The organism is Paraburkholderia sp. JHI2823 (assembly GCF_038900695.1).
GTDB lineage: Bacteria > Pseudomonadota > Gammaproteobacteria > Burkholderiales > Burkholderiaceae > Paraburkholderia > Paraburkholderia mimosarum.
Genome location: NZ_JAYMRY010000037.1, coordinates 1 through 56623 on the forward strand (window position 1 = coordinate 1; position 56623 = coordinate 56623).

A 56623-nucleotide genomic window follows, 5' to 3' on the forward strand; every position below is an offset into this window, starting at 1 on the left:
TTACGGGCAGCCGCCGGAACTCGCGCGTCTCGATGGCAATGGCAATCTGCCAGTGGGTGTGGACTTCAGGCAGATCTATGCGACCGTACTCGGACCATGGTGGGGGCTCGACGCACAGGCCGTATTGCAGCAGCGCTTCGAGGCGCTGCCGTTGCTGCGGGCGTAGTGACGGTTCGTGCGTGCCTTGCCGGACACATCCAGCCCGGCGGGGCCAGGCTCACGACGTGCGTCAACTGCGGCGTGCGGCGCGCCATGAGATCCAGAGCTTGCGGACAGGCGTGAGCACGATCTGCTGATGCAGCACCTGGTACCCCTCGCGCTCGACTTCGTCCAGCAACGCGAGTTCGAGTGCCGCGAGCGCTCGCAACGTGCGCTGGTCGCGGCGCGCGGAAGCGGGAATCGCGTCGAGCGCGGCATGCACCGAGTCTCTCGCGCGCGCGGTCTGGAATTGCATCAGCTCCGTGAACTCCGCGCTATATCGCCGGTTGATCAGATCGGAGGCCGTCACGTTGTAGCGTTGCAGTTCGTCGATCGGCACGTAGATGCGCCCATGGCGCGCGTCGTTGCCGATTTCCGGCACGAACTGCGCGAGCGTGAGCGCGTTGCCGAGCGGTGCGGCCCAGCGTGCGGCGTCGCGCCGGTCCGCTTCGGTGCGCGCGCTCAGCTGCGCGACGAGCGAGGCGAATGTGCCGCCTACGCCGTCCATGTAGCGGCGCAGGTTGGGCAGGTCGAGATAGCGCGCCTGTTCCAGATCCATCTCGAAGCCGGCGAGCAGTGCCTGCAGGTCGGGGTAGATCGTGCTCGTGTCGTCGAGATGCGCGGCGAGTGCCTGGGTGACCGGATGCGCAGGCTTGCCCGCGGCGAGCGCGGCCAGTTCCTTTTGCCACCAGGCAAGCTTGGTGCGGCCCACCGTGGGGTCGCTCGTTTCCTTCGCGGTTTCCTCGAGCTCACGGCGCAGCGCGAAGAGCGCGGTGAGAAGCGGCTGACGCGCGGCATGGGCCTGACGCAGCGCATAGTAGGTGCTCGAACCAGGGGGAGCCGCCTTTTGCAGGCAGTAGTCGTCGAAGTTCACGGCGTTCGCAGATGTGGGGCGATGCGGCACGCGTGACGGTCACAGCGCGCGCGAGATAGAGCCGCGATTCTAGCATCGGGGTGTGCTGAGATCGGCTCCGCCGGCCCGCCACAGTGAACGGCGGCTTGCCCGGCGCATCGTCGCGCATTGTTTTGGGGATGCAGACAAGCGCCAGCCAATCGGTTAGAATCTCGCGCTTGCGCTTTTTGCCTGACGTCTCACGAGGACTCGATCAGTCGGCAAGTTGCGAAGGGTTGTACGCGCGGTTGTATCGCCGAACTGGCGCATGAATTCGCGTGAGTGGCGAAATTGGTAGACGCACCAGGTTTAGGTCCTGACGCCCGCAAGGGTGTGCCGGTTCGAGTCCGGCCTCACGCACCACAAATAGAAAGGCCATGTACCCATCGGTACATGGCCTTTTTTGTTTGCGCGCCGCAGATGACGATGGCGGCTTGGCGGCGACGACCTGTTGCGTGGGCCATCTATTTGATTTATCGCCTCTGCTTGAGCCTGCTGCGTTACAGCTCCGCCTGCATGGCCTCGATCACCTTGTTGAGTGCACGCGCAAGCGTGTCGCGCTCCTTGTCGTCAAGGCTCGCAAACAAGTCGATATTCCACTTGCGCGCAATGGGCATGACCTTGCGATACAGCGCGCGTCCATCGGGTGTGAGCGAAACGAGTACGAGGCGGCCGTCTTCCTCGCTTGTATCGCGCTGCATGAGGCCGCGGCGCATCAGCGCCTCGGCTGCGCGGCTCGCCTGGCTCTTGTCCAGATTGGCGTGGCGCGCAAGTTCCATCACGGAAAACGGGCCGAACGCACCCACAGCTGCAATGAGCCGAGCTTCCGGAAGTGTGATGCCGAGCTTCGCCTGGTAGCGTTCGCTGGCGCCCCGTTCGGAGAGCTTGTTCAGGACATGCAGCCGATAGGTGAGGAATTGTTCGAGTCCGGCTTTGCTTGCCTTCATGGGAGTCCTGGTCTGGTCGCTTGGGAAGGGCGCGATCGTGTCGCGATTCTGTGATTGTTGCCCCATCCGGCGCCCGGGTCAACGCATCCGAATCCCTTGTTAAGCACCCGGAATAGCGCACGAATCTATTAATCGCTTACTGCGGAATGCGCGGTGCGAGCAGGTTCGTGTATCGGGCCGCGAGGCTTGCGTCGGGAAAGCCGGGGCGGGTGGCCCCGGCAACGCCGTTCAGATGGATGTACGCGCAGCGTATTTGAGGCGCGCGAGCTGCTCCGCCTCGTTGGCAAGGAGGCGCGCCGCGTCGCGGATCGCGGTTTCCAGCGTCACGGGGCCGGGCGCGGGCGAGAAGCACCCGCTGAAGTGCTCGGCGAGGCGCGGCAGGGCAGCCGCGTCCACGGCGCCCGAGAGCAGCGTCGCCGGCACTCCGGCGGCCGCGGCGTGGCGGCAGGCGATGAACGGGGCCTTGCCATGCAGCGTCTGGACGTCCGAGCGTCCCTCGCCGGTGATGAGCCAGTCGGCGTTGTCGAGGGCCTCGTCCAAACCGATGGTGCGCGCAACGACCTCGGCGCCCGGCTCGAAGCTCGCGCCGAGGATGCGCAGCGCGAAACCCAGGCCGCCGGCGGCGCCGGAGCCCGCTTCGTCGCGCACACGGCGACCGAGCGCCGCTTCGACCAGATCGGCGAACCGGCCGAGCGCCGCGTCGATCGGCGCCACCTGCTCGGGCGTCACGCCTTTTTGCGGGCCGAACACGGCTGTCGCGCCGTGTTCTCCCGTGAGCGGGTTGTCGACGTCGGACATGCCGACGAACTCGGCTTCTCCAAGCCGCGCGTCGAGACCCGATGCGTCCACGCGTGCAACCCGGGCGAGCGCCTCCGGGGTCGGCTCGAGCGGCTTGCCGTCCGCGTCGAAGAGCTGCAGTCCGAGGCCCGCTAGCAGGCCCGCGCCGCCATCGTTTGTGCTGCTGCCGCCGAGCGCCACGTAAAAGCGCCGCACGCCTTCATCGAGCAGTGCGCGAATCGCTTCGCCCATGCCGCGCGTGCTGCGCGCGGCTACCGGCACGCCCATGCCCACCGCGTCCGTAATGCCGACGATCTCGGCCGTCTCGACGATCGCGCTGCCGTCGTGCAGCAACCCTACCGCAGCGTCGCGCTTCGGACCCGCGGCGCCTTCCACGTGGATCACGCGGCGCTCGCCGCCCATCGACAGCATCGCGTCGAGGGTGCCTTCGCCGCCGTCGGCCATCGGGCGGATGCGGATGTCTGCGTCGGCGCGCACGCGCCGGATGCCCTCGGCGATCGCGGCGGCGACCCCGTCCGCGCTGAGCGAGCCTTTGAAAGAATCAGGAGCAATGACGATAACGGGAACGTCAGTCGACGAATTCGGCATGGTGTCTCTGCTGGAAGAATGGTGTTGGGAGTGGCTGCGGCCGGCGGGGCGTCCGGCGCGAGCGTAAGCTTAGCAGCCCGCCGCGTGCACGGGATAACGGCGTTGCCATAGCGCGGATTGGGGCGCGGATTGGGGGCGCGGATCGGCGCGCACTTCAGCGCGGCGCGAAGCCAAAACGAGCACCAGGGCACGCCCGAACGGCAATTACACTGGGTGCGCGAAATAGTTTGCTAAAATACTTGGCTCTTTTGACGGAACCGCACCGCGAGCCGCCCGTTTCGGCGCTGTAGAGCGGCGCCTCGCGCGCCAGCATGCAGCTCCAAAGCGCGTTGCCGCCCGGGGAAACCCCATCGGACTGCGGCACGCAAAGATCACAGATTACTGATTCGCTCGAACAATTTTAGGACGATTGAAGCCATGGCTAACGTTGTTGAAAACCTCGGCAAGCTCGAACGCCGCGTGACGATTTCCCTGCCGAAGGACGCCGTGCAGAAAGAAGTCGACACGCGCATCCGCAAACTCGCCAAGAACGTGCGCATGCCGGGTTTCCGCCCGGGCAAGGTGCCGCTCAAGATGGTCACGCAGCAGTATTCGGGCCAGGTGGAAGCCGAAGTCCTGAGCGACAAGGTCGGCAAGGAATTCTTCGACATCAGCCGCGCCGAGAACCTGCGCGTGGCCGGCCAGCCGAACTTCGCGCCGAAGGCCGAAGCCGCCGAAGGCGACTACGCGTTCGACGCGACCTTCGAGGTCTATCCGGAAGTGAAGCTCGGCGACATCACGACGGCCGAAATCGAGCGCACGACGACCACCATCACCGAAGCCGAAATCGACCGCACGCTCGACATCCTGCGCAAGCAGCGCGTGCACTTCCACGCTCGCGGCGAAGCGGGCGAGCACGGTGACGGCGGTGCCGACACCGCGGCCAAGGAAGGCGATCGCGTGACGGTCGACTTCGTCGGCAAGATCGACGATGTCGCGTTCCAGGGCGGCACGGCCGAAGGTTTCGCGTTCGTGCTGGGCGAAGGCCGCATGCTGCCGGAATTCGAAAAGGCCGCCATTGGTCTGAAGAAGGGCGAGTCCCGCGAATTCGACCTCGCGTTCCCCGAGGACTATCACGGCAAGGACGTCGCCGGCAAAACCGCGAAGTTCACGATCACGATGCAGCAGATCGAGTGGCCGCACCTGCCGGAAATCGACGCGGAATTCGCGAAGTCGCTCGGCATCGCCGACGGCGACCTCGTGAAGATGCGCGCCGAAATCAAGGACAACCTCGAGCGTGAAGCGAAGCGCCGCACGCAGTCCATCGTCAAGAACCAGGTCATGGACGCGCTCCTGAAGATCGCCGAACTCGACGTGCCGAACGCGCTGGTCGAGCAGGACCAGCAGCGCCTCGTCGAGATGGCGCGTGCCGACCTCGCGCAGCGCGGCGTGCCGAACGCCAAGGACGCGCCGATCCCGGCCGAGATGTTCAAGGAGCAGGCCGAGCGCCGCGTGAAGCTGGGCCTCGTGCTCGCCGAACTCGTGAAGGCCAACGGCCTCGAAGCGAAGCCGGAGCAGATCCGTGCTGAAGTCGACGAATTCGCGAAAAGCTACGAAGACCCGAAGGAGGTCGTGCGCTGGTATTATTCCAACCAGCAGCGTCTGGCCGAAATGGAAGCTTACGTCGTCGAATCGAACGTCGTGGACTTCGTGCTCGGCAAGGCCAAGGTGACGGACAAGCAAGTTAGCTTCGAAGAACTGGCAAGCGCGACGGCGCAGGCTTAAATCTGCCCGCTACGGCGTGCCGGCTGTCGGAGCGACCGACGGCCAGCACGCCGTTTTTGCATCCGCAGGTTTTAGCCATGCTGCACGTGTGGTTGATTTGACCGGGGTCCGTCTCCATACGGGTTATCAGAAGAACTTTTCCAGACAAGGATGCACCGCATGACCATTCGCGCTCAATCGCTGGATACGTTGACTTCACATGCATCGCGGGACTTCGACCCGCAGGCGCTCGGCCTCGTGCCGATCGTTGTCGAAACGAGCGGCCGTGGCGAACGTTCGTACGACATCTATTCGCGGCTCCTGAAGGAGCGCGTGGTGTTCCTCGTGGGTGAAGTGAACGACCAGACGGCGAACCTCGTGGTCGCCCAGTTGCTGTTCCTCGAAAGCGAAAACCCGGACAAGGACATCAGCCTGTACATCAACAGCCCGGGCGGCTCGGTCTCGGCCGGCATGGCGATCTACGACACGATGCAATTCATCAAGCCCGATGTTTCGACCCTTTGCATGGGCCTTGCGGCCAGCATGGGCGCGTTCCTGCTGGCGTCGGGCGCAAAGGGCAAGCGTTTTGCGCTGCCTAACTCGCGCGTGATGATTCACCAGCCGCTCGGCGGCGCGCGCGGCCAGGCGTCGGACATCGAAATCCAGGCGCGCGAGATCCTGTACCTGAAGGAGCGCCTGAACCAGTTGCTGGCGCACCATACGGGTCAACCCGTCGAACGCATCGCGCGCGACACAGATCGCGACAATTTCATGTCGGGCGACGACGCCCAGGCATATGGTCTCGTCGACCAGGTTCTGCACAAGCGTCCGTGATCCGGCGCCCGGCGCATCCCGCGTCCGACCCCATCAGGCTGACGCGGGAAGATAAAGGGACTCAAGCGACTCAAGCAGCGTAGAGGACTAGTTCGGCCCCCGCACAAAAGGGGATAGCCGACGCCGCGCAGACCTTGTGGAATAATCGGCAAACGCGCTTCGCGGCCCGCGGCCCCCAACGCCGTCTCAGCAAGCGGTTCACGCGCCCCCCGGCCCCGCCGGGGGAAACGGCGTATCATGTAACAGAGTGTCCGGAGGCTCATCTATCCATGGCGGACAAGAAAGGTTCTAACAGCGAGAAGCTGTTGTATTGCTCGTTTTGCGGCAAGAGCCAGCATGAGGTGAAAAAGCTCATCGCTGGTCCGTCGGTATTCATCTGCGATGAATGCATCGACCTGTGCAACGAGATCATTCGCGACGAAGCTGCCGGTGCGGGCGTCGACGCGGCGCTGTCGCGCTCGGACCTGCCGAGCCCGCAGGAGATCCGCGACATCCTCGACCAGTACGTGATCGGGCAGGAGCGCGCGAAGAAGATCCTCGCAGTGGCGGTGTACAACCACTACAAGCGTCTGAAGCATCTCGACAAGAAGGACGAAGTCGAACTCTCGAAGAGCAACATCCTGCTGATCGGGCCCACGGGCTCGGGCAAGACGCTGCTCGCGCAGACGCTCGCGCGCCTTCTGAACGTGCCGTTCGTGATCGCCGACGCCACCACGCTGACCGAAGCCGGCTACGTGGGCGAAGATGTCGAGAACATCATCCAGAAGCTGCTGCAGAACTGCAATTACGAGGTCGACAAGGCCCAGCGCGGGATCGTCTATATCGACGAGATCGACAAGATCAGCCGCAAGTCGGATAACCCGTCGATCACGCGCGACGTCTCGGGCGAAGGCGTGCAGCAGGCGCTGCTCAAGCTGATCGAAGGCACGATGGCCTCGGTCCCGCCCCAGGGCGGCCGCAAGCATCCGAACCAGGATTTCATCCAGGTCGACACGACCAATATCCTGTTCATCTGCGGCGGCGCGTTCGACGGCCTCGAGAAGGTCATCACCGACCGCACCGAGAAGACCGGCATCGGCTTCGGCGCGAGCGTGAAGAGCAAGCAGGAGCGCGACGCGGGCGAGGTGCTGCGCGAGACGGAGCCCGAAGACCTCATCAAGTTCGGCCTGATTCCCGAACTGATCGGCCGTCTGCCGGTGGTCGCCACGCTCGGCAAGCTCGACGAAGCCGCGCTCATGAAGATTCTGGTCGAGCCGAAGAATGCGCTCGTCAAGCAGTACCACAAGCTCTTCAACATGGAACGCGTGGAGCTGGAGATCCGCCCGGGCGCGTTGCAGGCCGTCGCCCGCAAGGCGATCCGCCGCAAGACCGGTGCGCGGGGCCTGCGCTCGATCCTGGAGCAGGCGTTGCTCGACGTGATGTACGAGCTGCCGGCCATGAAAGGCGTGAGCAAGGTCATCATCGACGACAACGTGATCGACGGCGACGGCAAGCCACTGTTGATTTACGAAGACGCTCCGAAGGTTGCTGGGTCGAACTGATGGTGATGATCGGCTAAAGAGTTCCGGAAAAGGGCCGTTCATACAGAGGGATGAACGGCTTTTTCGTTTGATCCCGAGGTCGATGGCGCACTATTTTGGAGTCACTGAACTTTTCCCACACGCGCGAGGCTTGCAATCGGTATCTCAGGCCTCAATTACCGAACAATTGATTCCACTCATGGGGAAATGAAATGTCAGGAACCCAACTCCTCCCGCCGGAACGCACCACGCTCCCGCTGCTGCCGCTGCGAGACGTAGTCGTCTTCCCGCATATGGTGATTCCCCTTTTCGTGGGCCGACCGAAATCGATCAAGGCTCTCGAAGCGGCAATGGAAGGCGGCAAGCACATCATGCTCGTCGCGCAGAAGACCGCCGCGAAGGACGAACCGACCGAAAAAGACATGTATGAAGTAGGGTGTGTCGCCAACATCCTGCAAATGCTGAAACTGCCCGACGGCACCGTGAAGGTGCTCGTGGAAGGCCTGCAGCGCGCGAAGACGCTCTCCATTGAAGAGCAGGAAACGCAGTTCTCGTGCGAAGTCATGCCGCTCGAGCCCGACCACGCCGACAGCGCCGAAACCGAAGCGCTGCGCCGCGCGATCGTCTCGCAGTTCGACCAGTACGTGAAGCTCAACAAGAAGATCCCGCCGGAGATCCTGACGTCGCTGTCGGGCATCGACGAGGCCGGTCGTCTTGCTGACACGATCGCCGCGCACCTGCCGCTCAAGCTCGATCAGAAACAGCACATCCTCGAGATGTTCCCTGTCGTCGAGCGTCTGGAGCATCTGCTCGCGCAGCTCGAAGCCGAAATCGACATTCTCCAGGTGGAGAAGCGCATTCGCGGCCGCGTGAAGCGCCAGATGGAGAAGAGCCAGCGCGAGTACTACCTGAACGAACAGGTCAAGGCCATCCAGAAGGAACTGGGCGAAGGCGAAGAGGGTGCCGATCTCGAAGAGCTCGAGAAACGCATCACGGCCGCGCGCATGCCGAAGGAAGCCAAGAAGAAGGCAGACGCCGAGCTCAAGAAGCTCAAGCTGATGTCGCCGATGTCGGCGGAAGCGACCGTCGTGCGCAACTACATCGACACGCTGATCGGCCTGCCGTGGCGCAAGAAGAGCAAGGTCAACAACGACCTCTCGAACGCCGAAACCGTGCTCGACGAAGACCACTATGGTCTCGAGAAGGTGAAGGAACGCATTCTCGAGTATCTCGCGGTGCAACAGCGCGTGGACAAGGTCAAGGCGCCGATCCTGTGCCTCGTCGGGCCTCCGGGCGTCGGCAAGACCTCGCTCGGCCAGTCGATTGCGCGCGCGACGAACCGCAAGTTCGTGCGCATGGCGCTGGGCGGCGTGCGTGACGAAGCCGAGATCCGCGGCCACCGTCGTACCTACATCGGATCGATGCCGGGCAAGATCCTGCAGAGCCTCGCGAAGGTCGGCGTGCGCAATCCGCTCTTCCTGCTCGACGAAGTCGACAAGATGGGCATGGATTTCCGCGGCGATCCGTCGTCGGCGCTGCTCGAAGTGCTCGACCCGGAACAGAACCACACGTTCGCCGACCACTACATCGAAGTCGATTTCGACCTCTCCGATGTGATGTTCGTCGCCACGTCGAACTCGCTGAACATTCCGCCGCCGCTGCTCGACCGGATGGAAGTCATCCGCCTCTCGGGCTACACGGAAGACGAGAAGGTCAGCATCGCCCAGCGTTATCTTCTTCCCAAGCAGAAGAAGAACAACGGCCTGAAGCCGGGCGAGATCGAGGTGACCGAAGGCGCGATCCGCGACATCATTCGCTACTACACGCGCGAAGCCGGTGTGCGTTCGCTCGAGCGCGAAGTGTCGAAGATCTGCCGCAAGGTCGTGAAGATGCTGCTGCTCAAGAAGGCCGACAAGGCCGTCACGGTCGACAGCGCCAACCTCGACACCTTCCTCGGCGTGCGCAAGTACGACTTTGGTCTGGCTGCGAAGGAAAACCAGATCGGTCAGGTCACGGGCCTCGCGTGGACGGAAGTCGGCGGCGATCTGCTGACGATCGAAGCGGCGGTGATGCCCGGCAAGGGCAACGTGATTCGCACGGGCTCGCTCGGCGACGTCATGAAGGAGTCGGTCGAAGCAGCACGCTCGGTGGTGCGTTCGCGTTCGCGTCGCCTTGGCATCAAGGACGAGGCGTTCGAGAAGCAGGACATCCACATCCACGTGCCGGAAGGCGCGACGCCGAAGGACGGTCCGTCCGCCGGCGGGGCGATGACGACGGCGCTGGTGTCCGTGCTCACGGGCATCCCGGTGCGTGCCGATGTCGCGATGACGGGCGAGATTACGCTGCGTGGCGAAGTGTTGCCGATCGGCGGGCTGAAGGAAAAGCTGCTCGCGGCGCATCGCGGCGGCATCAAGCTCGTGCTGATTCCGGAAGAGAACGTCAAGGATCTCACCGAGATCCCGGACAACGTGAAAAACGCGATCGAAATCGTGCCGGTCCGATGGATCGACAAGGTGCTGGAACTCGCGCTCGAACGTGTGCCGCAGCCGCTGCCGGAAGAAGAGGCGAAGGCCGAGGACGCGAAGGCGCCCGTGAGCGAAGCGAAGGACGCCGGCGCGACTGAAGTGGTCAAGCACTGAGCCGTCTATAAGCCGCGCGCAAGTGCGGCCCGTTGCCCCCAGGAAAGCCCGCGGCATGGTCCGCGGGCTTTCTTTGTTTGGGCGACGACGTTCGTGACATTGTCATGTCGAGCCGTGCTTTATCCGGCGCTTCCCACTTGTTGGAATGATCCCTCGAAGCGCGCGTCACATCAGGCTCAATCCCGCTTGACACCGCACTTTCGGCCCCGTTAAATGTCCTCGCCCCGCTCTGCGGGGGCTGTCCATCCAACAAGTTGATGTTCTTCTCAAGTTTGCCCAAACACATTCTCGGGGGCTGGAATGAATAAAACGGAACTGATCGACCACATCGCGCAACAAGCCGACATCTCGAAAGCGGCTGCGGGACGCGCACTCGACGCCGTCATCGGCGGCGTCAAAGGGACGCTCAAGAAGGGCGGGTCGGTGACGCTGGTCGGCTTCGGCACGTTTGCCGTCGGCAAGCGTACGGCGCGCACGGGCCGCAATCCGCGCACCGGCGACGCGATCAAGATCAAGGCAGCCAAGGTGCCCAAATTTAGGCCTGGCAAAGCGCTCAAGGATGCGCTAAACTAGCGGGCTCGCTACCTGATGAGGTAGCGCAGCAGAAGTCGCAGTGCAGGGAAAGCACAGAACAGCGCGCAGAAAAGCGCGCAGGCAAGCATGAAGCTGGGTGCTTAGCTCAGTTGGTAGAGCGGCGCCCTTACAAGGCGTAGGTCGGGAGTTCGAGCCTCTCAGCACCCACCACAGCTTCAGTCCCGGCACTTCGCGCAGCACCGCACGGAGCGGTAGTTCAGTTGGTTAGAATACCGGCCTGTCACGCCGGGGGTCGCGGGTTCGAGTCCCGTCCGCTCCGCCAAGGATATCTCGACAAGAAGGCGAACTCCGGTTCGCCTTTTTTGTTGGCCGCTGTTGTAATATCGGGCGTTCCATTTTTTGGCGCCCTCAACGTCTGGTCACGCATGCTCGACTTTTTCCGCAATCACAAACGCCTGATGATGTTCATGCTGCTCCTGGTCGTCCTGCCAGGTCTGGGCTTCGTCGGTATTCAAGGTTTCCGCGGCTTCTTCGACGAAAGCGCGAACGTCGCGAGCGTCAACGGACACAAGATCACGCGTGCAGAATACGACAACGCCGCGCGCCAGCAACTCGACCAGGCCCGCCAGATCATGGGCGCGCGGTTCGATGCCAGCATGTTCGACACCCCCGAACACCGCAAGGACATCCTCGACGGATTGATCCAGCAGCGCGTGCTCGTCGACGAAACGCAGCGCCTGCATCTCACCGCCTCGGACGACGCCGTGCGCCGCGCGCTGCTCTCCGACCCGGTGATCTCGTCGCTCAAGAAACCCGACGGCTCGATCAATCTCGACCAGTACAAGCAGCTGCTCGCCATGCAGGGCATGACGCCGGAGCAGTACGACGAGCGCGTGCGCTATAGCCTCGCCATGCAGCAACTGCCCGCGTCGATCATCCGCAGCGCGTTCACGCCCAAGGCGCTCGCGCGGCAGTTGACGGGGCTTTCGGAGCAGCAGCGCGAGGTGCAAGGCCTCGCGTTCCACGCAAGCGACTACGCGGCCAGGGTCCAGCCGACCGACGCGCAACTGCAGGCATACTACGACGCGAACAAGAACGCCTTCGCTACGCCGGCTACGGCGCAGATTCAGTATCTCGTGCTCTCGGCGGCGACGGTGGCCGCCAACGTGCAGCCGGGCGAAGCCGATCTCAAGAAGTACTACGAAGACAACATCGCGCACTATCGCACGCAGGAAGAAGTGCGCGCGAGCCACATCCTGATCACGGCGCCGAAGGACGCGAGCGCCGACGTGCGCAATGCGGCGAAGCAGAAGGCCGAGACGATTCTCGCCGAAGTGAAGGCGCATCCGGATCAGTTCGCGCAGATCGCGCAGAAGGAATCGCAGGATCCGGGCTCGGCCTCGAAGGGCGGCGACCTCGGCTACTTCGGCCCGGGCATGATCGCCGGCGGCCAGGCCTTCGACGACGCGGTCTTCAAGCTCAAGAAGGACGAGATCAGCGGTGTGGTTCAGTCGGACTTCGGCTATCACATCGTCAAGGTCACGGATCTGAAGCCGGCGACCACGAAGCCGTTCGACGAAGTGAAGGCGCAGATCGCCAACGAAGTGAAGGCGCAGCAGGCTGCGAAGCTGCTTGCCGACGCGAGCGACGGCTTCACGTCGACGGTCTACGAACAGGCCAAGACCCTCCAGCCGGCCGCCGACAAGTACAAGCTGACGATCCAGACGGCGACGGTCACGCCGAAACCGAATCCCGCGCTGCCGCCGGACAGCCCGCTGAACAACCAGAAGTTCCTCGACGCGGTGTTCGCGAGCGACTCGGTGAATCAGCACAACAACACCCAGGCGATCGACGTCGGCAACAACACGCTGATCTCCGCGCGCGTGACGAACTACCAGGCGGCCACCGTGCCCGCGTTCGCCGCGGTCAAGGATGCCGTGCGCCAGAAGGTGGTCGCGCAGCAGGCGGCAGAGATGGCGCGCAAAGACGGCGAGGCGAAGCTCGCGGATCTCCAGAAGTCGAAGTCGACCGCTGGCTTTTCGTCGGCGCTCAAGGTCTCGCGCAACGAAGCCCAGGGGCTGCCGCCCGGCGCACTTTCGGCGGTGTTCAAGGCTGATGCGCAGAAGCTGCCCGCCTATGTCGGCGTGGATCTCGGCAACGATGGCTATGCGATCTACCGCGTGAACAGCGTGATCAACGGCCAGGCTGCAGACGGCCCGCGTCTCGCCGCTGCGCAACAGCAGCTTGCGCAGGTGAGCGGCCAGTCGGAGGTTCAAGCCTACCTCGATGCGTTGCGCGAGCGCTCCAAGGTCAAGTTCTACGGCTCGCTCAATTCGTCGTCTGAGCCCTCAAGCGACGGCGGCCAGTAAGCACGAGGCTGCAATCCGGCGGCGCCTCGCGCCAGTACAAAAAGCCCCGCGAAAATCGCGGGGCTTTTGCGTTCCAAGGCGCGCAATCAGAGGCAGGCACTGATGTCGCCGGTGGCGTCGCCGCCCGCGCCGCCCCCGGAGCGGAAGCCGACCCACGTCTTCGCGCTGGCGCTCCACGCCGGGCGCACCGTTGCCGCTGCACCGTTAGGCGGCTGTTGACCAGGCACGTAGACGTCGACAGCCTGGCCGTTGGCGAGCACGGACTGCGAGACGACCTGCTGCTGTGATTTATCGGCCCACTTCTGCGCGATGCATTGTGCGACGGCCGCAGGGGGTTGCTGGCTGGTGCCGACGGACTGCGCTCCACTCGGCATTGGCTGATTGGCACAGGCGGCAAGGGCCGCCGTTGCGACAATAAGAGGTAAATATTTCACGCTTTATCCCTCCAGTCGGGTCGATCGGATTCAGACGGTGCGGCCGGGCGGCTCGCTCGTCCGATGAGACGTGGCCAGGCGCATGGCGCCGTTGAACGCGCCAACGCTGCTCGGGGCTCGAGCGGCTGGACACTCCAGCGGTCGCGCCGGAGGAAGGCGTCCGGGGCAGACGCCAGCAAATTCTGTTGCCCGCTTGCCGCTCAGTGCCGCGCGCCGCTGGCGAGCAGCGGCGCGAGCGTCGGCCACACGTTGTCGAGCAGCAAGGGCTGTGCCTGCCGGGTAGGGTGGATCTGATCGGACTGGAAGAGTTCGGGTTTGTCGGCGAAGCCGGCGAGCAGGAACGGGACGAGGGGCACGTTCAGTTCCTTCGCAAGTTTCTCATAGACGGCGTGGAAGTCGCGGGTGTAGTCGGGGCCATAGTTGGGCGGTACGTACATGCCCACCAGCACCGGCTTCGCGTGGCCCTCGCGGATCTGCGCGATGATGGCGCGCAGATTGCTCGCGGTCGTGGCGAGCGGCACGCCACGCAGCGCGTCGTTCGCGCCGAGCTCGACGATGACGATGGCCGGCTTCAGGCGCTGCATGACGAGGGGCAGGCGCGTGAGGCCGCCACTGGTCGTGTCTCCGCTGATGCTCGCATTCGCGACGCTATAATCGATCCGCTCGCTCGCGAGCCGCTGGCGCAGCAGGGCAACCCAGCCCGTGTCGCGCGGCAGGCCGTATTCGGCGGAAAGGCTGTCGCCGAGCACGACGATGGTCGGCTTCGCCATGGCGGCGGGGTTCGTCGCCGCGTTGGCCGCGGGGATGGGCGTCGCGGCGAGTGCCGTGCCGATCGTGCTCGACGCCGCGCCGAACAGGGCAGCAGTCAAGATGGCGATGGAGACGAACGCGCTGAAACGGGACGAGGCGCGGGAAAGGACGGTGCGCCGCGCGGCGCGCTTCTGGTTCACGGCTAACCTGTGCGTCATCATGTGCGAATGAATAGCGATCCAGTCATCGAAGTACGGGGTTTGTGCAAGCGCGTCACCGACGCCACGGGCGAACTGACGATCCTGGACGGCATCGACCTCACGGTGCACGCGGGCGGCAGCGTGGCGATCGTCGGTGCCTCCGGGTCCGGCAAGTCGACGCTGCTCGGCCTGCTGGCCGGCCTCGACAGCGCAAGCGCGGGCTCCGTGCGCCTGCTGGGCCACGAACTCACCGGCATGGCCGAGGACCAGCGCGCGGCGCTGCGCAACGGTTCAGTGGGCTTCGTGTTCCAGTCGTTCCAGCTGATGCCGCATCTCACCGCTTTGGAGAACGTCGCGCTGCCGCTCGAACTGCAGGGCGGGATGTCGACACGCGACGCCTTCGCCCGCGCGCGCGCATTGCTCGAGCGCGTGGGCCTTGCCGAGCGCACGAAACATTACCCGAAGCTGCTTTCGGGCGGTGAGCAGCAGCGCGTGGCGCTCGCCCGGGCGTTCGTGACGCGCCCGGCCGTGCTGTTCGCCGACGAGCCCACCGGCAGCCTCGACGCCGCCACGGGCCGCGCCGTCATCGACCTGATGTTCGAGCTCAATCGCGCCAACGGGGCGACGCTCGTGCTCGTCACACACGATATCGATCTGGCGCAGCGTTGCGACACCATCGTCACGATCGAGGCTGGCCACCGGGTCGCCAACGCGTCGCATGGCGTTAGCGCTCCACACAACACGAGCGACCCGAGCAACGTCGAAGCGGGGCGCTAGCGCCCGAACAACCGGCAGCCAGCCAGCGAGCGGCGTACGCAGCGCGTGCGCACGCCGCATCAGCGCGCTTTAACGCTTGAGCGCCGCGCGGGCGCGCGCGATCAGCGCGGCCGTCGACGAATCGTGCGCCTTCAGGTCGGCGCCCGGCGCGGTGAGGTCGGCCTCGACCACCTTGCCGAGGATCTTGCCGAGTTCCACGCCCCACTGGTCGAACGGATTGATGTCCCACACGGAAGCCTGCACGAGCACCTTGTGCTCGTAGAGCGCGATGATCGCGCCGAGCGAGCGGGCCGTGAGGGCGTCGACGAGCAGCGTGGTGGTCGGGCGGTTGCCGGGGAACATGATGTGCGGCACGAGTTCGGGCTTGTCCGGGCCCGCGATCTTGCGCGCCTCTTCCTCGGTGCGGCCGAGCATCAGCGCCTCGCTCTGCGCGAAGCAGTTCGCTAGCAGCTTCGGGTGATGATCGGCCAGCGGATGCTCCGGTGTGAGCACGGCGACGAAATCGATCGGCACGATCGTCGGCCCCTGGTGGAGCATCTGGAAGAACGCGTGCTGGCCGTTCGTGCCGGGCTCGCCCCAGGTGACCGCTGACGTTGCGTAGTCGACGAACCTGCCGTCGAGCCGCGCCGACTTGCCGTTGCTCTCCATCTCGAGCTGCTGGAGGTACGAGGGCAGGTAGTGCAGCGCTTCGGAGTACGGGGCCACGAGATAGCTCTGCGAGCCGAAGAAGTTGCGATACCAGATGCCGATCATGCCGAGCAGCACGGGCAGGTTCTTCTCGAGCGGCGCGTCCCGGAAGTGCTTGTCCATGTCGTGCGCGCCGGCGAGCAGTTCGTCGAACTGCTGCGGCCCGATGGCGATCATGATCGACAGGCCCACGGCCGACCACAGCGAATAGCGGCCGCCCACCCAGTCCCACATCTCGAACACGTTCTCCTTCGCGATGCCGAACTTCACGACCTCGGCGGGATTGGCCGAGACGCCCACGAAGTGTTTCGCGAGCTCGCTTTGCCGGCAGCCGTGCTTCACGAACCAGTCGCGCATCGACAGTGCGTTGGTCATGGTTTCGAGCGTCGTGAACGTCTTCGAAACGATGATCGCCAGCGTCTCTTCAGGGTCGATGTCTTCAATCGTGCGCCACAAGTCCGCGCCATCGACGTTCGAGACGAAGTGCGAGGTGATCTCGGGCAGTTCGAGATGCTTGAGCGCGTGCACGACCATTTTCGGCCCGAGGTCCGAGCCGCCGATGCCGATATTCACGACGTGGCGAATGCGTTTGCCCGTGTAGCCGGTCCACGCGCCGCTGCGCACGGCGTCGGCGAACTTCGCCATCTTCGCGCGCTCGGCCAGGATCTGCGCGTGGAACGGCGCGTCGGCTTCGGTGGCGCGCAGGGCGGTGTGCAGCGCCGCGCGGCCCTCGGTCGGGTTGACGACTTCGCCCTTGAACATGGCGTCGCGGCGCGCTTCGACGCCGGCTTCGCGAGCGAGCTGCACGAGCAGCTTGAGCGTGGCGTCGGTGATGCGATTTTTTGAGAAGTCGGCGGCGAGACCGGCGCCGGCGAACGTGAAGCGTTCGGCACGAGTGGGCGCGGGGTCGTTGGCGGGAGCGAACCAGTCGCGGAGCTTTTCGTCGCGGATCTGTTCGTAATGCGTCTGTAGCGCGGACCAGGCGGGGAGCGGATTCGTCATGTTCGTCCAGCAGAGGGATCACGAATGGAGGGCGGCAGATGCGGTTCGCCGGTTTGGCCGAACGCGCGCTTCGCGCGCCGCGGGGAAGCACGGGCAACCTCGGATGAGAGATGGCGTGCGGAGGATCAGTATAGCGGCCTCGCGCGACACTGCGCAGCGTCGTGGCGCCTGGCAAGAGGCGGCGCATGCGCGAGGCCGCTCGATCGTGGCTGGCAAGCAAACGGCGTGCCGCACGAACGGGCGTGCGGCACGCCGCGCCGCGCATCAGGCGTTGTAGTTCGGCGCGTAGAAGAGCCGGTTCATGAGCTTGCGTACCATCGGCGCGAGTTCACCCGCGGTGAGACCGGCGGGACCGTCGCCCTGCGCGCAGAGGGTGTCGGCGGCGAGGCCATGGAGGTAGACGCCCGCCAGCGCCGCCTCGTAGGGCGGCACGCGCTGGGCGAGGAGTGCGCCGATCATGCCGCCCAGCACGTCGCCGGTGCCGCCCGTCGCGAGTCCCGCGTTCCCGGTGGGATTGATGGCGACGCGGCGGTCGGGCGACGCGATCACGGTGCCGCTGCCCTTGAGCACGACGACGGCCGCGTAGCGCGTGGCAAGCGCGCGCGCCGCGGCGAGGCGGTCGCGCTGCACGGCCGCGGTGTCGCAGGCGAGCAGCCGCGCCGCTTCGAGCGGATGCGGTGTGAGCACACATGGCGCGCCGCGGGCGGCGGCCGATTGCGCGACGTGCGCCGCGAGCGCCTCGTCGCGTGCGACGAGGTTGAGCGCGTCGGCGTCCAGCAGCACGGGGGCCCGTAGGCGCAGGATCGCGTCCACGAGCTGGCGCGCCGAGGCGCTGCCGCCCATGCCGCAGCCTGCCGCCACGGCGTCCATCGCGCCGAGCCCGAGCCGCGCCGCCGCATGCAGCATGAGTTCGGGGTGAGGGGCGTCGTAGGGCGGGGCGTCGCTGCCGAGAAAGCCGACATGGACCTTGCCCGCACCGGTGAGGAGCGCCGCGCGCGCCGCGAGAATCGGCGCGCCGCACATGCCCGTGTCGCCGCCCACGACGGCGAGCGTGCCGAACGTGCCCTTGTGGGTCGCGAAGTCACGCGCCGGCAACCCGGCCGCGAACATCGATGGCGCGTTCAGGCGCACGGCGGCTGGCGTGCCTTCCGTGTCGATGCCGATCGGCGCGACGGCTACGGCGCCTGCGTAGTCGCGTCCCACGCCCGTGTAGAGGCCCGGCTTGGCGGCGATGAAGGTGATGGTATGGGTCGCGCGTACCGCCGGGCCGTCGCCAACGACGTTGCCGGTGTCGCTGTCGAGGCCGCTCGGTACGTCGAGCGCGAGCACATGGCCGTGGCTGCGTGCGCGCGCTGAAATCCGCTCGGCGAATTCGCCGAACATGCCGTCCAGACCTCGCGCCAGGCCGATCCCGAACATGCCGTCGACGAGCCAGCCGTAACCGTCGAACGACGCGGGGGCCGCGGATGCGATCGGCACGCCGGCCGCGCGCGCCTCGGCGAGGGCCCAGCGCGCGTCGTCGGCTTTGACCTCGACCGGCATGCAGACCTCCACCGCGACGCCTGCGCGATGCAGTTCCGTTGCCACGACGAGGGCGTCGCCGCCGTTGTTGCCGGGCCCGGCAGCGAACCAGACCGGCTTGTCGCTCGCGGACGAAGGGGCATGCGCGAGCTGTTCGAGCAGAAAGTGCGCGGCGGCGGCGCCTGCGCGCGCCATCAGCGTATGGGCGGGCAGCGCCGGCTGGGCGGCGACTTCGGCGTCGCGCAGCTGCTCGACGCTCAGGAGCGGGACCGCACGATCGTGCGGATGGACGAGCACCGGTTGCCCGGCGAGGGAGGAAAGCGAAGCGTGCGTCATGGCGATGCGGTCGTGGGAGGCGGACATCGCAACGATACCCGAGCAGACCCCCGGACGGCACGCTCGCGAGCGCGGCGCGCGGCCACGCCGTCGCAGGCGCGTTCTGGACGGCTTCAGGCGACGGTCATGGCGCGCCCCATGCGCGGCTCGATCAACTACGGCCTGGCGAGAGGGCTTTGATGGTATCCGCCGGCAAGTCCGGCGCGACGTTGGAAATCTGCTGGGCGATGAGGCGCGCCGACCCAAGCGAAAGCGCCCAGCCAGCCGGCCCGTGGCCCGCGTTGACGAAGAGGCGCGGATGGCCCGCGTTGCCGACCGCCGGCAGGCCGTCGGCGGAAAGCAGCTTCATGCCTTCCCACGCGAGCGCGGCGGAAATGCGCGCGGCGCCCGGCGCCCAGTCGCGCGACGCTTCGCCGAGGAGCGCCAGGGCGTCTTCGGTGAGCGTTTCGGGCAGCGCCTCCTCGACTTCCTGCGCGCGTAGCAGTACGGCGGCGCCCGAGATGCGCAGCCGGTGATTCATGCGCGTGATGGCGATGCGTTTGCCGGCATCGACGAGGGTCGTGTGCGGCACGCATTCCTCGTGCGCCACCGGCGAATTGAGCGTGTGCATGCGCAGCGGGTAGAACGGCAGCTTGAGGCCGAGCGGCTCGAGAAGGCGCGGCGTCTGCGCACCCGCGGCGACGACGATGGCGTCGCCCGAGATCACTTCGACGTCGCGCGAGCGGCCCGTCTCGTGCGCGGGCGGCGCGAGCTCCACGGCCGCGCGCCGGTCTTCCAGACGGATCGCGCTGACTTCCCGGCTCGTTTCGAACTGCACGCCGCCATGGGTGTCGAGCACCTGCTTGAGCTGCTTCACGAAGAGCGGGCAGTTCGCCACGCGGCCGGTCTCGAAGTGCACGCCGCCCGCGAACGGCGGATCGGCGGGGATCGAGTGGTCGAAGGCCACGCATTCGGCGGGCGAGAGTGCGTGGTGCGGGGTTTCGAAGCGGCGCAGCTGCTCGAGCGCCGGTTGCGTGAGCGACCATTCGTCGTTGCCGCGCACCAGGTAGAGCAGGCCATCGCGCTGCTCGTACTCGAGCTGGAAGCGCGCGTCGATGTCGGCGAGCGCCGCCTGCGCCGACTCGATGAGCGGACGCAGGAGCGCATAGCGATCGGCAAACGCCTCCGAACCGTGGAGCGTGGCGAGCCGCTTGACGAAGTTGTGGGCCTCGCCGCGCCATCCCGCCCTGCTGATGACGCCGCCGGAGGATTGACGCCCGTTGCGCAGGAAGGTGGGGCCGAACCACACGTCGAGCGGCGTGGGCAGCGCAATGCCGCTATGGCCGTAGGTCGCGCCTTGCGCAACCGTGGCGTGGCGTTCGATCACGCAGACGCGGTGTCCGGCCGCGCGCAGCTGCCAGGCGGTAGCGATGCCGGCGATTCCGCCGCCGATGACGATGACATCCATGACGATACGATCTGCAGGCAGGCGGCGCGCCGTCGGTCGAGGGCGCCGAGCCGTGGGTGGGGCGTGCAGCGCGCCCAAGCCATGCGAAGGCGCGCCGTTCAGACGAAACGCGCAATCATAGCAGCGAAAGCGGCCGCATCGCCATGCGTGCGGAAGGGTCGATGCGGCCTTGAAGCGGCCTTGAAGCGGGCTTGAAGCGGGCTTGAAGTGGGGCGCATAAGCCCCCCGCAAGGACCGGAGCACTCGCGGAGCGCTCGCGCGACGCGCGGGACATCGCGAAATCGCCGACGTGCCGCGAATGTGCTGGCTATCTTCGGGAAGCTTGCGTGCCACGGCCATCCCGTCGAGCAGGCCGCACGCGCACGCGTAGCCATCAGCAGACCGGCCTGCGGGGCGGTCAGGACAGGCCTTCCGGGTTATAATCGCGGTCTCCCTTCGTTTGACCGTCGCCGTCTTCGCGCGACGCATCGCGAGCTCGCGACGCGTTTCGCGCGAGGCGAAGCCGCGACGCAACTCTGACGCAACTTCGACGCAACGCCCCAGTCCATGGCCCACTTCTCGTGTTTCCCCGGTGCTTCGGCCCTTTCCGACTTCCGTCAGGCTCGCCTGCTCGAAACGCTTCAGCGTATCGACGCCAACATCGTCGGCGTGCACGGCCAGTATCTGCATTTCGTCAATTCGGCCACGCCGCTGTCCGCTGAAGACAGCGCGAAAATCGAAGCGCTGATGCACTACGGCGCGCCGTTCGCGGCGGCGCAGGAGCGCGGCAGCGCGCTCACGTTCCTCGTCGTGCCGCGCTTCGGCACGGTGTCGCCGTGGGCGAGCAAGGCCACGGACATCGCGCACCATTGCGGTCTCGAGCAGGTGCGCCGCATCGAGCGCGGCGTCGAATACACTGTCGTGCTCAAGTCGGGCCTGCTCGGCGGCAAGAAGACGCTTTCGGAAGAGGCAAGCGCCGCCGTGGCCGCGGCGCTGCACGACCGCATGACGGAGAGCGTGGCGCCATCGCGCGACGCGGCGCTGCATCTGTTCGACGTCCTGCCGGCGCGGCCGATGCAGACCGTAGACGTGCTGGGCAAAGGCCGTGCCGCCCTGGAAACGGCCAACGGCGAACTGGGCCTCGCGCTCGCCGACGACGAAATCGACTATCTCGTCGAAAACTTCAGCAAGCTCGGGCGCAACCCGACCGATGTCGAACTGATGATGTTCGCGCAGGCCAACAGCGAGCACTGCCGCCACAAGATCTTCAACGCGAGCTGGACGATCGACGGCCAGGACCAGGATATGTCGCTGTTCGCGATGATCCGCAACACCGAGAAGATGAGCCCGCAAGGCACCATCGTCGCGTACTCGGACAACTCGTCGATCATGGAAGGCGCGGTGGCGGAACGCTGGTTCCCGCGCAAGCAGGGTGCGGACGGAGAGCCGGGCGAGCGGTATGGCCGCCACACCGAACTCACGCACACGCTGATGAAGGTGGAGACGCACAATCACCCCACGGCGATCTCGCCGTTCGCGGGCGCGGCGACGGGTTCGGGCGGCGAGATCCGCGACGAAGGCGCGACGGGCCGCGGCGCGCGTCCGAAGGCGGGCCTCACGGGCTTCACGGTCTCGAACCTCGATCTGCCCGACGCGCGCGAAGCATGGGAAAACGCCCGCGACGCCGCCGCGCCGCTCGCGCTGCGCAATCCCGCGGATACCCAGGGTGTCTACGGCCGCCCGGACCGCATCGCCTCGCCGCTGCAGATCATGATCGACGGCCCGCTCGGCGGCGCTGCGTTCAACAACGAATTCGGCCGTCCGAACCTCGGCGGCTACTTCCGCACCTACGAGCAGAACGTGGCGGGCACCGTGCGCGGCTATCACAAGCCGATCATGATCGCGGGCGGCCTCGGCAACATCAGCGCGCAGCATACGCACAAGCACGACCTGCCCGCGGGCACCCTGCTGATCCAGATCGGCGGTCCGGGCATGCGCATCGGCATGGGCGGCGGCGCCGCCAGCTCGATGGCGACCGGCACCAATACCGCCGAGCTCGACTTCGACTCGGTGCAACGCGGCAACCCCGAGATCGAGCGCCGCGCGCAGGAAGTCATCAACTCGTGCTGGCAACTGGGCGAGGGCAACCCGATCCTGAGCATCCACGACGTCGGCGCGGGCGGCCTGTCGAACGCCTTCCCCGAACTCGTCGACGGCGCGGACAAGGGCGCGCGCTTCGAGCTGCGCAAGGTGCAGCTCGAAGAGTCGGGCCTCTCGCCGCGCGAGATCTGGTCGAACGAGTCGCAGGAGCGTTACGTTCTCGCGATTGCGCCCGCCGATCTGGCCGCGTTCAAGGCGATCTGCGAGCGTGAGCGCTGCCCGTTCGCCGTCGTGGGCGTCGCGACCGACGCGCGCGACCTCAAGCTCATCGACACCGACGAGCAGGCGCTCGCGGCCAACGGCGGCCACCAGCCCGTCGACATGCCGATGGACATCCTGCTCGGCAAGCCGCCGCGCATGCATCGCGATGTCGAGCACGCCAGCGTGCCGCTCGCGCCCGTGGAAGTCACGGGCATCTCGCTCGACGAGGTCGCGAAGAACGTGCTGCGCCATCCGACCGTGGGCAGCAAGTCGTTCCTCATCACCATCGGCGACCGGACGGTTGGCGGCACGACCGTGCGCGACCAGATGGTCGGTCCGTGGCAGGTGCCGGTGGCCGACTGCGCGATCACGGCGCTCGACTACGCCGGCTACAAGGGCGAAGCGATGACGATGGGCGAGCGCACGCCGCTCGCCGTGATCGATGCGCCCGCCTCGGGCCGCATGGCCGTGGGCGAGGCGATCACCAATATCGCCAGCGCGCCCATCCGGTCGCTCGACAAGCTCAAGCTCTCCGCGAACTGGATGGCCGCGTGCGGCGCGCCGGGCGAAGACGCCGCGCTCTACGACACCGTGAAGGCGATCGGCATGGAGCTGTGCCCGGCGCTCGGCATCGGCATTCCGGTGGGCAAGGATTCGCTCTCCATGCGCACGAAGTGGAACGAAGAAGGCGTGGCCAAGGAAGTGGTCGCGCCGGTTTCGCTCATCATCTCGGCGTTCGCGCCGGTCGAGGACGTGCGCCGCCATCTCACGCCGCAACTGCGTCGCGTCGACGAGGTGGGCGAGTCGGTCCTGATCGCGATCGATCTGGGACGCGGCAAGAACCGCATGGGCGGCAGCATCTTCGCGCAGGTCACGCAGCAGGTCGGCGACGCCGTGCCCGACGTGGACAGCGCCGAAGACCTCAAGCAGTTCTTCACGGCCATCCAGCAACTGAACGCGAACGAGCAGCTGCTCGCGTACCACGACCGCTCGGACGGCGGCCTGTGGGCGACGGTTTGCGAAATGGCGTTCGCGGGTCACACGGGCGTGTCGCTGAACGTGGACATGCTCACGCTCGACAGCGAGCACGAATCCGACTACGGCGACGCCAAGGACTGGGCGAAGCAAACGAGCGGCCGCCGCGACGACCGCACGCTGCGCGCGCTCTTCTCCGAAGAGCTCGGCGCCGTGATCCAGGTGCCGGCTCAGCAGCGCGACACCGTGATGGCGGTGCTGCGCACGCACGGTCTGTCGGTCTGCTCGCACGTGATCGGCACGCTCAACAACCGCGACTCGATCGAAATCTACCGCGACGCCAAGCGCATCTACGAAGCGCCGCGCGCCGAGCTGCAACGCGTGTGGAGCGAAGTGAGCTGGCGTATCGCGCGTCTGCGCGACAATCCCGCGTGCGCCGACGCCGAATACGACGCGCTCCTCGACGCTGCTGACCCGGGCATGCATCCGCACCTGAGCTTCGACCCGGCCGAAGACATCGCCGCGCCGTTCATCGGCAAGGGCGCGCGTCCGCGCGTGGCGATCCTGCGCGAGCAGGGCGTGAACTCGCACCTCGAGACTGCATACGCGTTCGACCGCGCCGGTTTCGACGCGCACGACGTCCACATGAGCGACCTGCTCGAAGGCCGCGCGACGCTCGCGGACTTCGCCGGCGCCGTGGCCTGTGGCGGCTTCTCGTACGGCGACGTGCTGGGCGCGGGCGAAGGCTGGGCCAAGACGATCCGCTTCAACGCGAAGCTTGCCGACATGTTCGCGGCATTCTTCGCGCGCCAGGACACGTTTGCGCTCGGTATCTGCAACGGCTGCCAGATGATGTCGAGCCTCGCCTCGATGATCCCGGGCGCCGAAGCGTGGCCGAAGTTCACGCGCAACAAGTCGGAGCAGTTCGAAGCGCGCTTCTCGCTCGTCGAGGTGCAAAGCTCGCCGTCGATCTTCTTCAGCGGCATGGAAGGCTCGCGCATTCCCGTGGCCGTCGCGCACGGCGAAGGGTTCGCCGACTTTTCGCAGCAGGGCGACATCTCGAAGGTGGCCGTGGCCATGCGCTACGTCGACCACCGCGGCCAGGCGACCGAAGGCTATCCGTTCAACCCGAACGGCTCGCCGCAGGGCATCACCTCGGTCACGACGCCCGACGGCCGCTTCACGGTGCTGATGCCGCACACCGAGCGCGTGCAGCGCACGGTGACGATGAGCTGGCACCCTGAGGCTTGGGGCGAGGCGAGCCCGTGGATGCGCGCGTTCCAGAACGCGCGCAAGTGGGTGGGCTAACACGCCTCGCGGACGTTCGACGCAGGGTCATCCTGCCTCCGCTGAAAGCCCCGGCCATGCCTGCACTGCAGGCGTTGGTCGGGGCTTTTTGCATTTGCGGTGTTTGGCAAGCTGGCCGAAGGAGCCATTGCGGCGATTATCGGTGTTAATCACCGCATGATCTGCGGTGATTAACTTGTGTATGCGGCGAATCCGGCTCATAATCACCGCATGACTAGCGGCGATTACACCTACATCTGGCAAGCCGGCGACTGGCCTCGCTGGCGCTTCGACCTGACCGAGCTAGCCGCGCCCATGGCCGAGGTCAGCCGCGCCCAGGGCTTGCTGGTGGGCAGGCTGGCAGATGTGGGCCTGGCGCTTCGCGATCAGGCGAGCCTCGCGGCGCTCACCGAGGACGTGCTCAAGACGAGCGAGATCGAGGGCGAGCAACTGAATGTCGCTTCCGTGCGTTCGTCCATCGCGCGTCGAATGGGCGTGGACATCGGGGCGCTCGCTCCGGTGGACCGCCATGTGGAAGGCGTGGTCGAAATGGTCCTGGATGCGACCACCAACAGCCGGTCGCCGGTCACGCGCGAGCGCTTGTTCGGCTGGCACGCGGCGCTATTCCCGACCGGCTATGCGGGCCTGTCGCGGATCAACGTCGCTGCATGGCGTGACGATGCCAGCGGGCCCATGCAGGTGGTTTCCGGGCCCATCGGCCGTCAGCGCGTGCACTTCGAGGCCCCACCCGCGGACCGGCTGGAGCCCGAGACACGCCGCTTCCTCGACTGGCTGAACGGGCCCGCGCAGGAGCCGCCGCTGATCAAGGCCGCCCTTGGCCATTTGTGGTTCGTCACGCTGCACCCGTTCGACGACGGCAATGGCCGCGTGGCAAGAGCCATCGGCGATTTGCTGCTCGCGCGCGCAGACGGCAGTCCGCAACGTTTTTACAGCGTCTCGGCCCAGATTCAGCGGGAACGCAAGGCGTATTACGACATTCTGGAGCGCACGCAGCGCGGATCGATGGATGTCACGCCGTGGTTGGCGTGGTTTTTCGAAGCGCTGCATCGCGCGGTGGATCAGGCGCAGATCACGCTCGACGGCGTGCTCACCAAGGCGCGCTTCTGGCGCGACTGGGCCACGACGCCGTTCAACGAGCGGCAGATCAAACTGCTCAACCGGCTGCTCGATGGTTTCGACGGCAAGCTCACGAGCGGCAAGTGGGCCGCCATCGCCAAATGTTCGTCCGATACGGCGTTGCGCGACATCAACGACCTGGTGGCGCGCGGCGTCTTGCGCAAGGCGGGGGGCGGCGGGCGCAGCACGGGCTACGAACTGGAAACGTTGCGGCAGTAACGACGCTTGTGCCGCAAACAAAAAACCCCGCGACTTCGCAGGTCGCGGGGCTTTAATCGCAGCGGGAGCCGCAGCGAAGTCTTACTGAATCTTCGCTTGCTTGCGCAGATTCTCTTCGAACGCCTGCAGCTTTTCCTGCTGGATCTGCTGGACGATCTGCGGGCGCACCTGCTCGAGCGGCGGCGGCGTGACCGGGCGGATATCGTCAACGCGGATGATGTGCCAGCCGAACTGCGTGTGAACCGGCGCGTCGGTGATCTGGCCTTTCTGCAGATGCGTGGCCGCAGCGGCGAATTCCGGCACGTAAGCCTTCGGATCCGACCAGTCGAGGTCGCCGCCGTTCTTCGCCGAACCCGGGTCCTTCGAGTACTGCTTCGCGAGGTCTTCGAAGCTCGCGCCGCCCTTGATCTTCGCGATCAGGTCTTTGGCCTGCTGCTCGTTGTCCACGAGGATGTGGTGCAGGTGGTATTCGCTGCCGCCCGCGTCCTTGGTGAGCTGGTCGTAACGCGCCTTGACTTCGGCGTCGGTCGGCTGGTTGGTCTTCACGAAGTTTTCGATCAGCGCGCGCAGCACGACGGTCTGCTGCGCCACGGCGATTTGCGCCTTCACGTCCGGCTTGTTCGGAATGCCTTCGCGAATCGCTTCCTGCATGAGGATCTCGCGGTTCACGAGTTCTTCACGCACGGCCATCTGCAGTTGCGGCGAATCCTGCTGGCCTTGATGCACGAGCTGCTCGATCAGCGCATCGGCGCGCGCTTTGGGAATCGGCGTGCCGTTCACGACGGCGATGTTCTGCGCAAAGGCGGGAGCCGCCGCGCATGCAGCCAGCAACACCCAGAGATGGGTTTTCTTCAAGGTCATCGGAAAGTCCTAACGGGGCGAACCAAAATGGCGAACAAAAAGGCGAACAAAAGGGAAGGCAGGCCGAAATCTGGCGCGGGCCTACCGGGGCAGCGCCGCGGCTTCTTCAGGCGTGAGCGCCGTGATCGCGAGAGCGTGAATGCCGCGCTGCATGGCCTCGGCCAGCGCATCATACACCATGCGATGCCTTGCCACGCGGGCTTTCCCCGCGAATGCGGACGCAACGATCGTCACATGGTAATGACCGCCGGCAGCGGCGCCGGCGTGTCCCGCGTGCTGCGCGCTGTCGTCGCGCACGTCGATTGAAACGGGAGCGAGCGCCGCGGTCAGGCGCGTTTCGATCAGCGCCATGCGCTCGGCAGGGCTCGCGTGCAGAAAGACGTCGCTCATTCTTCTTCCTTCATGTAACGCGAGAGCCACAGGCTCTGGCCGACGATGAACACCACGAGAATGCCGGTCGCGCCGAACAGCTTGAAGTCGACCCACGCATCGGTCGAGAAGTGGTAGGCCACGAACAGATTGAGGATGCCGAGCAGCGCGAAGAAGACCGACCACACGAAATTGAGTTGCGTCCAGATGCGCGCCGGCAGCGTGATCTGCTTGCCCATCATCGCTTCGATGAGGTTCTTGCCGAATGCGACCTGCGAGACGAGCAGCACGATCGAGAACGCCCAGTAGAGCACAGTCGGCTTCCACTTGATGAAAGTTTCGTCGTGCAGCATCAGCGTGGCGCCGCCGAACACGACGACGATGCCCAGCGAAAGCCACAGCATCGGGTCGACCTTGCGGTGACGGAACGCCACCCATGCGATCTGCACGAGCGTCGCGCCGATCGCCACGGCCGTCGCCGGGAAGATGCCCCACAGCTTGAAGGCGACGAAAAAGAGGATGATCGGGAACAGGTCAAACAGGAATTTCATTATCGGCCTGAGAATTTACACAATGAGCCCGCCGGAACAGGGGGCGGCGGAGGGCACGGCGCTTTCAAGGCCGCATGGCGCCCAGCGCGGGGCGCGAGGCTGCCTTGCCAACGCTCACTTGGGCTCGAATTGTAGCGCAGCCGAATTGATGCAATACCGAAGGCCGGTCGGGGCCGGACCATCCTCGAAAACATGACCCAGGTGCGCGCCGCAATTCTTGCAGCGCACCTCGATGCGCAACATGCCGTGCGAGCGGTCGGTCTTCTCCTCGATCACCTCGCCGTTGATCGGGCGGAAATAGCTCGGCCAGCCGCAGCCCGCGTCGAACTTCGTGGCGGATTCGAAGAGCGGCGTGCCGCAGCACACGCAGTCGTACACGCCGCGCTCGAAGTGGTCCCAGTACTTGCCCGTGAACGCGCGCTCGGTGGCCGCGTGACGCGTGACCTGGTACTGCGTGTCGTCGAGCTGTTCGCGCCATTGCTCGTCGGCCTTGTAGCCCGGGTAGGCGGTGGAGTTGTGGTCGTCCTGGCTCATGTTCGGTTCCTGTCGGATGGGAAACAAGATCACGTAGATGGGGGCGCGCTCACGAAGAGCAACTGACTTCGAGCGTACTCGCCCAGTCGGGCGGCAGCGCCGCATATGCCGTGTTTTCCGGCTGCTCGTCGAACGGCCGCTCAAGCACCTTCGCAAGACGCTCGACCTCGCTGAAGTCCTTTTGCGCGGCGCGCTCGATTGCCGTCTGCGCGAGATGGTTGCGCAGAACATATTTCGGATTCACGCGGTTCATCGCTGCGGCGCGCGCGGCGTCGTCGCGCGGCTCGTGCGCGAGGCGCGCGCGATAGTCGGCGGCCCAGGCGTCGAAGGCCGCGCGATCGAGAAACAGGTCGCGCACCGACGTGTCGCCGCTCGCGTCATGTTTCGAAACGCGCGCGAGATTGCGAAACGTGAGCGTGAAATCGGCGCGGTTTGCATGCATGACTTCGAACAGCTTGTTCGCGAGTACGTCGTCGCCTTCGCGCGCGTGTTCGAGGCCGAGCTTTGCTCGCATGCGCGCTTCGAGCGCTGGCGCAAAGTGTCCCTTGAAGCGTTCGAGCACGGCCTGCGCGTCGGCGACCACGCGCTCGCCGCGCTTTTTTTCGTCGGCGATGTCGTAGTGCGCGCCAAAGAGCGGCACCAGCGCCTGAGCGAGGCAGAAGAGATTCCAGTACGCGATCTGCGGCTGCATGCGGTACGCGTAACGGCCCTGCGAATCGGAATGATTGCAGATATGGTTGGCGTCGAAACCATCCATGAAACCGAACGGACCGTAGTCGATCGTGAGACCGAGGATCGACATGTTGTCGGTGTTCATCACGCCATGGCAGAAGCCCACGGCCTGCCATTCGACCATCAGCGCCGCGGTGCTGCGCACCGCTTCGTCAAGCAGTGCCAGGTATGGGTCGTCGGCTTCGCGCAGCTGCGGCCAGAAACGCGCGATCACGTGATCGGCCAGCTTGCGCAGGGCGTCGACGTCGTCGTGCGAATAGAAGTGTTCGAAATGGCCGAAGCGCACGAAGCTCGGCGACACGCGCGTGACGACGGCCGCCGTTTCCAGCTCTTCGCGGCGCACGGGCTGGTCGGAGCCGGTCACCGTGAGCGCGCGCGTGGTCGGAATGCCGAGATGATGCATCGCTTCCGAACACAGGAACTCGCGGATCGACGAGCGCAGCACGGCGCGGCCATCGCCCATGCGCGAGTAAGGCGTGCGGCCCGCGCCCTTGAGCTGCACCTCGTTGCGCCGGCCGTCATGCTCGACCTCGCCGAGCGTGAGCGCGCGGCCGTCGCCGAGCTGGCCCGCCCATACGCCGAACTGGTGCCCGGAGTAGACCGTCGCGTACGACATGGCCGAAGGCGAGCGCTCGCGCGTGAAGTTGCCGCTGAAGAACCCGGCGAACGCGGGATCGGCCGCAGCGGACGCATCGAGGCCGAGCTGTGCAGCCATGGCCTTCGAAAAGCCGACGACATAAGGGGCGGGCAGCGGTGCGCCGGGCAAGCGCGTGTAGAAGCGAGCACCGAGCGCGGCGAATGCTTCGTCGCGCGGCAGGGTCAATGCGCGTTCGAAGTCGGCGAGCGGACCGGCGGCGGGCGTGTGCGAGGCGGAGTTTCCGCCTTGAGTTTCGGTATTGCCTGGTGAAAACGACATATTGAGGGCCTGTTGAATAGTCGATATTGTAAGTCCGCACCCGCCGGCGTGCTGGCGCACCTCCGAAGCCCGCCGCCGCGCCCGCCGGACAAGGACAACGCCGATCAACGCGAGCAAAGGTTGCATGGGACCGGAGCAAGCGCTCTGCGTGGGGCCGGAGTAAGTGCTAAAGCACTAACTCCGGCCGACAGCTGAAGCGCCAACTCTGGTCGACAGGAGACCGCCAACGATGAGCGCACCGCTGCTGGGCCAGATGATGGACGTGCCGCTCCTGCTGTCGTCGTTGATTGCGCATGCGGCGCGCCATCATGCCAACACGCAGATCGTCTCGCGCCGCATCGAAGGCGATATCCATCGCTACACGTACCGTGAGTGCGAGGTGCGCTCGAAACAGCTGGCGCAGGCGCTCATGGCGCTCGGCGTGGCGCCGGGCGAGCGTATCGGCACGCTTGCCTGGAATGGCTACCGGCATCTCGAGGCTTATTTCGGCGTGACGGGCTTCGGCGCCGTGTGCCACACCATCAATCCGCGCCTTTTTCCCGAGCAGATCGCCTGGATCGTCAATCACGCCGACGACCGCTATGTGCTGTTCGACATCACGTTTGCAGCGCTTGTCGATACGATCGCGCCGCAGTGCCCGAACGTGCGCGGCTGGATCGCGATGTGCGACGAGGCGCATCGGCCGCAGATGCGCACGGAAGTGCTCTGCTATGAAACGCTGCTTGCCGCGCAGGACGGCAACTACGACTGGCCCGTCCTCGACGAGCGCAGCGCGTCCAATCTCTGCTATACGTCCGGCACCACGGGCAACCCGAAGGGCGTGCTCTATACGCATCGGTCTTCCGTACTCCATGCCTACGGCGCCTCGCTGCCCGATGCGATGGGCCTCTCCGCGCGCGACGCGCTCCTGCCCGTCGTGCCGATGTTCCATGTGAACGCGTGGGGTGCGCCCCACGCCGCGCCGCTCACGGGCGCGAAGCTCGTGCTGCCGGGCAAGGATCTGGACGGCAAGTCGCTCTTCGAACTCATGGAGGCCGAGGGCGTGACCGGCTCGGCTGGCGTGCCGACCGTCTGGCTCGGTTTGCTCGCCTATATGCGGGGCGCGGGCGTGCGCTTCTCCACGCTCAAGTGGACGGTGATCGGCGGCTCGGCCTGCCCGCCCGCGATGCTGCGTGCGTTCGAGGACGAATACGGCGTGCAGGTGATCCACGGCTGGGGCATGACGGAGATGTCGCCCCTCGGCACGCTCGCGAAGCTCAACTGGGCGCAGTCGCAGCGGCCGCGCGAAGCGCAATTGGCGCTGCTCGAAAAACAGGGGCGCGTGATTTGCGGCGTGGATATGAAGATCGTCGGCGAGGACGGGCGTGAATTGCCGTGGGACGGCGTGACGTTTGGCGATCTGCACGTACGCGGGCCCTGGGTCATCGACCGCTATTTCCGCCAGGAAAGCGGCTCGCCGCTCGTCGACGGCTGGTTCCCTACGGGCGATGTCGCCACGATCGACCCCGATGGCTTCATGCATATCACCGACCGCAGCAAGGACGTGATCAAGTCGGGCGGCGAGTGGATCAGCTCGATCGACCTCGAAAACATCGCCGTGGCGCATCCGGGCATCGCGGAAGCGGCGTGTATCGCGTGCGCGCATCCGCGCTGGACCGAGCGGCCGCTCATCGTAGCGGTGAAGAAGCCCGGCGCGACGGTGACGCGCGAGGAGTTGCTGGCGTTCTTCGATGGCAAGGTCGCTAAATGGTGGCTGCCAGACGACGCCGTTTTCGTCGACGAATTGCCGCACACGGCCACCGGCAAGCTGCTGAAGCTCAAGTTGCGCGAGCAGTTCCGTTCGTATGTGCTGCCGACCGCGCTTGCGGTCGAGGGCTGTCCGTTCGATCCGGCGCAGGAAGCGGGCGGCGCGGGTGCCAATGAGACCGCTGGCAGCAATCCGCCCCCCATGCGCAAGTAGATCACTCCGCGCAGCCGGGCAAGGTTCTCGGGCGCAGCGATCTGGCTGCGTTGTTTCTTCTGACTTTTACCCATCAACCCGCGGTGGCCGCTTCCTTGGTGTAAACCCCGAGCTCCGCAGTTAGGCAAAAAATTGAACGAACGTTCTTTTTTCGGTATCCTGCGTGCCTGACCGGGAATGTCGGACAATGAAACCGACGACGCACATCGCGGCCCGCACGCATGGAGGCAGCCAAATGGCAGTGGACTACACGACTCGCGACGGCGTCGCCGTCATCACGCTCAACAATCCGCCCGTCAACGGCCTCGGACATTCGACCCGCGCGGGCATTGTCGAGGGCCTGGCGCGCGCCGCAAGCGATCCGGCCGTTTCGGCCATCGTGATCACCGGCGCCGGCAAGGCGTTCTCGGGCGGCGCGGACATCACCGAATTCAACACGCCCAGGGCGATGCAGGAGCCGACGCTTCACACCGTCATCAAGGAAGTCGAAAAGAGCGCGAAGCCCGTCGTGGCCGCGATCCATAGCGTGGCGATGGGCGGCGGCCTCGAGCTCGCACTCGGCGCGCACTATCGCATCGCCGCGCCCGGCGCGCAGATCGCGCTGCCCGAAGTGAAACTCGGCATCCTGCCGGGCGCGGGCGGCACGCAGCGCCTGCCGCGCGCGATCGGCCTCGAAGCCGCGCTCAACATGATCGTCACGGGCGCACCGGTGATGAGCGAAAAGCTCGCGAATTCGGGGCTTTTCGACGCCATGGCGCAAGGCGATCTGGTCGAAGAGGCGATCGCATTCGCGCGCAAGGCGGCCGACAAGCCTGGCCCGCATCCGCTCGTGCGCAACCGCAAGATCGAGCATCCGAACGCCGAAGGTTTCCTGCGGTTCTCGCGCAACACGGTCGGCGCCCTGTCGAAAAACTATCCGGCGCCAGTGAAGTGCATCGACGCGATTGCGACGGGCGTGACGCAAGGCTTCGACAAGGGCCTCGCGTTCGAGCGCGAATGTTTCGTCGAACTCGTGCAGACGCCGGAAAGCCACGCGCTGCGCCATGCGTTCTTCGGCGAGCGCGCCGCGAGCAAGATTCCCGATGTGCCGTCCTCCACGCCTCTACGCGACATCCAGCAGGTGGCCGTGATCGGCGCGGGCACGATGGGCGGCGGCATCACGATGAACTTCCTCAACGCAGGCGTGCCCGTCACGCTGCTCGAAACGAAGCAGGAAGCGCTCGACCGCGGCATCGCCACGATCCGCAAAAACTACGAAGCCCAGGTCAAGAAGGGCAAGCTCACGGCTGAGAAGCTCGAAGCGCGCATGGCGCTGATTCGCCCGACGCTCTCCTACGACGACCTCAAGGAAGCGGACCTCATCATCGAGGCCGTGTTCGAAGAGCTCGGCGTGAAGGAGCAGGTCTTCAAGCGCCTCGACGAGGTCGCGAAGCCGGGCGCGATCCTCGCTTCGAACACCTCCACGCTCGACGTCGACAAGATCGCGGCGTTCACGAAGCGTCCCCAGGACGTGGTGGGTCTGCACTTCTTTAGTCCTGCCAACGTCATGAAGCTGCTCGAAGTCGTGCGCGGCAAGGAAACGGCGAAGGACGTGCTCGCCACCGTCATGCAGATCGCGAAGAAGATCCGCAAGACGGCCGTGGTCTCGGGCGTGTGCGACGGCTTCATCGGCAACCGCATGATCGAGCAGTACGTGCGCCAGGCGCTGTACCTGCTCGAAGAAGGCGCGCTGCCCGCGCAAGTGGACCGCGCGATCGAAAAGTTCGGTTTCGCCATGGGCCCGTTCCGCATGAGCGATCTGGCCGGCAACGATATCGGCTGGGCCATCCGCAAGCGCCGCTATCAGGAACATCCGGACATGAAGTACTCGAAGATCGCCGACCGTCTTTGCGAGACCGGCCGCTTCGGGCAGAAGACCGGTGCGGGCTGGTACGACTACAAGGCGGGCGAGCGCAACGCGCTGCCTTCGAAGCTCGTCGACGAGATGATCGTCGCGTACTCGAAGGAAGCCGGTGTCGAGCGCCGCAAGATCGGCGACGAGGAGATCGTCGAGCGCCTCGTGTTCGCGCTCGCCAACGAAGGCGCGAAGATTCTCGAAGAAGGCATTGCGTCGAAGGCATCTGACGTGGACATGGTCTACCTCACGGGCTACGGCTTCCCGCTGTGGCGCGGCGGCCCGATGCTGTACGCCGACACCGTGGGCCTCTACAACGTCGAACGCGCCATTCGCCGCTATGCGCAGCAGCCCAACGGCGAAGCGTGGGAGATCGCGCCTTCCATCGTCGAGCTGGCCGCCAACGGTGGCACGTTCGGTAGCAAGTTCAACTAAGCATCGCTTGCAGGCGCAAAAGCGGGCAAACAGGCGGACGAACATCATGAGAAGCGCAAACGACGTGCTCCTGCTGATCGACCTGCAATACGACTTCATGCCGGGCGGGGCGCTAGCCGTCGCGCACGGCGACGAAGTCGTGCCGGTGGCGAACCGGCTCGCGCAGGGCTTCGGCAACGTGGTGCTCACGCAGGACTGGCACCCGGAGCAGCACGTTTCGTTCGCCGCCAATCACCCGGGTTGCGCGCCGTTCGAGACGATGGCGCTGCCTTACGGCGAGCAGGTGTTGTGGCCCGTGCACTGTGTGCAGGGCACCGATGGCGCGGCGCTGCATCGCGACCTCGACGTGCCGCATGCACGCGCGGTGATCCGCAAAGGCCATCACGCCGACGTCGACAGCTACTCCGCGTTTCTCGAGGCCGACCGCAAGACCCCCACGGGCCTCGCAGGCTACCTGCGCGACGTGGGCGTGAAGCGCGTGTACTGCTGTGGCCTCGCGACCGACTATTGCGTGGCCTGGTCCGCGCTCGACGCGCGCGCCGCGGGCTTCGAAACCGTGCTGATCGAAGACGCCTCACGCGCGATCGATCTGAACGGTTCGCTCGCCGCCGCGTGGAAGCAGTTGCTCGCGGCGGGCGTGAAGCGCGCGCAGTCGGCCGAGGTGCTGATCGGCGCCGCGTGAACGACATCGCCCGCTATCGTCCGCCTGAAACTTTCAAACGAATCCATTCTTTGCATCAAAATCTCGTAGTGGGAGAAACGCATGACTGACGCCGTAATCGTATCGACCGCCCGTACGGGCCTCGCCAAATCGTGGAAGGGCGGGTTCAACATGACGCACGGCGCCACGCTCGGCGGGCACGTGACCCAGGCCGCCGTGGAGCGTGCGAAGATCGACCCCGCACGTGTCGAAGACGTGATCATGGGCTGCGCGAACCCCGAAGGCGCGACGGGCTGGAATATCGCGCGCCAGATCGCGCTGCGCGCGGGGCTGCCGGTTAGCGTGCCCGGCATGACCGTCAACCGCTTCTGTTCGTCCGGGCTCCAGACGATCGCGCTCGCCGCACAGCGCGTGATCGCGGGCGAAGGCGACGTGTTCGTGGCGGGCGGCGTGGAGTCCATCTCGTGCGTGCAGAACGAGATGAACACCCACATGATGGCCGATGGCTGGCTCAACCAGCACAAGCCCGAAATCTACTGGAGCATGCTGCAAACCGCGGAGACCGTCGCGAAGCGCTACGAAATCTCGAAGGAGCGCCAGGACGAGTACGGCGTGCAATCGCAGTTGCGCGCGGCCGCCGCGCAGGCGGCGGGCCTGTTCAATGACGAAATCGTGCCGATCACGGTGCTCGCCGGTGTTGCGGACAAGGCAACGGGCCAGCTCGTCACGAAGGAAGTGACGGTCGCCGCCGACGAAGGCATCCGCGCCGACACCACGCTCGAAGGCGTTTCGAAGATCCGCACCGCCATGCCGGGCGGCGTCATCACGGCGGGCAACGCGAGCCAGTTCTCGGATGGCGCGAGCGCCTGCGTCGTGATGAACGCGAAGGTCGCCGAACGCGAAGGCCTGCAGCCGCTCGGCATCTTCCGCGGCTTTGCCGTGGCGGGCTGCGAGCCGGACGAGATGGGCATCGGTCCGGTTTTCGCGGTGCCGAAACTGCTCAGGCAGGCGGGTCTGAAGGTCGAGGATATCGGCCTGTGGGAACTGAACGAAGCGTTCGCGGTGCAGGTGCTGTACTGCCGCGACAAGCTCGGCATTCCCGCCGACCGCCTCAACGTGAACGGCGGCGCGATCGCCGTCGGCCACCCGTATGGCGTCTCGGGTGCACGCCTGACGGGCCACGCGCTCATCGAGGGCAAGCGCCGCGGCGCGAAGTTCGTCGTAGTGACGATGTGCATCGGCGGCGGGCAGGGCGCTGCGGGCCTCTTCGAGGTCGTCTGACGCGAGGGCGCGGCAGTCGGCACGCCCGCTGCCGCGCTCACGATTTCATCGCTTTCCTCCGCTGTTACGCGTGCCGGGGCGCTCTCGCGCTCGAGCCGCTGCGGGTATCATGACGGCTGTCGGCGCGCGCCGAGCGCAGCGCCCGTTCCATGCAGACTGAAAGAGGTGAGTTCGTGATTCGTCATATCGTGATGTGGAAGCTCAAGGAGTCGGCCGAAGGCGCGACGCGCGCCGAGAACGTCGTGAAGTTCAAGGCCCTGCTCGAAGGCTGTCGCGATCTCGTGCCGGGCACGCTGCACCTCGAAGTCGGCGTCGCAGAGCCGGGTCTCGCTTCCACGTTCGACCTCGTCCTCATTTCCGACTTCGCCGATCAGGCCGCGCTCGACGGCTATCAGGACCACCCCGATCATCTCGTCGTGAAGCAGTTCGCGAAGCTCGTGGTCGAGTCGCGCCAGTGCGTGGATTACGTGGTCTGAACCCGATCATGACAGGTACCGCAGATCGACCCCAAGGCAGCGGCGCGCCGCACGGCAAGGAGCCTGAAAGTCCGCCAACGCCGCTCATGATCGTCGAGAGTCCCTTTGTCGAACATCTCGGCGCTCAACTCGTGAGTGCGCGCGACGGCGCGAGCGAAGTCGTGCTGCCGCTCGCCGAGCGGCATCTGAACACCTGGGACGTCGCGCACGGCGGCGTGACGATGACGCTCGCCGACATGGCACTCGCCATGGCCGCGCGCAGCCTCGCGGCCGACGGCGTGGGCGTCGTCACCGTCGAGATGAAGGTGAACTTCATGCAGCCGGGGCGCGGGGAATTGCGCGCCACCGGCCGCGTGCTGCACCGTTCCACCACGATGGCCTATTGCGAAGGCGAGATTCGCGACAGCGAGGGCCATTTCGTCGCCAAGGCGCTCGGCACTTTCAAGTACATGCGCCGGCTTGCGGTGGGCCGCGACGTGACGCGTCAGCGTCTGCGCAGCGACCCTGGCGCGCGGCCGGGACCGAGCGACGGTTAAACGCGCGGACCGGCGCGCGTTGGGGCTTTGCTCGCGCGTGCCCGTCCATTCTTTTCCCGTGCGGCCGGCACGCCTCGCCGCACCTGACAAAGCAACACGGACGCCATGACCCAGACCAATCGCCAGATCCTGCTCGCCTCGCGCCCGGAAGGCGCCGCGAGCGTCGACAACTTCCGCCTCGTCGAAACGCCCCTCGCGGCGCTCGTCGAGGGACAGGTGCGCGTGCGCAATCACTACCTCTCGCTCGACCCGTACATGCGCGGGCGCATGAACGACAGCAAATCGTATGCGGCGCCGCAGCCACTCGATTCGGTGATGATCGGCGGCACCGCGGGCGAAGTGGTCGAGTCGCGCAACGCGAAGTTCAAGCCCGGCGACAAGGTGGTGGGCATGTTGGGCTGGCAGGAGTACGGCACCTCGAACGGCGGCGATCTGCAACTCGTGGATACGACGCATGTGCCGCTGTCGGCGTATCTCGGGCCGGTGGGCATGCCGGGCGTCACCGCGTGGTACGGGCTCAATCGCATCATCGAGCCGAAGGCAGGGCAGACCGTCGTCGTGAGCGCGGCGAGCGGCGCGGTGGGCAGCGTGGTCGGCCAGCTCGCGAAGCGCGCGGGCTGCCGCACGGTGGGTATCGCGGGCGGTGCGGAAAAATGCCGCTATGTCACGGAAACGCTAGGTTTCGACGCATGCGTCGATTACAAGGCGGGCAATCTCTATCAGGATCTGAAGGCCGCGACGCCCGACGGCGTGGACGGCTACTTCGAGAACGTCGGCGGCGAAGTGCTCGATGCCACGCTCGCGCGCATGAACGCGTTCGGGCGCATCGCGCTGTGCGGCATGATCGCGGGCTACGACGCCCAGCCGATGCCGCTCAAGCATCCGCAGCTGCTGCTCACGCAGCGCCTGCTCGTGCAGGGCTTCATCGTGAGCGAGCACATGGATGTGTGGCCACAGGCGCTCAGGGAGCTCGGCACGCTCGTCGCGAACCGGCAGCTCGCGTATCGCGAGACCGTGGCCGAAGGGCTCGAAAACGCGCCCAGTGCATTCCTCGGCATGCTCAAGGGCCAGAATTTCGGCAAACAGCTCGTCAAGCTGATCTGAGGACTCACAGCCTTGCGCAAGCGCCCGGAAAGGGCGCTTCGCTTATCTATCGGAAGTTTTCACCGCAGTTTCAACGCAGGATTCGCAATGTCCGAACCGTTCCAGTTCGATGGCCGTGTGGCCGTCATCACGGGCGCGGCGAGCGGCTTTGGCCGCGCGTTCGCGCACCACGCCGCAGCGCTCGGCATGAAGCTCGTACTCGCCGACGTCGATCAGGCGCTGCTCGATGAAACCGTCGAAGCGCTGCGCGAAAGCGGCGCGCAAGCCGTGGGCGTGCGCACCGACGTGCGTGACGCCGCGCAAGTCGATGCGCTGGCGAACGCCGCGCTCGAAGCGTTCGGCAAAGTCCATCTGCTCTTCAACAACGCCGGTGTCGGCACGGGCGGCTTCGTGTGGGAGAGCAGCGCGAGAGACTGGGAGTGGGTATTCGGCGTGAACGTGATGGGCGTCGCCAACGGCGTGCGCAGCTTCACGCCGGTCATGCTCGCACAGGGCGAGCGCGCGCATATCGTCAATACGGCTTCGGTGGCGGGTCTGCTTTCGCCGCCTGCAATGGGCGTGTACAACGCGTCGAAGCACGCCGTGGTCTCGCTCACCGAGACGCTCTACCATGACCTGAAGAACGTGAGCGACGCGGTGAGCTGTTCGCTGCTGTGCCCCGCCTTCGTGCCGACCGGCATTGCGAACGCCGGGCGCAGCCGCCCCGACGATTTGCGCAACGACGCGCCGCTCACGCGCTCGCAGCAAGCCGCCGATCTGCAGTTGCAGCGCGCGGTGCGCGCAGGCAAACTCACGCCCGACGACGTCGCGAAGGCGACGTTCGACGCCGTACGGGAAGGGCGCTTCTATATCCTCACGCATCCGCAGATTCTCGCTTCGGTGAAGCTGCGTCATGAGGACATCGAAACATTGCGCAACCCGACCGATCCGCTCTCGCTCAAACCCGAAGTCAAGCAAGCGCCGCAATAAAGGCGTACGGGGTCCGTGCCATGCCACTCACCGCGAAAATCGCCCTAGTGCTCGACATGGTGGCCCGCACGGGCCGCGCGCCTTACCACGAGCAAACGGCGCAGGAAGCGCGCGCCGAATACGAGAAGAGCGCCTCGGTGCTGGAAATTCCGGCCGCGCCGATGCATGCCGTGGAAGACCTGCGGGTGCCGATGCGTGACGGCGCAACGATTGGCGCGCGCCTTTATCTGCCCGTCGAGCCGCATTGGGCCGAGCCGCTGCCCGTGCTCGTCTACTATCACGGCGGTGGCTTCACGATCGGCAGCGTGGACACGCACGATGCGATCTGCCGCATGTTCGCACGCGACGCGCGCTGCGCCGTGTTTTCCGTGGACTACCGGCTGGCACCCGAACATCGCTTCCCGACCGCGGTCCACGACGCCTTCGACGCCTACGCGTGGCTTCACGCACACGCGGCCGGCTATGCGCTGGACGCGGCCCGCTTCGCCGTCGGCGGCGACAGCGCGGGCGGCACGCTCGCCACGGTCTGCGCGCTGCTGGCGCGCGACGCGGGCATGCCGCCAGTGCTGCAATTGCTGTTCTATCCGGCGGTGAGCGCGCATCAACGCACGCAATCGCACGAGCGGCTCGCGGATGGCTATCTGCTCACCGCGCCGACGATCCAGTGGTTCTTCGGCCACTACGTGCGCGATGTTTCGGACCGCGACGACTGGCGCTTCGCGCCGCTGGACGGCACGCGCGGTGCACCGGATTTTCGCGGCGTCGCGCCGGCGTGGATCGGCGTGGCCGAATTCGATCCCCTCGTCGATGAAGGCGAGGCCTACGCGCAAAAGCTGCGCGAAGCCGGCAACGAGGTGACGCTCGTACGCTACGACGGTGTGATCCACGAGTTCATCAAGATGGGGGCGTTCGTCGACGAGGCGCGGCGCGCGCAGCGAGAGGCCGCCGATGCGCTGCGCCTGGCGCTAGGCACGGGCGACTGAAGCGCGCCGAGGCAGGATCAGCCCGCTTCGACCGTATAAGTCGCGCGGCGCTCGAATGCGCCGGGCCGGACGATGCGGTGCGAGCCGTCGTCGTCGCTGCGTTCCAGCGCTTCTACGTCAAGCAATGCGCCGCGCAGACTCACGCGCAACGCCGTGGTGCCGCGCGTGCCGTAATCGGGCGTTTCGATAAATGCCGCAGAAAGCGCGCGTTCGCGTTCCAGCGAAATGCCCGTGGCGGGCAGGTCGCGGTCGGGCGCGACTTGCGGGTCGCGCATCATGTCCACGAGCCGCGCGAGCGGCACTTGCGCGTCGCCTGCCGAAGGCTGAATGAGTTGCGCGAGTTCCGCGCGCTTGCGTGCGAGCTTCGGCCATGGCGTGTCGAGCACGGCGTTCGAAATGCCGTGCGTGCCTTCGGGCAGCAGCGCGGGCGCACGGTCGGCGCGGTTGCAGTACCACGCGAGTTCCCGGCGCACCCAGTCGCCGACGATCAGATTGAAGCCGTTGTAGAGCGCGCCCGAGCGCGCAACCTCGTCGAGATAGCCGAGCGGCGTATCGGGCAGGCCTTGCGCGCCCGTAAGCCAGCGCGAGACGAGCGTGCCGCGCGTGGGCGCGTCGGGGCGCATGTCGTTGGGCGCGCGATAGTTCGTGAGCGCGGCGAAGCGGCCGCTGCGCGTCATGCCGAGCCAGGTGCCCCCGCCCACGAGATCGCGGCCCGCCAGCACCCCCGCGGGCGTGCTGCCAGGCGACGTCACGATGTCCGGGACGCTCCACCAGTGCAGCGGATCGGCGGTGCGGCGCAGGAATTCGTCACGGTTTGCCGCGAGTGTGAACAGCGCGCCGGCGCTCGCGCGCGGACGCCAGTCGAAAACGATCAGGCACATGGGGCTGGCGCTTGCAAGGTCGAGAGGGGAGCCGCTTCAAAGCGGCGTGAGGCGCAGGGCGCCTCACGCGCAAGGAATGCGGCAAGCAACGTCAAACTTCGGCCGGCAATGCGTAAGGCAGCGGCAGCACGCGCAGCACGGGGCCGTCCGCAGCGCCCAGATGGACGCTGCCCGTTTCGAGTGCGGCGAGCTTGATCTCCGCGAGCAGATCGACGCCGCCTTCGGGCGCGGCCGCGGCGTTCACGACCATGCCACACGGCTGGCCCGGATCGTCCGAATGGAATAGCTCGGTGCCTGCGTGAACGATGTCGGGGCTCGCGGCGACGTTGGCGAGCGCGGTGCGGCGCTTGATCGTGCCGCGATACTGGCTGCGCGCGACGATTTCCTGGCCCGGGTAGCAGCCCTTGCGGAAGTTCACGCCGCCCAGCACGTCGTAGTTGACCATCTGCGGCACGAACTGCTCGCTCACGGCTTGCGTGATACGCGGCTCGCCCGCGCGAATGTCGAGCCAGTCCCATACGGCCGGCGGTACGCGTTTCACCGCGTAGTCGAGCTTCGCGAGGCGCGCCTGCACGGCTTCCTTCGGGCCGACCCACAGATAACGGAGCACGCCGGCCGCATCGGGCATGCGGATCAGCGTGCCGGACGGATCGTCGACCTTCACGTGCACGCCGTCGGGCAGCGCGTCGAACACGCTCGCAAGCGCGCCGCGCACGTCGCCCGCGAGGCCCACCACGAGCAGCTTGTCGCTGTCGTCGGTGAGCCTGGCCTTGGCGCGCAGCACGAACATCGACAGGCGCTTTTGCACGGCGGCCTGCACGTCCTTCGAGATCAGCAGGCGGATCGTGTCGCCGGTCTTCCAGGTGAGGAACGAGGCGAGCAGACGGCCCTTGGGAGAGCAGTATCCGGCGAGGCGCGCGCCGGCCACCTCCAGATGCTGGACGTCGTTGGTGAGCTGGCTATGCAGGAAGCTCGCGGCGTCGTCGCCAGTGGCGTCGATCACGCCGAACTGCGGCAGGATCGCGTAGGCGCCGCCCTTGAGAACGGCGTCGAAGTCGGCCGCAGTCACCGGAGCAAGCGCGGGAGCGGAAAGCGTGGAAGCGGGATCGAGCGGTGAGTTCATGGATTCGGGGAACAGTCAATCCTGACTTTAGCGAAGGCAAGCAGTTATTATATGAGGTCCCCCTGAGTCGTGTTTCCATGTCCCTCCTGAAGAAATGCCTTGTTGCCGGCGCCGCGCTGGTCGTAATCGGCGCCGTTGCGGCGGGCGGCGTATGGCGCTGGGCCACCACGCCGATCGAACTGGCCGCCCCACAGCTCGACGTCACCATCAAGCCACACAGCACCGTGCGCAGTGTCACCGTGCAGTTGCAGCGCGGCGGCGTGCCGGTGCAGACGCAGCTTTTCGTGCTCATGACGCGCGTGCTCGGCCTGCAAAGCCAGCTCAAATCGGGCAACTACGAATTCAAGGCGGGCATCACGCCGTACCAGGTGCTGCAGAAGATGGCGCTTGGCGACGTGAACGAGTCGGTGGCCACCATCATCGAAGGCTGGACTTTCAAGCGCATGCGCGCCGAACTCGACGCCAATCCTGCGCTGCGCCACGAAACGGCCGGCATGAGCGACGCCGAACTGCTCGCCGCGATTGGGGCGCCGCCCGCGCCGAACGGCAGCGGCGAAGGGTTGTTCTTCCCCGACACCTATCTCTTCGACAAAGGTTCGAGCGACCTGGAGATTTACCGCCGCGCTTATCACCTGATGCAGACGCGCCTCGACGAAGCGTGGGCCGCGCGCGCACCGGGCTTGCCGCTGAAGTCGCCCTACGAGGCGCTGACGCTGGCTTCGCTCGTGGAGAAGGAGACCGGGCGCGCCAGCGACCGCGCGCTCGTGGCGGCGGTGTTCTCGAACCGCCTGAAGGTGGGCATGCCGCTGCAGACCGATCCGGCCGTGATCTACGGCCTTGGCGACGGCTACATCGGGCATTTGCGCAAGCGCGATCTGCAGTCGGACACTCTCTACAATACCTACCTGCGTCTCGGCTTGCCGCCGACGCCGATCGCACTGCCCGGCGCCGCGGCACTCCAGGCGGCGCTCAATCCGGCGTCGACGGCCGCGCTGTACTTCGTGGCGCGCGGCGATGGCAGCAGCGAGTTTTCTGACAATCTAGTCGACCACAACAAGGCCGTCGACAAATACATCCGGGGTAATTAAATGGCGCGGGGCCGATTCATTACGTTCGAGGGCATCGACGGCGCGGGCAAGACCACGCATCTCGCCTGGTTTCGCGACCAGCTTGCGCACAAGCTCGCACCTTCGGGCCGTGCGGTCGTCACGACGCGCGAGCCGGGTGGCACGCCGCTCGGCGAGTCGATCCGCGAGATCGTGCTGCATCAGTCGATGGACCTCGAAACCGAGGCGCTGCTGATGTTCGCCGCGCGCCGCGAGCATCTCGCCAAGGTGATCGAGCCCGCGCTCGCGCGTGGCGACTGGGTGCTCTCCGACCGTTTCACCGACGCCACGTTTGCCTATCAGGGCGGCGGACGCGGCCTGCCGCGCGACAAGCTCGAAACGTTGGAGCGCTGGGTGCAGGGCGGTTTCCAGCCTGATCTGACGGTGCTATTCGACCTGCCGCCCGACACCGCGAGCGAGCGGCGCGGAGCGGCGCGCGAACCCGACCGTTTCGAGAGCGAGTCCGATGCGTTCTTCAAGCGCACGCGCGCCGAGTACCTGCGCCGCGCGGAAGAAGCGCCATACCGGTTCGTCATCGTCGACTCTTCGCAGGACATCGACGTGATTCGCAAGAAACTCGAGCAAGTGATCGCAGGGCTTTGATCCAAAAGGATGTTCAACTTCCTCAAGAGCAGCGCACACTTCAGCCCGCTTCTCATGAAGATCGCCTAACCGATTGATTCCAAAGACGATGATCTATCCCTGGCAAACCGACGACTGGCAACGCTTGCAGCAACTGCGCAGCCACTGGCCGCATGCACTGCTGCTCCATGGCCAGGCGGGCATCGGCAAGCTCCACTTCGCGCAGCATCTGGCGAAGGGCTTGCTCTGCGAATCGCCGCAGGCCAACGGCGAGCCGTGCGGTTCGTGTGCGGCATGCCACTGGTTTGCCCAGGGCAACCATCCCGATTACCGCATCGTCGTCCCCGAGGCACTGGCCGGCGAGGTCGGCCAGGCCGCAGAGGAAGAGGCCAGGGCCGAAAAGGCGGAGGGCGAAGAGGGCAAGAAGAGTCGCGCGCCGAGCAAGGAAATCCGCATCGAGCAGGTGCGCGCGCTGCTCGACTTCGCGGGCGTGGGCTCGCACCGCGGCGGCCTGCGCGTGGTCGTGCTGTATCCGGCCGAGGCGCTCAACGTCGCCGCCGCCAACGCGCTGCTGAAGACGCTGGAGGAACCGCCCGCCGGCGTGGTGTTCCTCGTGGTGTCGGCGCGCATCGACCGCCTGCTGCCTACCATCATCAGCCGTTGCCGCCAGTGGCCCATGGGCACGCCGGCGCCCGAGGCCGCCACGGCCTGGCTCGCGCAGCAGGGCGTGGATGAAGCGCCGGCGCTGCTCGCCGAAGCCGGCGGCGCGCCGCTCGCGGCGCTCGCGCTCGCGCACGATGAAAACCGCACGCTGCGCGACTGGACGCTGGCCCAGCTCGCGGCGGGCCCCGCCTGCGATGCGTTTGCCTGCGGCGAGACACTGCAGAAGCTGCCGGTGCCGCTCGTGCTGGGCTGGCTGCAGCGCTGGGCCTACGACCTGCTCGCCGAACGCACTGCGGGCCGTCCGCGCTATTTCCCGCAGGCCGCCAGCGCGCTTGCGCGGTGCGCCGCGAAACTCGACGCGGCGGCGCTCGCTCGCTACATGAAAACCGTCACGCGCCAGCGCGCCGTGGAGAACCATCCGCTGAATGCGCGCCTCGTATTCGAGGAACTCTTTCTCGGCTATCGTGAATTGTTCGCCTGACCGGCCCGGCTGAACCGACCCCCCTTCGCAGGACCATCCATGTTTGTCGATTCACACTGCCATATCAACTTCGAGGGCCTCGGCGACCGCCTGCCGCAAGTGCTCGAGAACATGCGCGCGAACGCGGTCACGCATGCGCTCTGCGTGTCCGTCGACCTCGAAACGCTGCCTTCGGTGCTCGACATCGCGAGCCGCTACGAGAACGTCTATGCGTCGGTGGGGGTCCATCCCGATCACGAGCACATGAGGGAGCCCAGCGTGGCCGAACTGGTCGAGCTGGCGCAGCACCCGAAGGTCGTGGCGATCGGGGAAACGGGGCTCGATTACTATCGACTGGGCGAGCGCACGATCGCCGACATGGAATGGCAGCGCGAGCGTTTCCGCACGCATATTCGCGCGGCGCACGCCACGGGCAAGCCGCTCATCGTCCACGCGCGCGCGGCCTCGGACGATACCTTGCGCATCATGGAGGAAGAGCGGGCGGGCGTGCCCGGCGGCGTGATGCACTGCTTCACGGAGCCGTGGGCCATCGCCGAGCGTGCGCTGGCGCAAAACTTCTACATTTCGCTGTCGGGCATCGTGACGTTCAAGAGCGCGACGGAGGTTCAGGAAGTGGCGCGCCGCACGCCGATCGATCGCCTTTTGATCGAAACCGACTCGCCATACCTTGCGCCAGTGCCATTTCGAGGCAAACCCAATGAACCTGCGTACGTCAGCCATGTCGGAAGATTCATTGCGCAGCAACGCGGGCTGCCGGACGCCGAACTTGGCGCTGCCACCACGCAGAACTTTTTCCGGCTCTTCAAGCTTCAGCCACCCGCCTGAATCGGGAACCGCGTCCTGCCAATGACATTGAATATCAACGAGTTAGAAGATAACGCTAAGGCTTGACATGAACTTGAAACCGCTTTCGCCCGCCGCCCATCCGGTTCGCCGCACCGCCGCCGCGCTCGTGTTCGGCGCCGCCGCCGCGCTGATCGGCGCCGGGGCGCACGCTGCTCCGATCGACTCGCTCGTGAAGAGCGTGAAGTTCGACGACGAGAAGGGCGTGCAAAAGGCGCTCGCGAACGGCATGGACCCGAACGCCACGGACGACCAGGGCATGCCGCTCCTCGTGCTGGCCGCGCGCGAGAAGTCCGACAAGGTCGGAGCGCTGCTGCTCGACAACCCGAAGACGAACATCGCCGCCGAAGACCGCGCGGGCGAGAATGCGCTGATGCTCGCCTCGCTCAACGGCGACATCGATCTGGTCAAGCTCCTCATCACGAAGGGCGCCGAGGTCAACAAGAAGGGTTGGACGCCGCTGCACTACGCCGCCGCGAATGGCAACGACGACGTCGCGAAGCTGCTCATCGGCTATTCGGCCGACGTCAACGCGTTGTCGCCCAACGGCACGACGCCGCTGATGATGGCCGCGCGCGGCGACCATCTCACGACGCTCCAGTTGTTGCTCGAGAAGGGCGCGACGCTCGGCGCGAAGAACCAGATCGGCATGACCGCACTCGACTTCGCGCGCCAGTACAAGGCGCCGGACGCGATCAAGGAACTCACGGCGCGCATGACCCAGGCTGGCCTTCCCACGGCGAATACGGCAGCGCCGCAAAACAGTGCAAAATAATAGGGTTGAAGGCGGCCACGATCTGAACAGGCATGGCCGCCCCGCGGCGCTCGCAAGGCGCCGCTTCCCTCGACATCTCAAGGAGAACCATGCTGCGGGTTCTGATCTGTGCGGGCGCGATGGCGTTGCCGCTCTCCGCTTTCGCGTTCACGGCAAGCGACCTCAACCGCCTGTGCACGAAGACCGACCTGGCTTCGCGCAGCGCGTGCGCTGCCTACATCGAAGGTGCCGCTGACGGCATCTTCAACACCATCGATGCCATCGGCGGCACTACCGGGCCGCGCGTGGGTCAATACTTCTGTTTGCCGGCGGACGCGCGCTCCACCCAGCTGACCGACGCGGTGCGCAAGTACATCGCCGACAACCCGAACGTGGCCGGCTATAACGCCAGCACGGCCATCTCGCTCGGGCTCGGCAAGGCGTTTCCCTGCAAGACCGGCAACGGGAGCTGAAGCCGGGCGGTTTTGAGTTGTCGCTGTGCAGCTGGAAGCGCGGCGCGGCGAAATCCCTTGCCGCGCCGTTCGTCATCGAGGCCGCCGCGAGTCGATCTGTAAGCGGACACCGCGGCCAGGCGCATCAGGACGCTTGCCGCCCCGATTCGGCCTGGCCTGTGCCAAACCTGGGTCGAGCCGCGCCGTTTTCGTCCACGGGCCTGCGCCCGTGCCGTTTCCAGGCGTCGCCTTTTTGCTCAGGATGCTCAGGAGGAACTGGCCGCAGATGCCGACACTCGACGATCTTTCCCGTTTCGCCGACGCGCCGCTGCAAAACTGGCTCGGCACGTTGTTCGTGAGCGCGCTCGCGTTCGTCTTCGCGCTGGCCGCTCACTGGTTGGGCGGCCGCGTGTTGCTGCGCGTCGCGCGCCCGTATCCGCGCGTGAACCTGTTCCTGCGCCACGTGCGCAAGCCGGCTCTCGCCGTGCTCGTCATCGTGGCGCTCCAGTTCGTCTGGTGGCAGGCGCCCGATACGCTCAGGCACATCGGCGGCCTGCGCGAGCTGTGCGCGTTCGCGCTGATCGCCGCGATCACCTGGCTCTCGGTGCGCTGCGCGGCGGCCATCGGCGAAGCGATCATCGCCGCGCATCCGCTCGACATCGCGGACAACCTCCAGGCCCGGCGCATCCACACCCAGGCCCGCGTGCTCGCGCGCACGGTGATGGTCCTCATCATCATCGTCGGCGTGGGCTCGGCGCTCATGACCTTTCCAAACGTGCGGCAGATCGGCGCGAGCCTGCTCGCTTCGGCCGGTGTCGCCGGTCTCGTCGCCGGTATCGCGGCACGCCCCGTGCTCGGCAATCTGATTGCCGGTCTGCAGCTCGCGCTTTCCCAGCCGATCCGGCTCGACGACGTGGTCGTGATCCAGGGCGAGTGGGGGCGCATCGAGGAAATCACGGGCACCTATGTATCGGTGCGCATCTGGGACCAGCGGCGCCTCATCGTCCCGCTACAGTGGTTCATCGAGAATCCCTTCACGAACTGGACGCGCAGCAGCTCGCAGATCATCGGCACGGTGTTCCTGTGGTTCGATTACCGCATGCCGCTCGCGCCGCTGCGCGAGGCGCTCGCGGGCATCGTCGACGGCGCGCCGGAATGGGACCGCCGCGTGCAGGTTCTGCAGGTCACCGATGCGAACGAGCGCGCCATGCAGATACGCGTGCTGGTGAGCTCGCGCGATTCCGGGCTCAACTGGGACTTGCGGTGCCGCGTACGCGAAGGGCTGCTCGATTTCGTGAACGAGCATTATCCGCAGTACCTGCCACGGACGCGCGCCGAGGTCTCGGCGGATCTCGAAAGCAGTGCGGCACCGCCGTTCGTGCGGCGCCAGGCGCGGCAGTCGGCGGGCAGCACGGCGGCGCATACCGAGGCCGATCCGGTGACGGGCACCCGTGTGCCGGACGACAACGAAGAGCGGGAGGCGCACTGGCCGCCGCCCGACGCAACGGCGGACGCGGGAGCGGCCAACGCGCGCGAGCCTGTCACGGCCGGCCGCCGCGAAAGCGGGTGAGGACGGCGAAGCACAACTGCTGCACGGCGCCGGCCAGGGGAGATTCCGTCGCCGACGCAGCAGCGTGAAGACAGAACGAGGAACCGCAAGATGGGCAGACTCATAGTCGTCTCGAACCGCGTGGCGACGCCGACGGAAACCAAGGGCTCGGCGGGCGGGCTCGCGGTCGGTGTGTTCGGCGCGTTGAAGGACGCCGGCGGCGTATGGTTCGGCTGGAGCGGCGACGTGGTGAGCGAGACGGTGGCGAACGCGGGCCCGATGCTCGTCGAAGACGGCCCCGTCACCTTCGCGACAGTCGGCCTCACGCGCAAGGACTACGATCAGTACTACCGAGGATTTTCGAACGCCACGCTCTGGCCGGTCTTCCATTACCGCAACGATCTGGCGCGCTACGAGCGAGATGAATACGCGGGCTACCGTCGCGTGAACGCCTGGCTCGCGCACAAGCTCATGAAGCTGATCCACCCGGACGACAACATCTGGGTTCACGACTATCACCTCATTCCGTTTGCGGAAGCGCTGCGCGCCGAGGGCGTGCGTAACCGCATCGGATTCTTTCTGCATATTCCGTTTCCTGCGCCGCAGGTGCTGCAGACCATTCCACCGCATGACGAGCTTGTCAGATCGCTGTCCTGCTACGACCTGCTCGGCTTCCAGACGAGCAACGACCAGCAGGCGTTTCACGACTACATTGCGCGCGAAGCGCACGGCAAGGTGAGCATGCGGGCCGCGAACGAAGAGCATGGCGACGTCGAGGCCTATGGCCGCAAGCTGCGTACGGGCGTCTACCGCATCGGCGTGTTCCCGGACGAGATCGCCGCACAGGCCGCGCGCTACGAGAGCCGGCAGCACGTGCTCGACCTCAAGCAGAGCCTCGAAGGACGCAAGCTCATCATGAGCGTGGACCGTCTCGACTATTCGAAGGGGCTCGTCGAGCGCTTCCATGCGTTCGAGCAGTTGCTGGAGACGACGCCCGAATGGCGCGGCAAGGTCACGCTCGTGCAGATCGCGCCGCCGACGCGTTCCGACGTTGCCAGCTACAAGGTGATACGCGAGGAACTGGAGCGCGAGGCGGGCCGCATCAACGGCCGCTACTCGGGCCTCGACTACACGCCGATCCGCTATCTGAGTCAGCAGTACGACCGCTGGAAGCTGATGTCGCTGTTTCGCGAATCGCAGGTGGGTTATGTGACGCCGCTTCACGACGGCATGAACCTCGTCGCCAAGGAATACGTGGCCGCGCAGAATCCCGACGATCCGGGCGTGCTCGTGCTGTCGATCTTCGCGGGCGCCGCCGCCGAACTCACGGGCGCGCTGCTCGTGAATCCGCATGATGCGGCGAGCATGTCCGAGGCGCTGGAGCGCGCGCTCTCGATGCCGCTCGACGAGCGCCGCGCGCGCTACCAGACCAACATGGCGGCGCTCAGGCGCAACGATCTCGGCGTGTGGCGCGACAGCTTCCTGCGCGATCTCGCGGCGGTGCCGCAAGCGCGTTAATAACGCCCATCCTGAGCGCGCCCGCGCGCGGCGAGCGACGACGCATTGGCGCCATTGCGTATGATCCTCCGATGATCCGACCCGCACCGCCACGTTCATGCTGACGACGCTCGCCATTGCCAACTACCGCTCGCTGCGCGAGCTCATCGTGCCGCTCGGCGCGCTCAACGTCGTGACCGGTCCGAACGGCAGCGGCAAGTCGAATCTCTATCGCGCCCTGCGTCTGCTCGCGCTCACGGCGCGCGGCGGCGTGATTCCGTCGCTCGCGCGCGAGGGCGGTCTGCAATCCACGCTGTGGGCCGGCCCCGAGCGCTTTTCGCGCGCCGTCGCCGAGGGCGAGCATGCGGTGCAGGGCACGGTGCGCAAGGACGCGGTGAGCCTGCGCCTCGGTTTCGCCGGCGACGCGTTCGGCTACGCCATCGATCTGGGGCTGCCGCTGCCTTCGTCGACCTCGCAGTTTTCGCTCGATCCCGTGATCAAGCGCGAATGCATCTGGAGCGGTCCGGTCCTGCGGCCCTCGGCGCTGCTCGTGGACCGCCAGGGGCCGATGATCCGCATCCGCGACGACTCGGGCGAGTGGACGACGCTCGCGCAGCCCGTCGCCAGCTTCGACAGCATGATGACCGAGTTCGCCGACCCGCGCAGCGCGCCCGAGATGATCGCGGTACGCGAGCAGATCCGCTCGTGGCGCTTCTACGACCACTTCCGCACCGACGAGTACGCGGCGGCGCGCCAGGTGCAGATCGGCACGCACTCGCCGGTGCTCACGGACGACGGCGCGAACCTCGCCGCCGCGCTGCAGACGATCCGCGAGATCGGCGACGGCGCAGCGCTCGATATGGCGATCGGCGACGCCTTTCCGGGCGCGGGCATCGAAATCGTCAATCACGAGGGCCGCTTCGAGATCGCGCTGCGCCAGGAAGGGCTCTTGCGGCCGCTGCGCGGCGCCGAGCTTTCCGATGGCACCTTGCGCTATGTGCTGCTCGCGGCCGCGCTGCTGAGCCCGCGTCCGCCGGGGCTGCTCGTGCTCGACGAACCGGAAGCGAGCCTGCATCCGGACCTGCTGCCGTCGCTCGCGAGGCTCATCGCGCGAGCGTCGAAGCTGTCGCAGGTCATCGTCGTTTCGCACGCGGCGCGACTCGTCGCGGCGCTGGAGCGCGAGGCGGGGAGCCAGTCTATCGTGCTTGAACGGCGGCTTGGCGCCACCGGATTCGCCGATCCCGAAACGCTGGACGTGCCCGCGTGGAAATGGCCCGCGAGGTAGGGGAAACACGGGGGTTGTTTCGGCATGTAACACCATATAGAAAATTGAAAGACCAGCGGCGCGCGCGCCCGGCTTGCCGAATAATGGGGCGATCGCTGCGTAGCCGATGCGTGCCCGAAGCGGGCCCTGCGCGACTCCGTGCGAACCCGAACGAGGCTCGAACGGCGCGGAGGCCGGCCCCCGCCTGGCTTAGAATGACCCGCACCGCAAGACAGCGCAACGCGGCCCCGTTTTCTGGAGACACCTGATGAGAATTGCGCAGATCGCCCCGCTGACCGAGTCGGTTCCACCCAAGCTGTACGGCGGTACCGAGCGCGTCGTGTCGTATATCACCGAAGCACTGGTCGATCTCGGGCACGACGTCACGCTGTTCGCGAGCGGCGATTCGCTCACGAGCGCGAAGCTCGAGCCCGTGTGGCCGCGGGCGCTGCGGCTCGATCCCGGCATTCGCGACCGCATCGCGCCGCACATGCTCCTCATGGAAATGGTGCGCCGCCAGGCCGACCAGTTCGACGTGCTGCACTTCCATATGGACTACTACTCGTTTTCGGTGTTCAAGCGCCAGGAAACGCCGTTCGTGACGACGTTGCACGGCCGTCTCGATCTGCCCGAGCAGCAGCCGGTGTTCGACACGTTCAACACGGCACCCGTCATCTCGATTTCGAATGCGCAGCGCCAGCCCATGCCCCAGGCGCGCTGGCTGCGCACCGTCTACCACGGCCTGCCGGAGAAGCTCTACGTGCCGCAGCCGGTGGCGCCGCGTTACCTTGCGTTTCTCGGCCGCATTTCGCCGGAAAAGCGCGTCGATACCGCAATACGGATTGCCGGCCGCTGCGGTCTGCCCATTCGCATCGCGGCCAAGGTCGACGAGGCCGACCGCGAGTATTTCGAACGCGACATCAAGCCGTTGCTCGCGTTGCCGCATGTCGAGTACGTGGGCGAGATCAGCGACAGCCAGAAGGCCGAATTTCTCTCCGGCGCGCATGCGCTGCTGTTCCCCATCGACTGGCCGGAGCCCTTCGGCCTCGTCATGATCGAGGCGATGGCGTGCGGCACGCCCGTGGTCGCGTTCAATCGCGGCGCGGTGCCCGAGGTGGTCGAAGAGGGCGTGACGGGTTATATCGTCGAGGACGAGATCGGCGCCGTGGCGGCAGTGAACCGCATCTCGCACATTTCGCGCGCAGGCGTGAGACGTCGGTTCGACGAGCGCTTCACATCGCACCGCATGGCTCAGGAGTACGTGCAGGCGTACGAGGCCGTGATCCGCGCGAACAAGCGCTCGCGCTTCAAGGTGATCGATACGTCCGCGACCTGAGCGTCCGCGCGCCGGGCGCGCTAACGCGAAAGATGCGCGTTACAGTTCGAGTTTCGTGATCTTCGTGCCGCCGAGCGAGAGGTCGCCCATCAGCCCGCTATTGGTGAGCACGAAGACTTCAACGGGACGAGTGGCCGTGGTGGTATCGATCGTGCCGTTCGCGCCGACCTTCACGAGCGCGACGGAGGCGTCGCCGCCCACCGCCCAGCCGCTCGAATTCTGGAATTTGGCGAGCGCTTCGTCCGTCATGAAGAGGTAGATGACGGACTTCGACTGCGCGCCCAGCGTCGCGCCAACCGATGCCGAAGACGTGCTGAAGAAGCCGACGGTCTTGCCGCCCACGCGTAGCGCACCGTCGCCGTGCTCGCCTCCTACGCCGATACCTGCCTGAATCACGCGCGGAAACACCAGGATGCCACGAGCCTTGCCGACCAGATCGCGCGATCCGGGCACGGTTTGATAGAGGCGCGACAACGTGGCGTCGACATCGGCGTCGATCGACTGGGCGCGCGACGCATTGGCGGCAGCGTCAGGCGTTTGGCTGCCGGTGGTGGTGCAGCCCGTAAGCGCCGCTGCGCCGAGAAAGATCGCGGTTGAGGCCTTCAAGAGGAAGCGAGATACGGTCATCTTGTTCTCCGTTGGGTTGCGGGCGCCGCTGATCGGTTATACAGGAACGTTGCAGTCCGTTCGTCGAGGCGGCGCAGGGCGAACGCCGCACGAAGGGTCGGCCTCGCAATGACGTCTAGTGCTCGGGCACCGGCTTGGTCGTGGGCCGCCGCAACGCGCGCTTCACGCCGCCGATCAGCACGCCGATTGCGAGCAGCACTGCAGCAGGCACGACCCAGTAGCCGACGAACGCACGCCACAGGTAGCCGGCGAGCGTCGAGCGCCGCACCGCGTATTCGTCACGCGCGTCCTGTTGTCGCCTGGCGTTCGCCGCGAGCACGTCGGCGGGGCAGCCGGCCGCGCGCGCCGTTTCGGGCGTGCCGTGGCAGCGCAGCGGGGCCCCCGCGGCGCGTTGGGCATCCGTGAACGTCCAGGTGGCCAGCGCGTGTTGCAGGTCCGCGCGGTTATACGCCATCTCGTCCTGAGCCTCACGCACCGCGACGATCATCACGGGCACGAGCCAGAAGACGATCACCATCAGCCAGCGGCGAAACCAGCGGTTCTTGTGTCTCCATGCCATCTGCGCCTCCGTTCGATACCTTTGGCATCAACGTCAACGCGACGGCCCGATGGCTATGTGGGATGTCGTTGGGGAAGGGCCGCCGCTGCAGCCATCATAGGAGAAAAACGGCGCGGCCGAATGGGGGGAGCAGACGCGATTGCGCGCAGACCGCCGATGATTCGCACAACGCAAGGCCCGCGTGCCGGCTAACAGTGAAACGCTGCAGTGCACAACACCGCGCATAAAAAAGCGCCGCAGCAAACGCTGCGGCGCGCGGATCCTGACGTTGGGCAGTGGGCCCGGACGCTTCGCTCAGGTCTTCGTCGAGAGGCACTGCTTCATGAATGCCTTGCGGTCGTCGCCTTTCTTGTCGCCGGCCTGCGTGTTGCACGCCTTCATGCGTTCCTGCTGGGTCATCGTGGGTGCCGGGGCGCCGGCGGCCGAAAGACATTGCTTCATGAACGCCTTGCGGTCGTCGCCTTTCTTGTCGCCGGCCTTGGCGTTGCAGTCCTTCATCTTGTTCTGCTGGCTATTCGCCGCGGGCGCGGAGGCGGGCGCGGCCGTTTGCGCGAACGCCGGAGCGGCCAGCACGCCGCCCAGTACGATTGCAGCAATGACGGATTGCATCTTCATCGTTGACTCCCTTGAATTGGACGTTGTCGGTAGACGTGCGGCCAGGCCGTGAATGGCGGGCGCACCTCCAGCGCGCAGCTATTATTGGCGTAGCCGCCATTAAAACGACGCTGCGGCGTATTCGGTTGACGAAGACGCCGCTGCCCGACGGTCATCGGCGGCCGTCCCGCCAGCCCACTTCGGCCGCAACAGCACGGAGAACGCCCATGCATTACCTCTTGATGTACGAACTCGCCGACGATTACCTCGAACGCCGCCCCGAGCACCGCGGCGCGCATCTGGCGCTCGCCTGGGCCGCGGCCGAACGCGGTGAACTGCTGCTCGCGGGCGCGATCGCCGATCCCGTCGACAGTGCGCTGCTGCTCTTTCAGGGCGACAGCCCGGCCGCTGCGGAAGCGTTTGCGCGCGCCGACCCTTACGTGTGCTCCGGTCTCGTGAAGAACTGGCGTGTGCGTCCGTGGCAAACGGTGGTGGGCGAGCACGCTTCGAATCCGGTGCGATAGGGGTGCGATAGGGTGCAATAGGGTGCGATAAGGCACGACGGCAGCAATCGAGGCAAGAAGTCCGGCTCCGGGGCGGCTCGATCTTGCGCGCGGCCATGGGGCTCGCCGGCAGCGTTCATGCCGGGCGGGCGCGCATACCAGCGTCAGCGCGATTCAATGGCGGGCCGCGCTCATTTGCATACGCGGATTTCTCGTTTGGCGCGGGCGCACAGCCTCGTTACGATGAACCCGATACCGCCACCGAAGGGCCCGCCATGTCAGAATCCGTCTCCTTCAAGCCCCGCGTCGTCGAACCGGTCGTGCCCGATGCGCCCGACGGGCTCGGGCTCGCAGTCGAACTGTGGCTGGCACGCCCGGTCGATGGCATTGCGGGCCGCGCGCTGCGGATTCATTTGCGCCACGGCGCGCGCATGGACCAGGCCGAGACGTTGCGCGATCTGCTCCATGCGGTTGCCACGGAGATCGTCGTGTCGTGAGCGTTCGCGTGTGGCCAGGCTCGCTTCCGCTCAGACGAGCGGCGTGGCAAAGAGCGCGTCGAGCAGCTTCGACGAGGACGTGTCGGCAAGGCGCGTGAGCGATTCGACCATGCGCACCTGGCAGTCCACGAGCGGCAGCATGCGAATGCGCCGCGACTCGCCAAACTCCGCGTGCGCGATCACCCCGACACCCACGCCATGCGCGATGGCGGTCTGCAGTGCCTCGCGTCCGTCCACATAGAGCACGGGTTGCACCTGCAGGCCTTTGCGCACCAGCTCCGCTTCGAGCAGTTGCTGCGTTACCGAATGCGTTTCGCGAAACACCATCGGCTCGCGCACGAGTTCCTCGTAGGTCATGCGGCGCTTTTTCGCGGTCGGGCTCTCGGCGGGCACGACGGCGACCAACGGTTCTTCGCGCAGCACGCGGGCCTGCAAGCGACTATGCACCTGTCGCGCGGCGGTAATGGCCGCATCGGCTTCGCTCGCGAGTACGCGGCGCATGCATTCCGTCGCGTTTGCGATGGTGAGCTTGATGACCACCCCGGGATAACGCCGCCTGAATGCGCCTATCAGTTTGATCGCGAGGTCGGGCGCGTCGGCCGCGAGCGCGAGTTCGCCCGATTCGAGCGCGCCCGCGGCTTCGAGCAGCCGCCGCGCATCGCGCTCGCAGCCCACCATCTGCCGCGTGAGCGCAAAGAGCCGCCGTCCGAGTTCGGTGGGTTCGACGCCGCGCGGTCCACGCTCGAACAGCTTGACCCCGAAATCCTGCTCGAGCCGCCGTACGTGGTCCGACACGGCGGGCTGCGTAAGCGAGAGCGCCCGCGCGGCGCGCGAGAATCCGCCGTGTTCTGCGACTGCGTGAAAAGCCCGCAATTG

Annotated in this window: 49 protein-coding genes, 3 tRNA genes and 2 pseudogenes (1 of these 54 cut by a window edge); 35 read left to right on the forward strand and 19 right to left on the reverse strand. The window is 66.2% G+C overall.

The window, feature by feature from the left end:
* Positions 1-166, forward strand: a pseudogene (locus tag VSR34_RS29335) (Twin-arginine translocation pathway signal sequence domain-containing protein); the annotation flags it as partial.
* 63 nt (positions 167-229) lie between these two features.
* On the opposite strand, the gene VSR34_RS29340 reads toward VSR34_RS29335, so the two are convergent.
* Positions 230-1072 (reverse strand): squalene/phytoene synthase family protein, encoded by an 843-nt coding sequence (locus VSR34_RS29340; protein WP_028213086.1) that lies wholly within the window; start codon positions 1070-1072, stop codon positions 230-232.
* Between the two features lie 294 nt (positions 1073-1366).
* Here VSR34_RS29340 and VSR34_RS29345 point away from each other — a divergent pair.
* Positions 1367-1453: transfer RNA gene (locus VSR34_RS29345), tRNA-Leu, on the forward strand.
* A gap of 137 nt (positions 1454-1590) precedes the next feature.
* Here VSR34_RS29345 and VSR34_RS29350 read toward each other — a convergent pair.
* Positions 1591-2037 (reverse strand): MarR family transcriptional regulator, encoded by a 447-nt coding sequence (locus VSR34_RS29350; RefSeq protein WP_028213087.1) that lies wholly within the window; start codon positions 2035-2037, stop codon positions 1591-1593.
* A 228-nt stretch (positions 2038-2265) separates the two neighbouring features.
* Complete coding sequence (locus VSR34_RS29355; protein ID WP_028213088.1) at positions 2266-3423, reverse strand: glycerate kinase; 1158 nt, start codon at positions 3421-3423, stop codon at positions 2266-2268.
* A gap of 417 nt (positions 3424-3840) precedes the next feature.
* On the opposite strand from VSR34_RS29355, the gene tig reads away from it, so the two are divergent.
* The 8 genes and pseudogenes from tig to VSR34_RS29395 all read left to right on the forward strand — a co-directional run bounded on the left by tig (position 3841) and on the right by VSR34_RS29395 (position 13062).
* A complete protein-coding gene (tig, locus tag VSR34_RS29360) occupies positions 3841-5187 on the forward strand; it encodes a trigger factor (RefSeq protein WP_028213089.1) in 1347 nt (448 codons plus the stop codon).
* A 159-nt stretch (positions 5188-5346) separates the two neighbouring features.
* Positions 5347-6000, forward strand: a complete 654-nt coding sequence (clpP, locus tag VSR34_RS29365) for an ATP-dependent Clp endopeptidase proteolytic subunit ClpP (protein WP_028213090.1) — start codon at positions 5347-5349, stop codon at positions 5998-6000.
* Positions 6001-6269: 269 nt separating this feature from the next.
* On the forward strand, positions 6270-7541 hold the full coding sequence (gene clpX, locus VSR34_RS29370; protein ID WP_028213091.1) for an ATP-dependent Clp protease ATP-binding subunit ClpX: 1272 nt from the start codon (positions 6270-6272) through the stop codon (positions 7539-7541).
* A 191-nt stretch (positions 7542-7732) separates the two neighbouring features.
* Positions 7733-10159: an endopeptidase La gene (lon, locus tag VSR34_RS29375; RefSeq protein ID WP_028213092.1), complete on the forward strand. Its 2427-nt coding sequence runs from the start codon at positions 7733-7735 to the stop codon at positions 10157-10159.
* Between the two features lie 285 nt (positions 10160-10444).
* A pseudogene (locus tag VSR34_RS29380) lies at positions 10445-10732 on the forward strand (HU family DNA-binding protein); the annotation flags it as partial.
* 95 nt (positions 10733-10827) lie between these two features.
* Positions 10828-10903 (forward strand) — tRNA-Val (locus tag VSR34_RS29385).
* Positions 10904-10938: 35 nt separating this feature from the next.
* A tRNA-Asp gene (locus tag VSR34_RS29390) sits at positions 10939-11015 on the forward strand.
* Positions 11016-11118: 103 nt separating this feature from the next.
* Positions 11119-13062 carry a SurA N-terminal domain-containing protein gene (locus VSR34_RS29395; RefSeq protein ID WP_342964220.1) on the forward strand — a complete coding sequence of 648 codons (1944 nt, stop codon included), beginning with the start codon at positions 11119-11121 and terminating at the stop codon, positions 13060-13062.
* An 86-nt stretch (positions 13063-13148) separates the two neighbouring features.
* On the opposite strand, the gene VSR34_RS29400 is transcribed toward VSR34_RS29395, so the two are convergent.
* Positions 13149-13496: a hypothetical protein gene (locus tag VSR34_RS29400; protein ID WP_028213094.1), complete on the reverse strand. Its 348-nt coding sequence runs from the start codon at positions 13494-13496 to the stop codon at positions 13149-13151.
* 200 nt (positions 13497-13696) lie between these two features.
* The gene (locus VSR34_RS29405) at positions 13697-14266 is read right to left on the reverse strand and encodes an arylesterase (protein ID WP_238327954.1); all 570 of its coding nucleotides are present in this window, start codon (positions 14264-14266) and stop codon (positions 13697-13699) included.
* Between VSR34_RS29405 and VSR34_RS29410 the strand changes: the two genes are divergently transcribed.
* Together VSR34_RS29410 and VSR34_RS29415 are read left to right on the forward strand one after the other, a co-directional pair.
* Positions 14250-14477 carry a hypothetical protein gene (locus VSR34_RS29410; protein ID WP_238327956.1) on the forward strand — a complete coding sequence of 76 codons (228 nt, stop codon included), beginning with the start codon at positions 14250-14252 and terminating at the stop codon, positions 14475-14477. The two genes, VSR34_RS29405 and VSR34_RS29410, sit on opposite strands and share 17 nt — an antisense overlap.
* Positions 14468-15223 carry an ABC transporter ATP-binding protein gene (locus tag VSR34_RS29415; protein WP_154671302.1) on the forward strand — a complete coding sequence of 252 codons (756 nt, stop codon included), beginning with the start codon at positions 14468-14470 and terminating at the stop codon, positions 15221-15223. Before VSR34_RS29410 ends, VSR34_RS29415 begins: the two co-directional genes overlap by 10 nt.
* A 69-nt stretch (positions 15224-15292) precedes the next feature.
* On the opposite strand, the gene pgi is transcribed toward VSR34_RS29415, so the two are convergent.
* From pgi to VSR34_RS29430, 3 genes are all read right to left on the reverse strand, one after another.
* The gene (gene pgi, locus VSR34_RS29420) at positions 15293-16912 is read right to left on the reverse strand and encodes a glucose-6-phosphate isomerase (RefSeq protein ID WP_342964221.1); all 1620 of its coding nucleotides are present in this window, start codon (positions 16910-16912) and stop codon (positions 15293-15295) included.
* 264 nt (positions 16913-17176) lie between these two features.
* Positions 17177-18769, reverse strand: a complete 1593-nt coding sequence (locus VSR34_RS29425) for an NAD(P)H-hydrate dehydratase (RefSeq protein WP_342964235.1) — start codon at positions 18767-18769, stop codon at positions 17177-17179.
* A gap of 151 nt (positions 18770-18920) precedes the next feature.
* Positions 18921-20216: an FAD-dependent oxidoreductase gene (locus tag VSR34_RS29430; RefSeq protein ID WP_028213098.1), complete on the reverse strand. Its 1296-nt coding sequence runs from the start codon at positions 20214-20216 to the stop codon at positions 18921-18923.
* Positions 20217-20762: 546 nt separating this feature from the next.
* Between VSR34_RS29430 and purL the strand changes: the two genes are divergently transcribed.
* Entirely contained in the window at positions 20763-24839 is a 4077-nt protein-coding gene (gene purL / locus VSR34_RS29435) for a phosphoribosylformylglycinamidine synthase (RefSeq protein ID WP_028213099.1), read from the forward strand.
* A gap of 210 nt (positions 24840-25049) precedes the next feature.
* On the forward strand, positions 25050-26174 hold the full coding sequence (locus tag VSR34_RS29440; protein ID WP_028213100.1) for a Fic family protein: 1125 nt from the start codon (positions 25050-25052) through the stop codon (positions 26172-26174).
* Positions 26175-26255: 81 nt separating this feature from the next.
* Here the strand turns inward: VSR34_RS29440 and VSR34_RS29445 are convergent, their stop codons facing one another.
* From VSR34_RS29445 to VSR34_RS29465, 5 genes are all read right to left on the reverse strand, one after another.
* Positions 26256-27035, reverse strand: a complete 780-nt coding sequence (locus VSR34_RS29445; RefSeq protein ID WP_028213101.1) for a peptidylprolyl isomerase — start codon at positions 27033-27035, stop codon at positions 26256-26258.
* A gap of 81 nt (positions 27036-27116) precedes the next feature.
* On the reverse strand, positions 27117-27425 hold the full coding sequence (locus tag VSR34_RS29450) for a BolA family protein (RefSeq protein ID WP_028213102.1): 309 nt from the start codon (positions 27423-27425) through the stop codon (positions 27117-27119).
* The gene (locus VSR34_RS29455; RefSeq protein ID WP_028213103.1) at positions 27422-27955 is read right to left on the reverse strand and encodes a septation protein A; all 534 of its coding nucleotides are present in this window, start codon (positions 27953-27955) and stop codon (positions 27422-27424) included. Before VSR34_RS29455 ends, VSR34_RS29450 begins: the two co-directional genes overlap by 4 nt.
* A 114-nt stretch (positions 27956-28069) precedes the next feature.
* A complete protein-coding gene (gene msrB / locus VSR34_RS29460) occupies positions 28070-28489 on the reverse strand; it encodes a peptide-methionine (R)-S-oxide reductase MsrB (RefSeq protein WP_028213104.1) in 420 nt (139 codons plus the stop codon).
* Between the two features lie 49 nt (positions 28490-28538).
* Positions 28539-30137, reverse strand: a complete 1599-nt coding sequence (locus VSR34_RS29465) for a YdiU family protein (RefSeq protein WP_342964222.1) — start codon at positions 30135-30137, stop codon at positions 28539-28541.
* Between the two features lie 229 nt (positions 30138-30366).
* Between VSR34_RS29465 and VSR34_RS29470 the strand changes: the two genes are divergently transcribed.
* The 9 genes from VSR34_RS29470 to VSR34_RS29510 all read left to right on the forward strand — a co-directional run bounded on the left by VSR34_RS29470 (position 30367) and on the right by VSR34_RS29510 (position 40436).
* Positions 30367-32097, forward strand: coding sequence for a 3-(methylthio)propionyl-CoA ligase (locus VSR34_RS29470; protein ID WP_042288839.1), 1731 nt, complete (start codon positions 30367-30369; stop codon positions 32095-32097).
* Positions 32098-32332: 235 nt separating this feature from the next.
* On the forward strand, positions 32333-34426 hold the full coding sequence (locus tag VSR34_RS29475; RefSeq protein ID WP_028213106.1) for a 3-hydroxyacyl-CoA dehydrogenase NAD-binding domain-containing protein: 2094 nt from the start codon (positions 32333-32335) through the stop codon (positions 34424-34426).
* Between the two features lie 46 nt (positions 34427-34472).
* Positions 34473-35108, forward strand: a complete 636-nt coding sequence (pncA, locus tag VSR34_RS29480) for a bifunctional nicotinamidase/pyrazinamidase (RefSeq protein WP_342964223.1) — start codon at positions 34473-34475, stop codon at positions 35106-35108.
* Between the two features lie 81 nt (positions 35109-35189).
* Positions 35190-36368 (forward strand): acetyl-CoA C-acyltransferase, encoded by a 1179-nt coding sequence (locus tag VSR34_RS29485; protein ID WP_028213108.1) that lies wholly within the window; start codon positions 35190-35192, stop codon positions 36366-36368.
* Positions 36369-36541: 173 nt separating this feature from the next.
* On the forward strand, positions 36542-36844 hold the full coding sequence (locus VSR34_RS29490; protein WP_028213109.1) for a Dabb family protein: 303 nt from the start codon (positions 36542-36544) through the stop codon (positions 36842-36844).
* Positions 36845-36930: 86 nt separating this feature from the next.
* Positions 36931-37380 (forward strand): PaaI family thioesterase, encoded by a 450-nt coding sequence (locus tag VSR34_RS29495; RefSeq protein WP_342964236.1) that lies wholly within the window; start codon positions 36931-36933, stop codon positions 37378-37380.
* Between the two features lie 105 nt (positions 37381-37485).
* The gene (locus VSR34_RS29500; RefSeq protein WP_028213111.1) at positions 37486-38484 is read left to right on the forward strand and encodes an NADP-dependent oxidoreductase; all 999 of its coding nucleotides are present in this window, start codon (positions 37486-37488) and stop codon (positions 38482-38484) included.
* Between the two features lie 87 nt (positions 38485-38571).
* Complete coding sequence (locus tag VSR34_RS29505) at positions 38572-39453, forward strand: SDR family oxidoreductase (RefSeq protein WP_342964224.1); 882 nt, start codon at positions 38572-38574, stop codon at positions 39451-39453.
* A 20-nt stretch (positions 39454-39473) separates the two neighbouring features.
* The gene (locus VSR34_RS29510; protein ID WP_028213113.1) at positions 39474-40436 is read left to right on the forward strand and encodes an alpha/beta hydrolase; all 963 of its coding nucleotides are present in this window, start codon (positions 39474-39476) and stop codon (positions 40434-40436) included.
* Between the two features lie 17 nt (positions 40437-40453).
* Here VSR34_RS29510 and VSR34_RS29515 read toward each other — a convergent pair whose 3' ends face one another.
* Positions 40454-41317: an NRDE family protein gene (locus VSR34_RS29515; RefSeq protein ID WP_028213114.1), complete on the reverse strand. Its 864-nt coding sequence runs from the start codon at positions 41315-41317 to the stop codon at positions 40454-40456.
* Positions 41318-41408: 91 nt separating this feature from the next.
* Positions 41409-42440, reverse strand: coding sequence for a folate-binding protein (locus VSR34_RS29520; RefSeq protein WP_342964225.1), 1032 nt, complete (start codon positions 42438-42440; stop codon positions 41409-41411).
* A gap of 77 nt (positions 42441-42517) precedes the next feature.
* On the opposite strand from VSR34_RS29520, the gene mltG reads away from it, so the two are divergent.
* From mltG to VSR34_RS29570, 10 genes are all read left to right on the forward strand, one after another.
* The gene (mltG, locus tag VSR34_RS29525; protein ID WP_028213116.1) at positions 42518-43528 is read left to right on the forward strand and encodes an endolytic transglycosylase MltG; all 1011 of its coding nucleotides are present in this window, start codon (positions 42518-42520) and stop codon (positions 43526-43528) included.
* A complete protein-coding gene (tmk, locus tag VSR34_RS29530; RefSeq protein WP_028213117.1) occupies positions 43529-44149 on the forward strand; it encodes a dTMP kinase in 621 nt (206 codons plus the stop codon).
* Positions 44150-44237: 88 nt separating this feature from the next.
* Positions 44238-45272, forward strand: a complete 1035-nt coding sequence (locus VSR34_RS29535) for a DNA polymerase III subunit delta' (protein ID WP_028231430.1) — start codon at positions 44238-44240, stop codon at positions 45270-45272.
* Between the two features lie 39 nt (positions 45273-45311).
* Positions 45312-46097: a TatD family hydrolase gene (locus VSR34_RS29540; protein ID WP_342964226.1), complete on the forward strand. Its 786-nt coding sequence runs from the start codon at positions 45312-45314 to the stop codon at positions 46095-46097.
* 67 nt (positions 46098-46164) lie between these two features.
* A complete protein-coding gene (locus VSR34_RS29545) occupies positions 46165-46890 on the forward strand; it encodes an ankyrin repeat domain-containing protein (protein WP_042288845.1) in 726 nt (241 codons plus the stop codon).
* An 89-nt stretch (positions 46891-46979) separates the two neighbouring features.
* Entirely contained in the window at positions 46980-47342 is a 363-nt protein-coding gene (locus VSR34_RS29550; protein ID WP_028213120.1) for a Rap1a/Tai family immunity protein, read from the forward strand.
* Between the two features lie 265 nt (positions 47343-47607).
* Positions 47608-48891, forward strand: a complete 1284-nt coding sequence (locus tag VSR34_RS29555; RefSeq protein ID WP_342964227.1) for a mechanosensitive ion channel domain-containing protein — start codon at positions 47608-47610, stop codon at positions 48889-48891.
* Positions 48892-48981: 90 nt separating this feature from the next.
* Positions 48982-50388 (forward strand): alpha,alpha-trehalose-phosphate synthase (UDP-forming), encoded by a 1407-nt coding sequence (gene otsA, locus VSR34_RS29560; RefSeq protein WP_342964228.1) that lies wholly within the window; start codon positions 48982-48984, stop codon positions 50386-50388.
* Between the two features lie 97 nt (positions 50389-50485).
* A complete protein-coding gene (locus VSR34_RS29565) occupies positions 50486-51652 on the forward strand; it encodes an AAA family ATPase (RefSeq protein ID WP_342964229.1) in 1167 nt (388 codons plus the stop codon).
* Positions 51653-51899: 247 nt separating this feature from the next.
* Positions 51900-52967, forward strand: coding sequence for a glycosyltransferase family 4 protein (locus tag VSR34_RS29570; protein ID WP_028213123.1), 1068 nt, complete (start codon positions 51900-51902; stop codon positions 52965-52967).
* Between the two features lie 39 nt (positions 52968-53006).
* On the opposite strand, the gene VSR34_RS29575 is transcribed toward VSR34_RS29570, so the two are convergent.
* From VSR34_RS29575 to VSR34_RS29585, 3 genes are all read right to left on the reverse strand, one after another.
* Positions 53007-53594: a YSC84-related protein gene (locus VSR34_RS29575; RefSeq protein ID WP_028213124.1), complete on the reverse strand. Its 588-nt coding sequence runs from the start codon at positions 53592-53594 to the stop codon at positions 53007-53009.
* A 115-nt stretch (positions 53595-53709) separates the two neighbouring features.
* Positions 53710-54153 carry a hypothetical protein gene (locus VSR34_RS29580; protein ID WP_028213125.1) on the reverse strand — a complete coding sequence of 148 codons (444 nt, stop codon included), beginning with the start codon at positions 54151-54153 and terminating at the stop codon, positions 53710-53712.
* Positions 54154-54447: 294 nt separating this feature from the next.
* On the reverse strand, positions 54448-54768 hold the full coding sequence (locus VSR34_RS29585) for a PsiF family protein (protein WP_028213126.1): 321 nt from the start codon (positions 54766-54768) through the stop codon (positions 54448-54450).
* A gap of 206 nt (positions 54769-54974) precedes the next feature.
* Here VSR34_RS29585 and VSR34_RS29590 point away from each other — a divergent pair, with 206 nt between their 5' ends.
* Positions 54975-55271: a YciI-like protein gene (locus tag VSR34_RS29590; RefSeq protein ID WP_342964230.1), complete on the forward strand. Its 297-nt coding sequence runs from the start codon at positions 54975-54977 to the stop codon at positions 55269-55271.
* Between the two features lie 254 nt (positions 55272-55525).
* A complete protein-coding gene (locus VSR34_RS29595; RefSeq protein ID WP_028213128.1) occupies positions 55526-55747 on the forward strand; it encodes a hypothetical protein in 222 nt (73 codons plus the stop codon).
* 30 nt (positions 55748-55777) lie between these two features.
* Here the strand turns inward: VSR34_RS29595 and VSR34_RS29600 are convergent, their stop codons facing one another.
* Positions 55778-56623, reverse strand: partial view of a LysR substrate-binding domain-containing protein gene (locus VSR34_RS29600; protein ID WP_028213129.1) — the 3' portion only. It continues 12 nt past the right edge of the window; 846 of the gene's 858 nt are visible here — the last part of the coding sequence; its start codon lies beyond the right edge, outside the window; the stop codon is at positions 55778-55780.

Excerpts from the sequence above, each read along its gene's own strand:
- VSR34_RS29550 (WP_028213120.1), top strand. The coding sequence starts at position 46,980 with ATGCTGCGGGTTCTGATCTGTGCGGGCGCGATGGCGTTGCCGCTCTCC.
- VSR34_RS29495 (WP_342964236.1), top strand. The coding sequence starts at position 36,931 with ATGATCGTCGAGAGTCCCTTTGTCGAACATCTCGGCGCTCAACTCGTG.
- VSR34_RS29580 (WP_028213125.1), bottom strand. The coding sequence starts at position 54,153 with ATGGCATGGAGACACAAGAACCGCTGGTTTCGCCGCTGGCTGATGGTG.
- VSR34_RS29350 (WP_028213087.1), bottom strand. The coding sequence starts at position 2,037 with ATGAAGGCAAGCAAAGCCGGACTCGAACAATTCCTCACCTATCGGCTG.
- pgi (WP_342964221.1), bottom strand. The coding sequence starts at position 16,912 with ATGACGAATCCGCTCCCCGCCTGGTCCGCGCTACAGACGCATTACGAA.
- VSR34_RS29355 (WP_028213088.1), bottom strand. The coding sequence starts at position 3,423 with ATGCCGAATTCGTCGACTGACGTTCCCGTTATCGTCATTGCTCCTGAT.
- VSR34_RS29500 (WP_028213111.1), top strand. The coding sequence starts at position 37,486 with ATGACCCAGACCAATCGCCAGATCCTGCTCGCCTCGCGCCCGGAAGGC.
- otsA (WP_342964228.1), top strand. The coding sequence starts at position 48,982 with ATGGGCAGACTCATAGTCGTCTCGAACCGCGTGGCGACGCCGACGGAA.
- msrB (WP_028213104.1), bottom strand. The coding sequence starts at position 28,489 with ATGAGCCAGGACGACCACAACTCCACCGCCTACCCGGGCTACAAGGCC.
- VSR34_RS29510 (WP_028213113.1), top strand. The coding sequence starts at position 39,474 with ATGCCACTCACCGCGAAAATCGCCCTAGTGCTCGACATGGTGGCCCGC.
- tig (WP_028213089.1), top strand. The coding sequence starts at position 3,841 with ATGGCTAACGTTGTTGAAAACCTCGGCAAGCTCGAACGCCGCGTGACG.
- purL (WP_028213099.1), top strand. The coding sequence starts at position 20,763 with ATGGCCCACTTCTCGTGTTTCCCCGGTGCTTCGGCCCTTTCCGACTTC.
- VSR34_RS29475 (WP_028213106.1), top strand. The coding sequence starts at position 32,333 with ATGGCAGTGGACTACACGACTCGCGACGGCGTCGCCGTCATCACGCTC.
- VSR34_RS29545 (WP_042288845.1), top strand. The coding sequence starts at position 46,165 with ATGAACTTGAAACCGCTTTCGCCCGCCGCCCATCCGGTTCGCCGCACC.
- VSR34_RS29425 (WP_342964235.1), bottom strand. The coding sequence starts at position 18,769 with ATGACGCACGCTTCGCTTTCCTCCCTCGCCGGGCAACCGGTGCTCGTC.
- VSR34_RS29520 (WP_342964225.1), bottom strand. The coding sequence starts at position 42,440 with ATGAACTCACCGCTCGATCCCGCTTCCACGCTTTCCGCTCCCGCGCTT.
- VSR34_RS29565 (WP_342964229.1), top strand. The coding sequence starts at position 50,486 with ATGCTGACGACGCTCGCCATTGCCAACTACCGCTCGCTGCGCGAGCTC.
- VSR34_RS29570 (WP_028213123.1), top strand. The coding sequence starts at position 51,900 with ATGAGAATTGCGCAGATCGCCCCGCTGACCGAGTCGGTTCCACCCAAG.
- VSR34_RS29585 (WP_028213126.1), bottom strand. The coding sequence starts at position 54,768 with ATGAAGATGCAATCCGTCATTGCTGCAATCGTACTGGGCGGCGTGCTG.
- VSR34_RS29430 (WP_028213098.1), bottom strand. The coding sequence starts at position 20,216 with ATGGATGTCATCGTCATCGGCGGCGGAATCGCCGGCATCGCTACCGCC.
- VSR34_RS29465 (WP_342964222.1), bottom strand. The coding sequence starts at position 30,137 with ATGTCGTTTTCACCAGGCAATACCGAAACTCAAGGCGGAAACTCCGCC.
- VSR34_RS29540 (WP_342964226.1), top strand. The coding sequence starts at position 45,312 with ATGTTTGTCGATTCACACTGCCATATCAACTTCGAGGGCCTCGGCGAC.
- VSR34_RS29450 (WP_028213102.1), bottom strand. The coding sequence starts at position 27,425 with ATGAGCGACGTCTTTCTGCACGCGAGCCCTGCCGAGCGCATGGCGCTG.
- clpX (WP_028213091.1), top strand. The coding sequence starts at position 6,270 with ATGGCGGACAAGAAAGGTTCTAACAGCGAGAAGCTGTTGTATTGCTCG.
- pncA (WP_342964223.1), top strand. The coding sequence starts at position 34,473 with ATGAGAAGCGCAAACGACGTGCTCCTGCTGATCGACCTGCAATACGAC.
- VSR34_RS29410 (WP_238327956.1), top strand. The coding sequence starts at position 14,250 with ATGGTCGGCTTCGCCATGGCGGCGGGGTTCGTCGCCGCGTTGGCCGCG.
- VSR34_RS29455 (WP_028213103.1), bottom strand. The coding sequence starts at position 27,955 with ATGAAATTCCTGTTTGACCTGTTCCCGATCATCCTCTTTTTCGTCGCC.
- VSR34_RS29515 (WP_028213114.1), bottom strand. The coding sequence starts at position 41,317 with ATGTGCCTGATCGTTTTCGACTGGCGTCCGCGCGCGAGCGCCGGCGCG.
- VSR34_RS29590 (WP_342964230.1), top strand. The coding sequence starts at position 54,975 with ATGCATTACCTCTTGATGTACGAACTCGCCGACGATTACCTCGAACGC.
- VSR34_RS29505 (WP_342964224.1), top strand. The coding sequence starts at position 38,572 with ATGTCCGAACCGTTCCAGTTCGATGGCCGTGTGGCCGTCATCACGGGC.
- tmk (WP_028213117.1), top strand. The coding sequence starts at position 43,529 with ATGGCGCGGGGCCGATTCATTACGTTCGAGGGCATCGACGGCGCGGGC.
- VSR34_RS29395 (WP_342964220.1), top strand. The coding sequence starts at position 11,119 with ATGCTCGACTTTTTCCGCAATCACAAACGCCTGATGATGTTCATGCTG.
- clpP (WP_028213090.1), top strand. The coding sequence starts at position 5,347 with ATGACCATTCGCGCTCAATCGCTGGATACGTTGACTTCACATGCATCG.
- VSR34_RS29470 (WP_042288839.1), top strand. The coding sequence starts at position 30,367 with ATGAGCGCACCGCTGCTGGGCCAGATGATGGACGTGCCGCTCCTGCTG.
- lon (WP_028213092.1), top strand. The coding sequence starts at position 7,733 with ATGTCAGGAACCCAACTCCTCCCGCCGGAACGCACCACGCTCCCGCTG.
- VSR34_RS29535 (WP_028231430.1), top strand. The coding sequence starts at position 44,238 with ATGATCTATCCCTGGCAAACCGACGACTGGCAACGCTTGCAGCAACTG.
- VSR34_RS29595 (WP_028213128.1), top strand. The coding sequence starts at position 55,526 with ATGTCAGAATCCGTCTCCTTCAAGCCCCGCGTCGTCGAACCGGTCGTG.
- VSR34_RS29555 (WP_342964227.1), top strand. The coding sequence starts at position 47,608 with ATGCCGACACTCGACGATCTTTCCCGTTTCGCCGACGCGCCGCTGCAA.
- mltG (WP_028213116.1), top strand. The coding sequence starts at position 42,518 with ATGTCCCTCCTGAAGAAATGCCTTGTTGCCGGCGCCGCGCTGGTCGTA.
- VSR34_RS29445 (WP_028213101.1), bottom strand. The coding sequence starts at position 27,035 with ATGACCTTGAAGAAAACCCATCTCTGGGTGTTGCTGGCTGCATGCGCG.
- VSR34_RS29575 (WP_028213124.1), bottom strand. The coding sequence starts at position 53,594 with ATGACCGTATCTCGCTTCCTCTTGAAGGCCTCAACCGCGATCTTTCTC.
- VSR34_RS29405 (WP_238327954.1), bottom strand. The coding sequence starts at position 14,266 with ATGGCGAAGCCGACCATCGTCGTGCTCGGCGACAGCCTTTCCGCCGAA.
- VSR34_RS29485 (WP_028213108.1), top strand. The coding sequence starts at position 35,190 with ATGACTGACGCCGTAATCGTATCGACCGCCCGTACGGGCCTCGCCAAA.
- VSR34_RS29440 (WP_028213100.1), top strand. The coding sequence starts at position 25,050 with ATGACTAGCGGCGATTACACCTACATCTGGCAAGCCGGCGACTGGCCT.